Source organism: Streptomyces sp. NPDC005752, assembly GCF_040630715.1.
GTDB lineage: Bacteria > Actinomycetota > Actinomycetes > Streptomycetales > Streptomycetaceae > Streptomyces.
This window is the reverse complement of the sequence record NZ_JBEXYB010000023.1, coordinates 1,325-57,609: the sequence shown is the minus strand read 5'-3', so window position 1 is coordinate 57,609 and position 56,285 is coordinate 1,325. Positions and strand designations below refer to the sequence as shown.

The 56,285-nt window shown below is 72.0% G+C and carries 52 protein-coding genes and 1 pseudogene; 13 read left to right on the top strand and 40 right to left on the bottom strand.

Translation table 11 applies throughout. The annotated features are described in order from the left end of the window. Positions 1–34 precede the first annotated feature (34 nt). The 3 genes from ABZ441_RS20280 to ABZ441_RS20270 form a co-directional block, all read right to left on the bottom strand. A complete protein-coding gene (locus ABZ441_RS20280; protein ID WP_358976004.1) occupies positions 35–787 on the bottom strand; it encodes an amino acid ABC transporter ATP-binding protein in 753 nt (250 codons plus the stop codon). Between the two features lie 184 nt (positions 788–971). Next, positions 972–2,813: an FAD/NAD(P)-binding protein gene (locus ABZ441_RS20275; protein ID WP_358975803.1), complete on the bottom strand. Its 1,842-nt coding sequence runs from the start codon at positions 2,811–2,813 to the stop codon at positions 972–974. Then, the gene (locus ABZ441_RS20270) at positions 2,810–3,676 is read right to left on the bottom strand and encodes an amino acid ABC transporter permease (protein ID WP_358975801.1); all 867 of its coding nucleotides are present in this window, start codon (positions 3,674–3,676) and stop codon (positions 2,810–2,812) included. The genes ABZ441_RS20275 and ABZ441_RS20270 overlap by 4 nt, the downstream gene beginning before the upstream one ends. A gap of 450 nt (positions 3,677–4,126) precedes the next feature. Here ABZ441_RS20270 and ABZ441_RS20265 point away from each other — a divergent pair, with 450 nt between their 5' ends. Then, on the top strand, positions 4,127–5,065 hold the full coding sequence (locus ABZ441_RS20265; protein ID WP_358975798.1) for an ABC transporter substrate-binding protein: 939 nt from the start codon (positions 4,127–4,129) through the stop codon (positions 5,063–5,065). Positions 5,066–5,174: 109 nt separating this feature from the next. Here the strand turns inward: ABZ441_RS20265 and ABZ441_RS20260 are convergent, their stop codons facing one another. Further along, positions 5,175–6,377: a DUF5685 family protein gene (locus ABZ441_RS20260; protein ID WP_358975796.1), complete on the bottom strand. Its 1,203-nt coding sequence runs from the start codon at positions 6,375–6,377 to the stop codon at positions 5,175–5,177. A gap of 310 nt (positions 6,378–6,687) precedes the next feature. On the opposite strand from ABZ441_RS20260, the gene ABZ441_RS20255 reads away from it, so the two are divergent. Further along, the gene (locus tag ABZ441_RS20255; protein ID WP_358975793.1) at positions 6,688–7,128 is read left to right on the top strand and encodes a cell division protein SepF; all 441 of its coding nucleotides are present in this window, start codon (positions 6,688–6,690) and stop codon (positions 7,126–7,128) included. Positions 7,129–7,148: 20 nt separating this feature from the next. Here ABZ441_RS20255 and ABZ441_RS20250 read toward each other — a convergent pair whose 3' ends face one another. Both ABZ441_RS20250 and ABZ441_RS20245 read right to left on the bottom strand, forming a co-directional pair. Continuing rightward, the gene (locus ABZ441_RS20250) at positions 7,149–8,387 is read right to left on the bottom strand and encodes an acyl-CoA dehydrogenase family protein (protein WP_358975790.1); all 1,239 of its coding nucleotides are present in this window, start codon (positions 8,385–8,387) and stop codon (positions 7,149–7,151) included. Positions 8,388–8,476: 89 nt separating this feature from the next. Beyond that, the gene (locus ABZ441_RS20245) at positions 8,477–10,210 is read right to left on the bottom strand and encodes an MFS transporter (protein ID WP_358975788.1); all 1,734 of its coding nucleotides are present in this window, start codon (positions 10,208–10,210) and stop codon (positions 8,477–8,479) included. Between the two features lie 492 nt (positions 10,211–10,702). Here ABZ441_RS20245 and ABZ441_RS20240 point away from each other — a divergent pair, with 492 nt between their 5' ends. After that, positions 10,703–11,731, top strand: coding sequence for a phosphatase PAP2 family protein (locus ABZ441_RS20240; RefSeq protein ID WP_358975785.1), 1,029 nt, complete (start codon positions 10,703–10,705; stop codon positions 11,729–11,731). Positions 11,732–11,815: 84 nt separating this feature from the next. On the opposite strand, the gene ABZ441_RS20235 is transcribed toward ABZ441_RS20240, so the two are convergent. Next, positions 11,816–12,031 (bottom strand): I78 family peptidase inhibitor, encoded by a 216-nt coding sequence (locus tag ABZ441_RS20235; protein WP_358975782.1) that lies wholly within the window; start codon positions 12,029–12,031, stop codon positions 11,816–11,818. A 428-nt stretch (positions 12,032–12,459) separates the two neighbouring features. Beyond that, positions 12,460–13,740: a glycosyltransferase family 4 protein gene (locus tag ABZ441_RS20230; RefSeq protein WP_358975779.1), complete on the bottom strand. Its 1,281-nt coding sequence runs from the start codon at positions 13,738–13,740 to the stop codon at positions 12,460–12,462. Positions 13,741–14,040: 300 nt separating this feature from the next. On the opposite strand from ABZ441_RS20230, the gene ABZ441_RS20225 reads away from it, so the two are divergent. Together ABZ441_RS20225 and ABZ441_RS20220 are read left to right on the top strand one after the other, a co-directional pair. Continuing rightward, the gene (locus ABZ441_RS20225; RefSeq protein WP_358975776.1) at positions 14,041–14,823 is read left to right on the top strand and encodes a hypothetical protein; all 783 of its coding nucleotides are present in this window, start codon (positions 14,041–14,043) and stop codon (positions 14,821–14,823) included. Between the two features lie 137 nt (positions 14,824–14,960). Further along, the gene (locus ABZ441_RS20220; RefSeq protein ID WP_358975774.1) at positions 14,961–15,266 is read left to right on the top strand and encodes a hypothetical protein; all 306 of its coding nucleotides are present in this window, start codon (positions 14,961–14,963) and stop codon (positions 15,264–15,266) included. 67 nt (positions 15,267–15,333) lie between these two features. On the opposite strand, the gene der is transcribed toward ABZ441_RS20220, so the two are convergent. The 7 genes from der to ABZ441_RS20185 form a co-directional block, all read right to left on the bottom strand. After that, positions 15,334–16,803 carry a ribosome biogenesis GTPase Der gene (der, locus tag ABZ441_RS20215; protein WP_358975771.1) on the bottom strand — a complete coding sequence of 490 codons (1,470 nt, stop codon included), beginning with the start codon at positions 16,801–16,803 and terminating at the stop codon, positions 15,334–15,336. Between the two features lie 63 nt (positions 16,804–16,866). Then, on the bottom strand, positions 16,867–17,526 hold the full coding sequence (locus tag ABZ441_RS20210) for a lysophospholipid acyltransferase family protein (RefSeq protein ID WP_358975768.1): 660 nt from the start codon (positions 17,524–17,526) through the stop codon (positions 16,867–16,869). Beyond that, positions 17,523–18,239 carry a (d)CMP kinase gene (cmk, locus tag ABZ441_RS20205; protein WP_358975766.1) on the bottom strand — a complete coding sequence of 239 codons (717 nt, stop codon included), beginning with the start codon at positions 18,237–18,239 and terminating at the stop codon, positions 17,523–17,525. Before cmk ends, ABZ441_RS20210 begins: the two co-directional genes overlap by 4 nt. Before the next feature lie 121 nt (positions 18,240–18,360). Next, on the bottom strand, positions 18,361–19,446 hold the full coding sequence (locus ABZ441_RS20200) for a prephenate dehydrogenase (RefSeq protein ID WP_358975763.1): 1,086 nt from the start codon (positions 19,444–19,446) through the stop codon (positions 18,361–18,363). Continuing rightward, complete coding sequence (gene aroH / locus ABZ441_RS20195) at positions 19,443–19,805, bottom strand: chorismate mutase (protein ID WP_358975760.1); 363 nt, start codon at positions 19,803–19,805, stop codon at positions 19,443–19,445. The genes ABZ441_RS20200 and aroH overlap by 4 nt, the downstream gene beginning before the upstream one ends. Before the next feature lie 35 nt (positions 19,806–19,840). After that, complete coding sequence (locus tag ABZ441_RS20190) at positions 19,841–20,470, bottom strand: TetR/AcrR family transcriptional regulator (protein ID WP_358975757.1); 630 nt, start codon at positions 20,468–20,470, stop codon at positions 19,841–19,843. Between the two features lie 5 nt (positions 20,471–20,475). Then, a complete protein-coding gene (locus tag ABZ441_RS20185; RefSeq protein ID WP_358975754.1) occupies positions 20,476–20,838 on the bottom strand; it encodes a DUF1304 domain-containing protein in 363 nt (120 codons plus the stop codon). A gap of 177 nt (positions 20,839–21,015) precedes the next feature. On the opposite strand from ABZ441_RS20185, the gene ABZ441_RS20180 reads away from it, so the two are divergent. Both ABZ441_RS20180 and ABZ441_RS20175 read left to right on the top strand, forming a co-directional pair. Then, positions 21,016–21,435: a Rieske (2Fe-2S) protein gene (locus ABZ441_RS20180; protein WP_358975752.1), complete on the top strand. Its 420-nt coding sequence runs from the start codon at positions 21,016–21,018 to the stop codon at positions 21,433–21,435. Positions 21,436–21,454: 19 nt separating this feature from the next. Further along, positions 21,455–22,159, top strand: coding sequence for a nucleotidyltransferase domain-containing protein (locus tag ABZ441_RS20175; protein ID WP_358975750.1), 705 nt, complete (start codon positions 21,455–21,457; stop codon positions 22,157–22,159). Between the two features lie 54 nt (positions 22,160–22,213). Here the strand turns inward: ABZ441_RS20175 and ABZ441_RS20170 are convergent, their stop codons facing one another. From ABZ441_RS20170 to ABZ441_RS20100, 15 genes are all read right to left on the bottom strand, one after another. Next, on the bottom strand, positions 22,214–22,897 hold the full coding sequence (locus tag ABZ441_RS20170) for a 1,4-alpha-glucan branching protein (RefSeq protein ID WP_358975748.1): 684 nt from the start codon (positions 22,895–22,897) through the stop codon (positions 22,214–22,216). 13 nt (positions 22,898–22,910) lie between these two features. After that, positions 22,911–23,714 (bottom strand): nucleotidyltransferase domain-containing protein, encoded by an 804-nt coding sequence (locus tag ABZ441_RS20165; protein ID WP_358975745.1) that lies wholly within the window; start codon positions 23,712–23,714, stop codon positions 22,911–22,913. Between the two features lie 3 nt (positions 23,715–23,717). Further along, positions 23,718–24,740: an ADP-ribosylglycohydrolase family protein gene (locus tag ABZ441_RS20160; protein ID WP_358975742.1), complete on the bottom strand. Its 1,023-nt coding sequence runs from the start codon at positions 24,738–24,740 to the stop codon at positions 23,718–23,720. Then, on the bottom strand, positions 24,737–25,480 hold the full coding sequence (locus tag ABZ441_RS20155) for an NUDIX domain-containing protein (RefSeq protein ID WP_358975739.1): 744 nt from the start codon (positions 25,478–25,480) through the stop codon (positions 24,737–24,739). Before ABZ441_RS20155 ends, ABZ441_RS20160 begins: the two co-directional genes overlap by 4 nt. Next, positions 25,477–26,556, bottom strand: a complete 1,080-nt coding sequence (locus ABZ441_RS20150) for an AAA family ATPase (protein WP_358975736.1) — start codon at positions 26,554–26,556, stop codon at positions 25,477–25,479. Before ABZ441_RS20150 ends, ABZ441_RS20155 begins: the two co-directional genes overlap by 4 nt. Further along, positions 26,553–27,206 (bottom strand): nicotinamide riboside transporter PnuC, encoded by a 654-nt coding sequence (gene pnuC / locus ABZ441_RS20145; protein WP_358975733.1) that lies wholly within the window; start codon positions 27,204–27,206, stop codon positions 26,553–26,555. Before pnuC ends, ABZ441_RS20150 begins: the two co-directional genes overlap by 4 nt. 131 nt (positions 27,207–27,337) lie before the next feature. Next, on the bottom strand, positions 27,338–28,528 hold the full coding sequence (locus ABZ441_RS20140) for a pseudouridine synthase (protein ID WP_358975730.1): 1,191 nt from the start codon (positions 28,526–28,528) through the stop codon (positions 27,338–27,340). Continuing rightward, the gene (gene scpB, locus ABZ441_RS20135) at positions 28,528–29,178 is read right to left on the bottom strand and encodes an SMC-Scp complex subunit ScpB (RefSeq protein WP_358975727.1); all 651 of its coding nucleotides are present in this window, start codon (positions 29,176–29,178) and stop codon (positions 28,528–28,530) included. Before scpB ends, ABZ441_RS20140 begins: the two co-directional genes overlap by 1 nt. After that, the gene (locus tag ABZ441_RS20130) at positions 29,175–30,287 is read right to left on the bottom strand and encodes a segregation/condensation protein A (protein ID WP_358975725.1); all 1,113 of its coding nucleotides are present in this window, start codon (positions 30,285–30,287) and stop codon (positions 29,175–29,177) included. Before ABZ441_RS20130 ends, scpB begins: the two co-directional genes overlap by 4 nt. Positions 30,288–30,386: 99 nt before the next feature. Next, a complete protein-coding gene (locus ABZ441_RS20125; RefSeq protein WP_358975722.1) occupies positions 30,387–30,986 on the bottom strand; it encodes a hypothetical protein in 600 nt (199 codons plus the stop codon). Next, on the bottom strand, positions 30,971–32,089 hold the full coding sequence (locus ABZ441_RS20120; protein ID WP_277334693.1) for a ParA family protein: 1,119 nt from the start codon (positions 32,087–32,089) through the stop codon (positions 30,971–30,973). Before ABZ441_RS20120 ends, ABZ441_RS20125 begins: the two co-directional genes overlap by 16 nt. A 358-nt stretch (positions 32,090–32,447) precedes the next feature. Continuing rightward, positions 32,448–33,563, bottom strand: coding sequence for an alanine dehydrogenase (gene ald / locus ABZ441_RS20115; protein ID WP_358976002.1), 1,116 nt, complete (start codon positions 33,561–33,563; stop codon positions 32,448–32,450). A gap of 163 nt (positions 33,564–33,726) precedes the next feature. Then, on the bottom strand, positions 33,727–35,802 hold the full coding sequence (locus ABZ441_RS20110) for a tetratricopeptide repeat protein (protein ID WP_358975718.1): 2,076 nt from the start codon (positions 35,800–35,802) through the stop codon (positions 33,727–33,729). Between the two features lie 240 nt (positions 35,803–36,042). Then, complete coding sequence (locus tag ABZ441_RS20105) at positions 36,043–36,669, bottom strand: NUDIX hydrolase (protein WP_358975715.1); 627 nt, start codon at positions 36,667–36,669, stop codon at positions 36,043–36,045. A gap of 77 nt (positions 36,670–36,746) precedes the next feature. Beyond that, positions 36,747–38,417 carry a CTP synthase gene (locus tag ABZ441_RS20100; protein ID WP_358975712.1) on the bottom strand — a complete coding sequence of 557 codons (1,671 nt, stop codon included), beginning with the start codon at positions 38,415–38,417 and terminating at the stop codon, positions 36,747–36,749. Positions 38,418–38,856: 439 nt separating this feature from the next. Between ABZ441_RS20100 and ABZ441_RS20095 the strand changes: the two genes are divergently transcribed. The 3 genes from ABZ441_RS20095 (at position 38,857) to ABZ441_RS20085 (ending at position 43,882) form a co-directional block, all read left to right on the top strand. Next, the gene (locus tag ABZ441_RS20095) at positions 38,857–40,659 is read left to right on the top strand and encodes a glycoside hydrolase family 15 protein (RefSeq protein WP_358976000.1); all 1,803 of its coding nucleotides are present in this window, start codon (positions 38,857–38,859) and stop codon (positions 40,657–40,659) included. 96 nt (positions 40,660–40,755) lie between these two features. Continuing rightward, positions 40,756–42,153 carry an FAD-binding oxidoreductase gene (locus tag ABZ441_RS20090; RefSeq protein ID WP_358975710.1) on the top strand — a complete coding sequence of 466 codons (1,398 nt, stop codon included), beginning with the start codon at positions 40,756–40,758 and terminating at the stop codon, positions 42,151–42,153. A gap of 100 nt (positions 42,154–42,253) precedes the next feature. After that, positions 42,254–43,882: a PucR family transcriptional regulator gene (locus ABZ441_RS20085; RefSeq protein ID WP_358975707.1), complete on the top strand. Its 1,629-nt coding sequence runs from the start codon at positions 42,254–42,256 to the stop codon at positions 43,880–43,882. On the opposite strand, the gene ABZ441_RS20080 is transcribed toward ABZ441_RS20085, so the two are convergent. The 5 genes from ABZ441_RS20080 to ABZ441_RS20060 all read right to left on the bottom strand — a co-directional run bounded on the left by ABZ441_RS20080 (position 43,870) and on the right by ABZ441_RS20060 (position 49,028). Continuing rightward, on the bottom strand, positions 43,870–44,967 hold the full coding sequence (locus tag ABZ441_RS20080; RefSeq protein ID WP_358975705.1) for a glycosyltransferase family 4 protein: 1,098 nt from the start codon (positions 44,965–44,967) through the stop codon (positions 43,870–43,872). The genes ABZ441_RS20085 and ABZ441_RS20080 overlap by 13 nt on opposite strands. Before the next feature lie 174 nt (positions 44,968–45,141). Beyond that, positions 45,142–46,887, bottom strand: coding sequence for a DNA repair protein RecN (gene recN, locus ABZ441_RS20075; protein ID WP_358975702.1), 1,746 nt, complete (start codon positions 46,885–46,887; stop codon positions 45,142–45,144). Positions 46,888–46,970: 83 nt separating this feature from the next. Next, entirely contained in the window at positions 46,971–47,894 is a 924-nt protein-coding gene (locus ABZ441_RS20070) for an NAD kinase (RefSeq protein ID WP_358975699.1), read from the bottom strand. Continuing rightward, positions 47,891–48,706, bottom strand: coding sequence for a TlyA family RNA methyltransferase (locus tag ABZ441_RS20065; protein ID WP_358975696.1), 816 nt, complete (start codon positions 48,704–48,706; stop codon positions 47,891–47,893). Before ABZ441_RS20065 ends, ABZ441_RS20070 begins: the two co-directional genes overlap by 4 nt. Positions 48,707–48,713: 7 nt before the next feature. Then, a complete protein-coding gene (locus ABZ441_RS20060) occupies positions 48,714–49,028 on the bottom strand; it encodes a hypothetical protein (protein ID WP_358975693.1) in 315 nt (104 codons plus the stop codon). Between the two features lie 42 nt (positions 49,029–49,070). Between ABZ441_RS20060 and ABZ441_RS20055 the strand changes: the two genes are divergently transcribed. After that, entirely contained in the window at positions 49,071–49,418 is a 348-nt protein-coding gene (locus tag ABZ441_RS20055) for an SCP2 sterol-binding domain-containing protein (protein WP_205023023.1), read from the top strand. Here ABZ441_RS20055 and ABZ441_RS20050 read toward each other — a convergent pair. The 4 genes from ABZ441_RS20050 to ABZ441_RS20035 all read right to left on the bottom strand — a co-directional run bounded on the left by ABZ441_RS20050 (position 49,402) and on the right by ABZ441_RS20035 (position 53,524). Continuing rightward, positions 49,402–50,235 (bottom strand): ABC transporter ATP-binding protein, encoded by an 834-nt coding sequence (locus tag ABZ441_RS20050; protein WP_358975690.1) that lies wholly within the window; start codon positions 50,233–50,235, stop codon positions 49,402–49,404. The two genes, ABZ441_RS20055 and ABZ441_RS20050, sit on opposite strands and share 17 nt — an antisense overlap. A gap of 56 nt (positions 50,236–50,291) precedes the next feature. Then, positions 50,292–51,350 carry an iron chelate uptake ABC transporter family permease subunit gene (locus ABZ441_RS20045; protein WP_358975688.1) on the bottom strand — a complete coding sequence of 353 codons (1,059 nt, stop codon included), beginning with the start codon at positions 51,348–51,350 and terminating at the stop codon, positions 50,292–50,294. Then, entirely contained in the window at positions 51,347–52,309 is a 963-nt protein-coding gene (locus ABZ441_RS20040; protein ID WP_358975998.1) for an iron chelate uptake ABC transporter family permease subunit, read from the bottom strand. The genes ABZ441_RS20045 and ABZ441_RS20040 overlap by 4 nt, the downstream gene beginning before the upstream one ends. A gap of 186 nt (positions 52,310–52,495) precedes the next feature. Continuing rightward, positions 52,496–53,524 (bottom strand): HAD hydrolase-like protein, encoded by a 1,029-nt coding sequence (locus ABZ441_RS20035; RefSeq protein ID WP_358975685.1) that lies wholly within the window; start codon positions 53,522–53,524, stop codon positions 52,496–52,498. A gap of 72 nt (positions 53,525–53,596) precedes the next feature. Between ABZ441_RS20035 and ABZ441_RS20030 the strand changes: the two genes are divergently transcribed. Beyond that, entirely contained in the window at positions 53,597–54,877 is a 1,281-nt protein-coding gene (locus ABZ441_RS20030; protein WP_358975682.1) for a DUF1015 domain-containing protein, read from the top strand. Between the two features lie 77 nt (positions 54,878–54,954). Here the strand turns inward: ABZ441_RS20030 and ABZ441_RS20025 are convergent, their stop codons facing one another. Beyond that, positions 54,955–55,737: a hypothetical protein gene (locus tag ABZ441_RS20025; protein WP_358975681.1), complete on the bottom strand. Its 783-nt coding sequence runs from the start codon at positions 55,735–55,737 to the stop codon at positions 54,955–54,957. 30 nt (positions 55,738–55,767) lie between these two features. Here ABZ441_RS20025 and ABZ441_RS20020 point away from each other — a divergent pair. Next, positions 55,768–56,285, top strand: a pseudogene (locus ABZ441_RS20020) (hypothetical protein); the annotation flags it as partial.

The following is a 56,285-nucleotide window of genomic DNA, read 5'->3' as shown; positions in this document are numbered from 1 at the left end:
TGCCGATCCGGGTCCTTGACTGCGGGGACATGGCTCAGAGGACCTTGGAGAGGAAGGCGCGGGTGCGCTCCCGGGCGGGGCGGTCGAGTACGTCGGCGGGCGGGCCCTGCTCGACGATCCGTCCCTCGTCCATGAAGACGACGGTGTCGGCGACCTCGCGGGCGAAGCCGATCTCGTGCGTGACGACGATCATCGTGGTGCCCCCGTGGGCCAGGTCCTTGATGACGTCGAGGACCTCGCCGACGAGTTCGGGGTCGAGCGCCGAGGTCGGCTCGTCGAAGAGCAGCAGTTTCGGTTCGAGCGCGAGGGCGCGGGCGATCGCGACGCGCTGCTGCTGGCCTCCCGAGAGCTGCTTGGGGTAGGCCCCGGTCCTGTCGGCGAGCCCGACCCGGGCCAGGAGCCTCTCCGCCGCGGCGACGGCGTCCTTGCGGGGGCGGCCCAGGGCGGCGACCGGAGCCTCGATGACGTTCTCCAGCACGGTGAGGTGCGGGAAGAGGTTGAAGTTCTGGAAGACGAAGCCGATCCGGGTGCGCTGGCGCAGGACCTCCCGCTCTCGCAGCTCGTACAGCTTGTTGCCGGACCTGCGGTAGCCCACCAGGGTGCCGTCGACGCTGATCCACCCCTGGTCGACCTTCTCCAGGTGGTTGATGGTGCGCAGCAGGGTGGACTTCCCGGATCCGGACGGCCCGAGGACGACGGTCACCTCACCCGCGCGCACGGTCAGGTCGATGCCCCGGAGCACCTCGAGCGGACCGAAACTCTTGTGCACGGACCGGATCTCGACCATGGCGTCGGACCCGGTGGCTTCTGCTGTGGGTGCGCTCATCGCACGGCCCCCGTTCGACGTAGTGGTGGAGGACGGAGAGCACGGTGGGCGACGGCGGTCGCGGCCGGTGGGTGGACAGGTGGATCGCTGGTCAGCGACACGGTGGAGGTTCCTTCTGCGACAGAGGGGCGGACAGGGGCCGTGCTCACGCGGTGAGGCGGTCCCGACAGGAGAGGTCGCGCAGGAACGCGAGCGCCGTCCGGGCGGTGGCGTCGTTCTGCCGGAAGGCCGGGCCGCCGGTGCGCGGCCGCGTGAAGGCACCGCTGGAGCGTGCGGTGGTGCAGGGGCCCAGGGCGAAGCGGCGCGGGTGGGGCCGGCCGTCGCGGTCCAGGATCCGGCCGTCGGCGGGGTCGACGGAGAGCAGTCCGGAGCCGGTGCCGGCCGCGCCGTCCTCGTACAGTCCGCTCAGCAGCGGGCTGCGGGTCCTGCGCAGTGAGGGGTCGGGCAGCCTGGCCTCGACCAGGACGCGGGCTTCGGTGTACGTGCCGGGCACGGTGGCACTGCGGCCGCGGAAGACGCCCTGTTCCTCGTCGGCCTCGACGGTCATGTCTGCGCCGAGGAAGCGGACGACGCCGGCCTGCGAGAGGGCGAGGAGCTGGCGCAGTCTGGGGCCGGGCGGCCCGGAGGCGAGATGGCTGAAGAAGCCGTGCCACCACGCGCCGATGTCACCGAGGCCCGTCAACTGTCCGTAGACGGAGAGCAGTCCGAGGAACACGGCGAGGTCGGGGCTGTGCCGGGGGTCGTGCCGTCGTTCGAGGTCGGCGGCGATGTACGCGCGCAGTCCGTCCTGCAGCGCGTCGTACGAGGTGTGGCGCACCCCGTCGAGCGGATGGTCGAGGGCGTCGAGGTCGAGCCGGTCGGCCGGGTCGGGGACCGCCGAGGCGATGAGGGCCGCGAGCTCGGGGCTGCCGGGCCCGGCCGCGGCGTACTTCTCCTCGAAGTCCTCCCGGTCCATGGCGGTGCGCCCGGGATGGGCGGTGAAGAGCCGGTGGTAGTGGGCGTGGCCGAGCTCCTTGGTGACCAGCGGCCACAGGTCGCGCCGGAAGTCCACGGGGCCGGGGCGGCCGAGGACGTCCGCCACCTGGGCGGGGCCGAAGTGACGGGGCAGGGGCGGCCGTTCGCCCTGCCAGGTGTAGCCGATCTTCGAGTGGTACGGGACGCCTCGCCGCGACCCGACGTACAGGACGGGTTCCTTGCCGGAGGGGACGTAGGTCCCGTTCTCGTAGCGTCCGCCGCGCCCCTCGGTGAGCAGCACCATCAGGTCGACGAAGGCGAGGCCGAAGCCGCGCACGAGGACGGGCTCCCCCGCGGGCAGGGCCGTGAGGTCGGTGTCGGCGGTGAAGTCGGGCGGCAGGTGGACCAGTCCGTGGCGTGCGGCGAAGGCGGTCAGCTCCTGCTGTTCGGCGTCCGGCCGGGCGTCGAGGTGGCCGACGGTCAGCACGACGAGATCGGCGACGAGCGGCTCGGACCGCCCCTGGATCCGGACACGCTGCCGGCCGCCACGGGGTCCGGAGAGGCGCAGCGCGCAGCCGGTGTGCTCGTGGACGGTGATGCCGGGCGGGAGCGCGGCGAGCGTCTGTTCGTACACCCAGCGCAGATAGGCGCTCTGCAGCCTCCGGCTGGGGAAGTCCTGGTCGCCGAGGTGGTGTATCTCGTCCAGGACCCCGGGGTCGGCGGCGACTTCGGTCCGCCCTTCGCGAACGTCCGCCGCCCAGGTGTGCAGGGCGGGGCCCGGCCGGACCGGGCCGTCCAGCTGGACCGTGTCGTCGGTGAACATGGTGACGTCCTCGGCCATGGAGTTCATCCGGAGCAGCGGGGACTGGTCCTGCCGCCAGATGCGGCCGCCGCCCGGCGGGTACGGGTCGACGAGGTGGATGTCCAGGGGCCGGTCGCCGTACAGCTCGGCGGCGTTGGCGGCTATGCGTTCGATGACTCCGGTGCCGCGCGGTCCGCCGCCGATGACGACGAGCACGGGTGCGCCGGTCACCGCGCGCCCGCCGTGCCGCGTGCGTAGTGGCGTTCGACGTAGTACTGGCCGATGGACAGGAGCGAGGTGACGGCCACGTACCAGAGGGTGGCGACCAGCAGCAGCGGGATGACCTCGTAGGTGCGGTGGTAGACGAGCTGTACGGAGTACAGGAGGTCCTGCACGGCGATGATGCTGACGATCGAGGTGCCCTTCAGCGTCCCGATCAGCATGTTGCCGGCGGGCGGGACGATGGAGCGCATGGCCTGCGGCAGCACGATCCGCCGGAGCCGGCGCCACGGCCGGAGGCCGAGGGACTGGGCTGCCTCCAGCTGTCCGCGTTCGACGGACAGGATGCCGCCGCGGACCACTTCGGCGGCGTACGCGGCCTCGTGGAGCGTGAGCCCGATGACGGCGACGGCGACCGGACCGAGGAGGTTGACGGTGCTGACGCCCAGGATGTGCGGGTAGAGGGCGCCGATGTTGAACCAGAAGAGCAGCTGGACCAGGATCGGTGTCGACCTGAACAGCCAGATGTAGCCCCAGCTCACCGCCTGGAGTACGCGGTTGCCGGAGAGCCTGAACACCGCGAGCAGGGTGCCGAGGGCGAAGCCGAGCACCATGACGAGGCCGGTGAGCCACAGGGTGAGGCCCAGGCCTCGCAGTACCGAGCCGGTCGTGAGGTAGTCACCGACGACGCCCCACTGGAAGGCGTCGTTGCGGACGACGGAGACCAGGGTCCCCGCGAGCAGGAGCAGGACGACGACGGCCGCGGCCCACTGGCCTGTTCGACGTACGGGGACGATGCGCGGGATGGTGCTCCCGGCGCGTTCGACCGGTGGGGCGGGAGGTGACGGGGCATGGATTTCTGTCTGCGCGGACATGCGAAGGCTCCGTGGATGCAGAGATCGAACACGGGGCGTGCCTTCGGTGCGTGACACAACGTGGACCGGGCCCCTCAGCGCCGGTCCGCTTCAGAGAAAAGCGCCACCCGGCCCTGTTGTCAAGCGTGTCCACAGTGTGAGCCGTACGTCTCACCTCGGTTGACGCGCAACCGGATGCCTGTTCCACTTGGGCCATGTATCCGCAGCTGTGGCTGGTCACCCGCTCCCACATCGACTTCGGTCGTGTGTGGTCCTGTTCCTGTTGAGCTGACCCCCCTGCGTCCTCGTTCTTCCCGCTCGTACCCCTGTCGGCGTGCGAGCGTGCTCCCCCGCGTCCCTTCGCGCACACAACACCGCTCGGCCCTCCCCTCGCATCGCTGATCTCCCGCCGCGACGCCCCGTGCTGCCCAGGCACCGGGGCCCGGTCGACGAACCCGGAGAAACTCCGTCATGCCCCGAACCCGGCAGACCGCTGCCTTCGCACTCATCACCGCGGCCACCCTCTCGCTCACCGCCTGCGGATCGGGTGGCCCCGCCACCGCACCGGCCGGTGCCGGGTCCGCCGCCAGGGGGAAGACCCCGACGACCGACGTGGTGACATCGGTGAAGCGGAACGACGACGCGGCGAAGCTGCTGCCCGAGAAGGTGCGCGCCTCGGGAACGCTGTCCCTGGCGTCCAGCGTCGGCGCTCCGCCCGGCGCCTTCTACCAGGAGGACGGCAGGACGCTCGCGGGCGCCGACATCGACTTCGCGGACGCGGTGGCCCGGGCGCTCGGGCTGGAGCTGAAGCGGGAGGTCGCCTCCTTCGAAGCGATCCTGCCGGCCCTCGGAAGCGGCAAGTACGACGTGGGCACCGGCAACTTCGGTGTGACGGACGAGCGCAGGAAGACGATCGACTTCGTCACGTACATCAACGACGGGCAGGGATTCGCCGTCCGTGACGACAGCGACCTGAAGAAGGTCACCGACCTCACGCAGCTCTGCGGCCTGACCGTCGGCACCGGCGCCGGGACGACCTTCGAGGCGACCCTGGACGAGAACAGGCACCGGTGCGCCGACGCGGGCGAGAAGCCGTACGAGGTCAGGACGTACGCCGATCAGGCCGCCGTCTGGATCTCCCTCCAGCAGGGCCGCAGCGACGTCCTGATGAGCACGATCAACGGACTGCGGTACGCCGTGACCCAGCAGGAGGGGCTGCGCTTCCTCAACGAGTACAAACGGCTGGACGTCGGCTTCGCCTTCAAGAAGGGGACCCCGCTGGCGCCTGCTTTCCAGGCCGCGGTCAACGGCCTCGAGGCCGATGGGACGTACGACCGCATCCTGAAGAAGTGGGGCACCTCCCAATCGGCGATCCGGACGTCGCAGATCTCCCCGCCCGAGATCAGGTGAGCCCCGAAATGCGGTGAGCTCCGGGCTCACGTGAGATCCGGTCAGCTCCTGGCTCACGTGAGATCCGGGCTCACGCGAGTCCCCCGGGCTGCGACTGCCTGACGTGCCTTCAGCAGTCGCAGCCGCAGTCGCAGCCGTCGCAGCAGCTGCAGCAGTTGTTGCAGCAGTTGCAGCCCTCCCCGCAGCCCTCGCACCAGTCGCAGCAGTCGTTCTTGTGACAGAGCCCTTCGCGCTCCTGACCGCTCCAGGGGTCGTGGAAGCTGCCGGCGCAGCAGAGCTGGCAGGTGCATGCGAGCCCGGCCCAGACCAGACAGCCGGCGATGAGGCCACGCCGGTTGCGGGGCGGCTCGGGCGGAAGGGGCGGTCCCGCAGGGCCGCCGGGGGTCGGGGCGTACGGGTTACCGGGCGGCGGACCGTACGCCCCCGACAGCTCTCCCCCCGGCTGGTGAGAGCACGCCGTCGAGCCGAAGGCCCGGTCCACGGACCGCCGCAGCTCGTGCACCAGGAGGACGTGCGCCAGCGTGCTGTCGGTGAATTCCGCGTCCCGCATCGCGAGACGCACTCCGTGCAGGGCGTCATCGCACAGGCGGCGGGCCTCGCTCAGCGGTGTACCGGTCGCGGTGAGTGGGTTCCACGCACCCGACGCCGCGTCAGTTCCGCGGTCCTCCACGGCGTCCAGCAGATGGGCGAGCCGCCCGAAGAGCCGCCCGGCCTCGGCGAGCGGCGCGGCGTTCTGCGGCTTGCCCGCGAGGACGGCGGTGTGCGCGAAGGCCGCGGCCGTCGCCGTCTCGGTGGGTTCCGTGACCGTCAGCAGCGGGGTGCCGGGCCCCGCGAGGGACTCGATCCCGGTCTGCCGGTCGACGGCGTCGACCAAGAGCGCCGTGTCGAAGCCGAGCTCCGCCCCGGTACGCGCCCCCGCCCTGTCCCAGCCTGCCGCGACCCGGCGTGCCGCGGCGGCCACCGGACGCCGCTTCAACAGCCCGTCACGGTCGGCCACATGGTCGCGCACCTTCGCGGACGCCAGCACGAGTGACACGGCGGCGGCCAGCCTGGCCCCCTCGCCGCGGGCGACCGGCGCCGTCCGCATCGAGCGCAGCGGGCAGGGTCCCGCCGTACGCCGCTGCTCCGCGGAGCGTTCGGTCTGAGCCTCCGTCAGGACCGAGACGATGAGGCCGTCGTAGTTCGTGACGACGCGTGCGAACTGGCCATGGTCCGCCCGAAGAGCGAGGCACAGCCCGCAGAGATGAGCCATCCACTCCGTCTTGAGCCCTTCGGTGAGCCGATGGGTACATGGCCTCACGATTCCGAACACAACGATCCCCCGGGAGCCGTTCGTCTGACGATCAGCGCTCGTGCGCCTGCGCGGCGTGCATCGTATCGAGCGATCCGTTCACCCGTACGCCCCCCATATCACCCGTACGGGCGGGCAGGATCATATTTTCGTTCCGCAACCCCCTAGATGCGGTAGGTACCCTGACGAATCGCCACATGTTCTGCACCAGTAGCGTTACGAATCGCCAGCACGGCGGCTATCCCCTTGGCGCTGTATCCGCATCATGGACGACCATGGGGATAGGAAAGAGATACGGAACACCAACGAACCGCGGTGAGAGGAGGCGTCCATGGGATCGGTGCGCAAGGCGAGCGCCTGGCTGGGCCTCGTGGAGGACAACGACGAGCGGTACTACGACGACGAGTACTCCGAGGATGCGGAGACCGGCACGAATCAGCCATGGGTGACCGACCCGCGGGTCCAGGTCGCTTCCGAGAAGGCCCAGGACACGGGCCGCCGGATCGCCAGCGTCACCCCGGACAGCTTCCGGGACGCGCGCGCCATCGGTGAGCTCTTCCGGGACGGTGTGCCGGTGATCGTGAACCTCACCGCCATGGACCCGGGCGACGCCAAGCGCGTCGTGGACTTCGCCGCGGGGCTGATCTTCGGGCTGCACGGCTCGATCGAACGCGTGGCGACCCGGGTCTTCCTGCTGTCCCCGGCCCACACCCAGGTGGTCAACGGCGAAGCCGCCGGCCGGCCGGCCGACGGCTTCTTCAACCAGAGCTGAGCAGGCGCTCGCCGGGAGGCCTACCGGAAGGCGTCCAGGCCGGTGAGCGCCTTGCCCAGCACCAGCTGGTGCATCTCCACGGTTCCCTCGTAGGTGAGCACCGACTCCAGATTCGTCGCGTGACGCATCACCGGGTATTCCAGGGAGATCCCGTTGGCGCCGAGAATCGTCCGCGAGGTGCGGCAGATCTCGATCGCCTCCCGCACGTTGTTGAGCTTTCCGAAGCTGACCTGTTCCGGGCGGATCGTGCCCGCGTCCATCCGGCGGCCCAGATGGTGGGCGAGCAGGATGCCCTTGTGCAGCTCCAGGGCCATGTCCGCCAGCTTGGCCTGGGTGAGCTGGAATCCGCCGATGGGCCGGCCGAACTGCTCCCGGGACCTGGCGTAGTCGAGAGCCGCCTCGAAGCTCGCCCGCGCCGCGCCCATGGCCCCCCAGACGATCCCGTAGCGGGCGTGACTGAGGCAGCTGAGCGGGCCGCGCAGCCCGGTGGCCCCGGGCAGGACCGCGTCGGCGGGCAGCCGTACGCCGTCGAGGACCAGCTCGCTGGTGACGGAGGCGCGCAGCGACCACTTGTGCCTGATCTCGGGTGCGGAGAAGCCGGGACTGTCCGTCGGCACGACGAAGCCGCGGATTCCCGCGCCGCCGCCCTCCTCGTCGGTCTGCGCCCATACGACGGCGACCCCGGCCACCGACCCGTTGGTGATCCACATCTTGCGGCCGGTGAGGATCCAGTCCCCGCCGTCCCTCCTGGCGTGGGTCCGCATCCCCGCCGGGTCGGAGCCGTGATCCGGTTCGGTGAGGCCGAAGCAGCCGATGGTCTCGCCGGCCGCCATGCCCGGGAGCCAACGCTCCTTCTGCTCCTCGGAACCGAAGCGGTGGATCGCGTACATGGCCAGGGAGCCCTGGACCGAGACCAGGGAGCGGATGCCGGAGTCGGCGGCCTCCAGCTCCAGACAGGCCAGGCCGTACTGCACGGCGCTCGCTCCCGCGCAGCCGTATCCCTTCAGGGACATACCCAGCGCGCCGAGCGACCCCAGCTCTCGGGCCAGCTCGCGGATGCCGGGCAGCTCGCCGTTCTCGTACCACTCGGCGATGTGCGGCAGGACCCGGTCGGTGGCCCACGTGCGGACGGTGTCGCGGATCGCGAGGTCCTCGGGGTCGAGGAGGTCGTCGATGCCGAGGGGGTCACCCGGGTCGAACGGTTGCCGCCTCGACGGCTCCGACGGCCTGGACGGGTTCGCGGACTCGGTGGTGGACATGGGTGCCTCCGGCGGCTCGCACGGTACAGAAACGCGCCACGGTACTAAAACTAGCAGTGGTAGTTACGGCGCCGTGCCGACGTTACGGCTCAGCGTGCCGCCCGTCCAGAGCCCGTGGCCTCGGCGGGTTCGCGCCGGCCGGGAAGGGGAATCCTGTGCCCCTGGGCGTCCGGCGCCGGGGCCGGACGGGCTTCCCGGTGGGGCGCGGGGCCGACGGCTTCGCGCCCTGTGGCCTGTTCCGGCACGGCGGCCGCGGTCTCCCGGCACGCGTCCTTGACCTCGGGACAGTCCATGACGGGCGGCAGGCGCAGCGCCGCCAGCGCCCCGAGCAGCAGCAGCCCCGCACTGACCAGCAACGTGATGTGAAGACCGTCGACGAAGGCGTGCCGGGCCGTGTTCCGCAGCAGGTCCCCCATGGGGCCGCCCAGCCGGCCGGCGACCTGGTAGGCCTCGCCCAGCGAACGCGACGCGGCCGATCCCGCGGCGGCGGGCACGCCCTCCTCGGCCAGCCGGGAGAGCCCGGGGGCGTAGGCCGCGTTCATGACGCTGCCGAGCAGCGCGATCCCCAGGCCCGCGCCCAGCTGGTACGAGGTCTCGCCGATCGCGGCAGCGCCTCCCGCGCGCTCGGCGGGGACCTCACTCAGCATCGATTCGTACGCCCCGAAGAGGGTGGACTGCAGCCCGAAGCCCAGCAGCACGAAGCCGGCGGTCAGCAGCAAGGGCCGGTCGTGCTGGCCCATCAGGGTCAGCAGGAGCACCGAGGCCGCCGTGAGCACGAAACCCCAGCCGACCATCCGGCGGGGACCGACACGGCTCAGGGTGTACGAACCCGTGGCGCCGGCCGCCATGGCGGCGAAGGTCAGCGGCAGCAGCCTCAGACCGGTCTCCAGCGGACTGAGGTCCAGAACCAGCTGGAGGTACTGGACCGCGATCAGCTCCAGGCCGACCAGGGCCAGCATGGCGAGCACGATGCAGCCGACCGCGGTGGTGAAGGCGGGCCGGGAGAACATCGCGATGTCGATCAGCGGGTGCCTGCGCCGCTTCTGCCTGCGGACGAAGAGGACGAGCAGCGCGGCCCCGGCGAGCAGCGGGACGAGGGTGGCAGGATTCAGCAGCCCCTCTCCGCCACCGATCCGCTTGATACCGAGGACGACTCCGAGCACGCCTGCCGCGGCCATCAGGGCGCCGAGCACGTCCCAGGGGCCTTCGCTGTCGCCGCGGGACTCGGGCAGCAGCCACCGCGCGGCCGGGAGTATGAGCGCCATGAGCGGAACGTTGACGAGGAAGACCGAACCCCACCAGTAGTGCTCGACGAGGAAGCCGCCGACGACCGGCCCGGCCGCGGCACCGACCGCGGCGACCGCGGTCCACATGCCGATGGCCAGGGCCCGCTCCCGGCGGTCGGGAAAGACCTGGCGGAGTATCGACAGCGTGGCCGGCATGATCATCGCGCCGCCCACACCGAGCAGGGCACGCGCCACGATCAGCACACCGGGCGAATCGGCCGTCGCGGCGAGCGCGGAGGCGGCCCCGAAGAGCGCGTAACCGAAGAGGAGGACGCGCCGCCTGCCGATCCGGTCACCGAGCGTGCCGAAGAGGATCAGCAGAGAGGCGCAGACCAGCGGGTAGGCGTCCACGATCCACAACAGGCCGACGGCGCTGGGCCTGAGGTCCTCGGTGACGGCGGGGACGGCGACGTGCAGCACGGTCGCGTCGAGCGCCACGAGCAGGAGGCTGAGGCAGAGGACGATCAGGACGACCCAGCGGTTGGCACCGTCGGCTGCTCCGCGCAGCCTGCTCACGGCCGTGGACGTCCCGGTCATGTACGTACCTCCCACACTGAGTCCCTCGCGCTCGGCAGACCTCCGGGGATCCGGCTCACGGCGCGCCCCCGGGCCCGGCATCGACGGGCGAGTGAGCCGTCAGCGTACGCGAGTTCCAGGTGGTCACGCGTGGCGCAGCTCATACGTTCACGAGCCACCGGGTGTGGCGTACACCACTTCGCCGTCCACGTGCGGTCCGCACGCGGGGTGACGCCCGGACCGCAGCACGGGGGCCGCGGCGACGCGCCCGCCCGGCGGCCGGCGGCTCCCTCCGAATGGCTCCACCGCTGTGCGGCGCCGCCACAATGCGTCATTTCATCGAGGCTCAAACATTTCTACGAATAGCGACCGGACCGAATATCTGATCGGTCGAAACCATTCCCCCGGACACGGGGAATGGATGCGCGTCTGAGACAAAGTCCACATCACATCGTCATCACAAAGACGCGGGATCGGCCGGATCACACACTCACTCGCTGTAACGTCCATTGCGTGCGTACCGACATCTTTGCCCGTCTGGACCGGGAGCCGGAACCGCCGAAGATAGAGACCCCGCGGATGAGCCGTCACCGCATCGCTCTCTTCGGCGGGACTTTGGCGTTCTATCTCGCCATCGTCCTCGCCGTGCTGGTCTCGTCCTGGCTGGTGGCCCTCGACTGGAAGGTCATGCTGTTCCGGCCCTATCAGCAGTGGCCGGAACTCCACGCCTTCCTCGACTACTACGTCGTGCTCGGCCAGCGTGGCCCCACCGCCGTGATGGTCGCCGCCTGGCTCGGCTGGCGCTCATGGCGCCAGCACACGCTGCGCCCGCTGCTCACGCTGGGCGCCTCCCTGCTGCTGCTCAACCTTTCGGTGGGCGCGGTCAAGCTCGGCCTGGGGCGGCTCGGCCCGCACTACGCCACCGAGATCGGCTCCGCGGAGCTCTTCGCCGGCGGCGATATATTTCCTTCGGGACACACCGCCAACGCCGTGGTGACCTGGGGAATCCTCGCCTATCTGGCCACCACCCCACGCGCCAGGCGCTACCTCTCGGCCCTGTCCGCGTTCGTCTCCCTGGGCGTGGGGCTCACCACCGTCTACATCGGCACCCACTGGCTCAGCGACGTCCTGCTGGGCTGGGCGGCCGGCCTGCTGATCCTGCTGGCACTGCCCTGGTTCGAGCCGCTGATCACCCGTACCGAGGTCCTCGTGCTCTCGGTGCGCGAGCAGTGGCGGGCCCGCCTCCGGCTCAGGAAGTCCGCTCCCGCGGCTCCCGCGACGCCAGAGCCGGTCCTGCTGCGCCAGGCGCCGGGGGCGGGTGCGGAGGACCCCCGGAGTGCCGCGGGCCGAGGACCGGCGCCCGGGACGGCGGGACCCGCGGGTCATCCGGGTACGGCTGCCAGGGCCCGGGCGCACCCCGTCCGGGCGGAGCGGACGCCGCTGACGCCGGGCGGCTCGCGCCGGCCGCCGCACGCCGACCGCTCACCACGGAACAGCGCGGGCCCGTCCCGTCCGGTGGCGGGCGGTCCGGTCGCCCCCTGACCTGCGAGGACGGATCGCACCGCAGCCCCGCGCACAGCGAAGGCCCCGACTCCCGTCGGGGCCTTCGCTCACAGGGGGCCGGGTTCAGCCGACCCAGCAGCGGGTCACGGTCGAGGTGTCCACCTCGAAGTTGATGCGTCCGCCACGGAACTCCATGGTGATGACGGTGCCGGGTGGGAGAGCCCGGACTGTGCTCCAGCCACGCGCTCTGGCCTGCCGTTCGGCGGTCTCGGCGTCGAGGCCGACGTAGGACTCGGGGGCGTCGTCCGGCTGGGCGGAAGGGGTCGGTACAGGTGCCATACCTCTCACCGTAGGCCGCCCGGCGTCGTGGCGGAAGCGGTCGCGCCCGTGGGTCCGGTGCATCTGCGTGTACCTCGGCGGTCACGCTTGTGTCACAGGATCCCCACGGACGTATACGCCCGACGACTTCACCCGAACGGCAGTCCGGCGGCACACGAGCCGAATTGTGCGGCGTCGGCATGAAATCCCCCGCAGGGTCTCCGGAGGGAATTGCGGAAGAGCGGCGACTGCGCGCCATCCGCTTTTCCACGCTCTCCGCGAAGGGGAATCCACGGGCGCGCCACCTGGAATTAACCTGCTCTTGTACGGGCCTTACTTTCCGGAAGCCCGCGCCCACGGACCCCGCCGGAGAGGCCCCGGACCCCCGCACCATCCGGAATGCAGCGGTCCGGGATACGGTGCCCGGACAGCGGTCCGGGCACCCCGCGTCAGGCCCGGCCCCGGCGGATCACTCCCGCCGCCTTGTCACGCACCGCGTACGCCCCGTCCAGGACACCGCCCCTGGAACGGTGGAACGCGGTGCGCAGCACGCCCCTCGACCCCTTTCCCCCGCCCCGGGCGGCCAGCTCGGTGAAGAGCTTCTCGTGGCGCTCGGCGATCGGCGCCGGATCGAACCGTGCGGCGGAGATCAGGGCGGCCCGGCCCATCCGGTGCCGCAGGGCGTCGTCGTCGATCAGGCCGAGCAGGGCCTTCGCGAAGGCTCCGGTGTCCCCCAGCGGCACCAGCCGCCCGTCCGTACCGTCGTCGATGATCTCGGCGGGTCCGTGCGGGCAGTCGGTCGCCACGACCGGCACCCCGCAGCGCATCGCCTCCACGATGGTCATGCCGAACGACTCCCGCTCGGAGGTGACGGCCGCGACGGAGTGCTTGGGCCACTCCGCCTCCATCGGGGCGACCGATCCCATGAGGAGCACCCGCTCCCGGAGTCCCAGCTCGTCGACGAGCACACGCAGGGCCTGCTGCTCGTTGCCCGACGCGTCCCCGGCGCCGTAGATCCTCAGCCGCCACTCCGGACGCACCGCCGCGATCTCGGCGAAGGCCCGGATCAGTACGTCGTAGCGCTTGACCCGGTGCAGTCGGCCCGCCGCCACGATCCACTTGGAGTCGCCGTCGGCGGGCGGACCGGCGGGCTCCGGCACGCTGTTCGGGATGGCCTCGATCCGTACCCCGGGCAGCCGCAGCCTGGCGCGGTAGTCCCGGGCGTCCGCCTCGGTGACGGTCGTGACGGCGTCGAGCAGCGCGTACCGGTGGCTTATCTCCCGGCGCAGCCGGTAGCCGTGGCTCTCGAGGGTCAGGTGCTCCTGGCCGACACGGACCGCTCCGCGCCTCGCCTGCCGGCTGATGTGGACGTTGAGACCGGGACGCGTACCGACGACGACGTCGGCCCCCAGCGCGCCCAGACAGGCCTCGATGCGGCGGTCGGTGAGCCTGCTGTACTGGTGGTGCCTGCTGTCGCCGCGCGGGAACACGGACGCGGGCCTGGCGTGGTCGGCCGCCGCCCCCTCGTATCCCGGGCTCGACTTGCGCAGGTCGACGAGATGGCTCATCCGTACGCCGGCGGGCGCCCCCAGCTTCGGGTCCTCACGGTGCCGGAAGACGGAGACGATCTCGACGTCGTGCTGCTCGGCCAAGGTCCCGGCGAGCGTGAAGGTGGTACGGATCGTTCCCCCGATGCCGTACGCGTTGTGGAGCAGAAATGAAATGTGCATTACGTAGTCGTTTCCCCTGTTCGACTGGTCTGCAACGGACCTTACGCGGCGTCAGGAGACGGCACAGCATTCGCACAGGAGTCGCACGAACCCGTGACGTTTCGAACGAACGCGCGTGCATCAGGGGCCCTTACGCGGAATGTTCGGCTCCGAATCACCTGCGCGTTCTTCAGGTCCGCAGGCCCGTCGTCTCCGGCGCTTAATCTCCCGTTTCGCGCGTGACCCCGGCGCCGGGTCTTCCGTTGTCTCTTCATGAGCCGGGAACCGCCCGGCCCACGCACCGAGTTCGAGGAGCCACCCGTGCCGCGCATGCTCGACGTCAGCGAGGACGTACGCGCCGAGATCGGCGATGCCGAAGCCGACCGGCTGCTCGTCGGCGACAGTGCCCCAGGCAGTTACGACTGCACCTCGTGCCGCACCCCGGGCGACTCGGGCCAGGAGCGCACCAGCACGGTGCTCTTCGTCGGCGACGAGACCGCCGTGCTCGCCTTCGCCCATGCGACCTGCATCCCCTCGCAGGTCGTACAGGTCGCGGAGGACCAGCTCCAGGGGGCCGTGCGGTCCATCACCGGCAGCGAGCCGGAGAATCCGGAGGGCCTCATGCCCGAACAGGCCGTCCTCGGCATCACCAGCGGTCTCGTCCTGATCGAGGACGACCTCCGTCCGGCCCTGGTCGTCGAGCCGACCGGGCCGATCGCCCGGCCCGGCACCGACGGCAGCGGCGGCGACCAGTTCCTCCAACTCCTGCTGGAACAGGGCTTCCTGCCCACGCCGCATCTGAACAGGCTGCCGGGCGTCCTCCCCGGCTGGTCGGTCCTCCTGGCCATGGGCCAGCTGCACGCCGTGCTGCAGCCGGGCGCCGGCGGCGGCAGCCCGGTCGCCTGGTGGCAGGCCCACCAGCCGCTCCAGGTCACCGAGGGCTGGCGGACGGCCGCCAACAAGTCGCAGAGCGTGCTGGTCTTCGCCGCGCCGGCCGGTTCCATCGGTCAGCAGCCGCGCGAGGACCTGCTCCGTGACGCGCTGGACAAGGCCGCGGTCAACGGCCTCCTGGTCGCCGCGACGATGCCGCTCGCCGGGACCTGACCGTGCCGGTCCGGCCCTCCCCCGCACGCCGAACAGCGTTTTCTCCGTCCGGCCCGCATCCGACGGGCGGTGAGGTCGTTGGCACCTACGTGCACTCATACGACCCTCCTCGCCAGCAGCAGACCCCGATTCCGGCCATGCGCCCGTCGCAGGACCCCTCGGGCGGCAAGTCCCCGACCCCGATCTACGACGCCCTGTACTCCGAGTACAGGCGATCGTTCCGGGCGCTTCCCGGGGATCGCACCGGTGAGGAGAATCTCGGCTTCAGGACGTTCGGCATCGGGATGTTCGGCAGCCGTGCACCGCTGAACAGACGTGCCGCGGCGAACGCTCAGGGAAGTCAGGGCGTGGGCGGCGGGAACCCCGGTTCCTGGCAGCGGGTCGGCCGGCATGCCGGCCCCGCCCGGCCCGCGGCGTTGCCCCCCGGGTCCACGGACGCCTGAACGGTACGGCGAAGCCCCGGGCCCCCCGCTCCGTGCGGGTGGTCCGGGGCTTCGCCGTGTCGTACTCCTACTTCTTGCGGCCGCGCTTCTCGCGCACCCGCACCGAGATGTGCAGCGGGGTGCCCGCGAAACCGAACTCCTCACGCAGACGGCGTTCGACGAAGCGGCGGTAGCCGTGCTCCAGGAAGCCGGACGAGAACAGGACGAACCGCGGCGGCTTGATGCCCGCCTGGGTGCCGAAGAGGATGCGGGGCTGCTTACCGCCACGGACCGGGTGCGGGTGGGAGGCGACGATCTCACCCAGGAAGGCGTTCAGCCTGCCGGTGGGGACGCGGGTCTCCCAGCCCTCGATCGCGGTCTCGATCGCCGGTACCAGCTTCTCCATGTGGCGGCCGGTGACGGCCGAGACGTTGACGCGCGGGGCCCAGGCGACCTGCGCGAGCTCCGTGTCGATCTCGCGCTCGAGGTAGTAGCGGCGCTCCTCGTCGAGGGTGTCCCACTTGTTGAAGGCGATCACGATGGCACGGCCCGCTTCCACCGCCATGGTGACGATCCGCTGGTCCTGCACGCTGATGGACTCGCTCGAGTCGATCAGGATGACGGCGACCTCGGCCTTCTCCACCGCGGCCGCGGTGCGCAGCGAGGCGTAGTAGTCCGCGCCCTCCTGGAGGTGGACCTTGCGGCGGATGCCGGCCGTGTCGATGAACTTCCATGTGATGCCGCCGAGCTTGATCAGCTCGTCGACCGGGTCGCGGGTGGTCCCGGCCAGGGCGTTGACGACGACGCGGTCCTCGCCGGCGACCTTGTTCAGCAGGGAGGACTTGCCGACGTTCGGGCGGCCGATGAGCGCGATGCGGCGCGGGCCGCCCAGCGCGGTGCCGAAGGTCTGGGCCGGGGCCTCGGGCAGGGCCTCCAGAACGGCGTCCAGCATGTCGCCGGTGCCGCGGCCGTGCAGGGAGGAGACCGGGTGCGGCTCACCGAGGCCGAGCGACCAGAGCGCGGTGGCGTCGGCCTCTCCGCTCTGTCCGTCGACCTTGTTGGCGCACAGGACCACGGGCTTGCCCGCGCGGCGCAGCAGCTTGACGACGGCCTCGTCGGTGTCGGTGGCGCCGACGGTGGCGTCGACCACGAAGACGACCGCGTCGGCCGTCTCGATGGCGTACTCGGCCTGGGCGGCGACGGAGGCGTCGAGGCCCAGCACGTCCTGCTCCCAGCCGCCGGTGTCGACGACCTTGAAGCGGCGGCCGGCCCACTCGGCCTCGTAGCTGACGCGGTCACGGGTGACGCCGGGCTTGTCCTGGACGACGGCCTCACGGCGGCCGATGATCCGGTTCACCAGCGTCGACTTGCCGACGTTCGGGCGGCCGACGACGGCGAGCACGGGAAGCGGTCCGTGACCGGCCTCACCGATCGCGCCCTCGACCTCCTCGGGGTCGAACCCCTCCTGCGCGGCGAGCTCCATGAACTCCGCGTACTCGGCATCGCCAAGTGCTCCGTGCTCGTGGTCCGAGCCGCCGGAGTGAATCTGGTCGTTCATGAAGTCCGTTCCTCTTTGCATCATCATCGATGGGCCACGATGGCGCGGCCCACTACTCAAGTGTCACAGGCGTCCGGTGAGACGCCTGGCGTTCGCCAGGTGGGCGGTCAGCTCGCCCTGGATGCGCAGCGTCGCCTCGTCCAGCGCCTTCCTGGTGCGCCGTCCGCTGCCGTCACCGGCCTGGAAGGCATCGCCGAAGACGACGTCGACCCGGCTGCGCAGCGGAGGCAGGGCCGAGACCAGCCGTCCGCGGCGCTCGGTGCTCCCCAGGACCGCGACGGGGACGATCGGCGCCCCGCCGCGCACCGCGAAGTACGCGAGCCCCGCACGGAGGGAGGCGAAGTCTCCCTCACCCCTGGTCCCCTCGGGGAAGATCCCGAGGACCCCGCCGTCGCCCAGCACGCCGAGTGCCTGCGTGATGGCGTTGCGGTCGACGGTCGTACGGTCCACCTTCAGCTGCCCGATTCCGCGCAGGAACGGGTCGAGGGGGCCGACGAACGCCTCCTTCTTGATCAGGAAGTGGACGGGCCTGGGCGCCGTGCCCATCAGCATCGGTCCGTCGAGGTTGTGCGCGTGGTTCACCGCGAGTATGACGGGTCCCGTGGTGGGGACGCGCCACGCTCCGAGCACACGGGGCCTGAACAGCCCGTACATGAGCCCGATGCCGATCCCGCGCCCGACGGCCGCTCCGCGCAGCGTCGGCGCGGCGGTGGCTCCGGTCACTTCGCGGCCTGCTTCTCCCCGACGAGGGTGACGACGCACTCGATGACCTGCGCGAGGGTCAGGTCGGTGGTGTCGACCTCGACGGCGTCGTCGGCCTTGGCCAGCGGCGAGGTCTTGCGGCCCGAGTCGGCGGCGTCCCGCTTGATCAGCGCTTCCCTCGTGGCGGCCAGGTCGGAGCCCTTGACCTCACCGCTGCGGCGTGCGGCGCGCGCCTCCGGGGACGCGGTCAGGAAGATCTTGATGTCGGCGTCGGGCAGCACCGTGGTGCCGATGTCACGGCCCTCGACGACGATGCCGCGCTCGGCCTCCGTGGCGATGGTGCGCTGCAGCTCGGTGATCAGGGCGCGCACCTCGGGGACCGCGCTGACGGCGCTGACCTTGGAGGTGACCTCCTGGGTGCGGATCGGGCCGGAGGCGTCCTCGCCGTCGACGGTGATCGTCGGGGCGGAGGGGTCCGTGCCGGAGACGATGACCGGCTTGGCGGCGGCGGTGGCGATCTCGGCGGCGTTCGCCACGTCGATGCCGTTGTCCAGCATCCACCACGTGATCGCCCGGTACTGGGCGCCGGTGTCCAGGTAGCTCAGGCCGAGCTGGGCGGCGACGGCCTTGGAGGTGCTCGACTTGCCTGTGCCGGAGGGGCCGTCGATGGCGACGATCACTGCGGCCGGGGCGGTCCGGGCGGCGGCGCTTACGGTTTCCACGGTGGTGGACACCTTCCTGGTACACGGGGGCGGGCGGAGCGGGGCAGGGCAGACCGGGGCGCCCTCCCCACAAGGTTACCGAGTGCGCGAAGCGCCTTTGCACCCCTGTCGCCGGGGCCCGCCCCGGGGGCCGTCACGGGCGGATCGACCAGCCCCGGTCGCTGAGGGCCGTGCTCAGTGCGGGTGCGGCGCTCGGCTCGACCATCAACTGGACCAGACCCGCCTGCTGGCCGGTGGCGTGCTCGATGCGCACGTCCTCGATGTTGACACCCGCCCGGCCGGCGTCGGCGAAGATCGCGGCCAGTTCGCCCGGCCGGTCGCTGATGAGGACGGCGACCATCTCGTACGCCGCCGGGGCGGCCCCGTGCTTGCCGGGGACCCTGACACGGCCGGCGTTGCCGCGGCGCAGGACGTCCTCGATGCCCTCGGTGCCCGTACGGCGCTCGTCCTCGTCGGCGGACTGCAGGCCGCGCAGCGCCCGGACCGTCTCGTCCAGGTCGGCGGCGACGCCCGCCAGCACGTCGGCGACGGGTCCGGGGTTGGCGGAGAGGATCTCCACCCACATCCGGGGGTCGGAGGCCGCGATGCGGGTGACGTCCCTGATTCCCTGCCCGCACAGGCGTACCGCGGTCTCGTCGGCCTCCTCCAGCCGGGCGGCGACCATCGATGAGATCAGCTGAGGGGTGTGGGAGACCAGGGCGACGGCGCGGTCGTGGGCGTCGGCGTCCATGACGACCGGGACGGCCCTGCAGAGCGCGACCAGCTCCAGGGCCAGGTTGAGGACCTCGGTGTCGGTGTCCCTGGTCGGGGTGAGCACCCAGGGGCGGCCCTCGAAGAGGTCGGCGGTGGCCGCGAGGGGCCCGGAGCGCTCCTTGCCGGCCATGGGGTGCGTGCCGATGTACGGAGCGAGGTCGACGCCGAGCGCCTCCAGCTCACGGCGCGGGCCACCCTTGACGCTGGCGACGTCGAGGTAGGCGCGGGCCACCCCGTCGCGCATGACCGTGGCGAGCACGGACGCGGTGTGGGCGGGCGGGACGGCGACGACCGCCAGGTCGACGGGCCCTGCGGGAGCCTCGTCCGTACCGGCGCCCAGTGCGGCGGCGGTGTGGGCCGAGGACGGGTCACGGTCGACGAGGTGCACCTGGACTCCGCGCCCCGCGAGGGCGAGGGCGGCGGAGGTGCCGACCAGGCCGGTTCCGATGACGAGGGCGGTTCTCACTGGGCGATGTCCTTGCGGAGGGCGCCGGTGGCGCCGAGGTAGACGTGGCTGATCTCCGCCTTCGAGAGATAGGTCTCTACATGGGCCATTATGCGGACCACCCGGGGCATGGCCCCGGCGATGTCGAGTTCCTGGGCGCAGATCAGCGGGACGTCGACGATGCCGAGGCCCCGGGCGGCGGCCGCGGGGAAGTCGCTGTGCAGGTCGGGGGTGGCCGTGAACCACACGCTGATCAGGTCGTCCGCGACGATCTGGTTGCGCTCCAGGAGAGCGGTGAGCAGTTCACTCACCCGCTCGCCCATGTGACCGGCTTCGTCCCGCTCCAGCTGGACGGCTCCACGAACTGCCCGTACCGCCACGTCGTACCCCTCGTTCCGTCGTTCCGCGTGCGCTTTCAGCCTAGAGGTGCGGAGGGACCGGTGGTCACCGTGCCCTGTCCGTGAGACGCGGCGGCGGCGTGCACGGCGAGGAGTGTGCGCCAGATCCGTCCGGCGAGCTGCTCCGGGGTGGCGTCGGTCCGGTCGTGGACCCAGTCGGCGAGCATCCCGGTGAAGAGCCCCGCGACGGCGCTCGCGGTCAGGTCGTGGCCGCTCCCGGCCGGTCTGCGCCGGCGCAGCTCGTCGAGGCTGTACTGCCGGAGCTCCTGGTGCAGCAGTTCCCCCAGGGGGCCGCCGCCGGGGCCGAGCAGGCTCCGGTAGATCTCGGCCCGGCTGCGGATCTGGTGGAACAGGGCGGCGAGCTCCTTCGGCGGTGCGTCCGGGCCGGGCGGTGTGCGGCCCCAGGCGTGCAGGGCCGCGACGGCCTCCCGTACGACGTCGGCGCAGGCGTCCACGGCCAGGGCGCGCAGATCGTCGTAGTGCAGGTACAAGGTGGCGCGCCCGACACCGGCCCGGCGCGCCACGTCCGCCACGCCGATCCGGTCCAGCGGCCGCTCCGCGCAGGCATCCAGCAACGCCTCGCGGAGTCTGCCGCGGGTGCGCGCGGTGCGCGGGTCGCCGCTGCCGTCCGTCACCGCGGGCGTCATGCGGCTCAGCCCGCCGACAGGACGAGCACGAGGGCGACGGCGGCCGGCGCCGCCTGGACGTAAAGGATCTTGCGGCTGACGGTGGCCGCCCCGTACACCCCGGCGACGATCAGGCAGCTCAGGAAGAAGATCTGCGCCTGGTGGGAGACGGGGTCGCCCGCGATCAGACTCCAGACCAGCCCGGCGGCCATGAACCCGTTGTAGAGCCCCTGGTTGGCGGCCAGGGTGGCGCTGGCCCCGGAGAACTCCTCGGTGGTGCCGAAGGCCTTGCGGCCGCGCGGGGTGTCCCAGAGGAACATCTCCAGGACCAGGAAGTAGGTGTGGATCAGCGCGACGAGCGCGACCAGTACCTGGGCGGCGGTCTGCATGGCGTGCGGCCTCCTGCGAGTCGATTTCCTGGACAACCGTCCAGGAATATTTCCTGGACAACCGTACAGGACACCTGGAGCCCGCCACCCGCCCGGGCGCACCCACCGCCCGGTTGCTTCGTCCGTGCGGCACGCGGCGCCACGATGCCTCTCATCGGCCACCACGCGAGGAGAGCCATGAACGCACGGCGAAGGACGGTTCTCACGGCGGGCGCCGCCGCACTGGCGACCGCCGGCTGTGGCTCGTCCGGCGACGGGGAAAGCGACGGGAGCACCGCCCCGAAGACCCCGCGGCCTCCGGAGACCTCCGGCGGGGAGCTGACCCGGACCTCCGACGTCCCGGCCGGCGGTGGGACGGTCCTCAAGGGCCGCAAGGTCGTGGTCACCCAGCCGACCGCCGGCGAGTTCAGGGCCTTCTCCGCCGTGTGCACCCATGCGGGCTGCGTCGTCGCGGCGGTCACCGACGGCACGATCGACTGCGCGTGCCACGGCAGCCGGTTCAGCATCGAGGACGGCGCGGTGCGGAACGGCCCGGCGACGCGTCCGCTGCCCGCCGAGCGCATCACCGTCGAGGGCGACAGCATCCGGCTCGGGTAGAGCGCGTACCCTCGCGCGCATGATCACCCCTGACGGCGCGCTGCTCGTGCGGGACCACACCGTCTACTCCTGCGTGATGGGCTCCCGCGCCTTCGGGCTTGCCACGGACAGCAGCGACACGGACCGGCGCGGGGTCTTCCTGGCGCCGACCCCGCTGTTCTGGGGCTTCACGAAACCGCCGGCCCACGTGGAGGGACCGGCGGACGAGCAGTTCTCCTGGGAGCTGGAACGCTTCTGCGAGCTGGCTCTGCGGGCGAACCCCAATGTGCTGGAATGCCTGCATTCGCCGCTGGTGGAACGGATCGACGCCACGGGCCGTGAGCTCCTCGGCCTGCGCGGGGCCTTCCTGTCACAGCGGGCCCACGGAACGTTCGTACGGTACGCGCTGGGCCAGCGGCGGAAGCTGGAGGCCGACGTCCGTGTGCACGGTGCTCCGCGCTGGAAGCACGCCATGCACCTGCTGCGGCTGCTGACGTCCGGCCGGGACCTGCTGAGGACGGGCGAGCTGCGGATCGAGGTCGGGGACGCGCGCGAGGATCTGCTGGCCGTGAAACGGGGCGAGGTCCCGTGGACCGAGGTGGAGCGCCGCATGACGCGCCTGGCCGGGCAGAACGACGAGGCGGCCTCCCGCACCCCGCTGCCGCCGGAGCCGGACCGGGAGCGCGTGGAGGCCTTCCTGGTACGGACCCGGCGGGCGTCGGCGGCGGGCGGGACGGGCTGCTGAACCGCGGCCGCGGTCCCGGTCCCCGGGTCCGGCACAGCGGTCCCGGGGACCGGTTCAGCGTGGTCCGCGGGCCAGGACGGCGAACCGGCCGCGGATCTCCTCCCCTTCCGGCAGGCTCCACCCGGCGGTGACGTGCCCCAGGACATCTGCGTCGTCGCCACCGGCCCCGGGGTCCTCCGCCAGCAGGACGCGCCGCACCGCGAGGGTGAGCGGCGCCGGGGCCCCCTCACCCGCCGCCGTGTCCAGCACGACGTCGGTGCCGTGCTTCCCGTCCCGGGCGGTGGCGGACGCTGCCACCGCCACGAGCCCGGCCGGGACCGGGCCGACACCGACGGACGGATCGGGGGTGTCACTCAGGCTCTGGGCCTGCGGTACGGCCCGCCCGTGGAGCAGCGCGAGCAACTGGGCGACCAGGACCGGGTCGTGCGCGCCGTCGTACACCCAGCGCCGCCCGAGCACACCGTGTTCGGACGTTCCGACGAGCGCCTCGTCGGCTCCCTCGAGCGGTGCTCCCCGGTAGGTGACCGGGACGTGGTACGCGACGGGGGCGTCACCGGAGGTGTCGGTGACGACCATGAACTCCATCCCGACCTCGCCCTCGGGGTCGTCGAGCCGGAACCCTCCGGCACGGACCAGTTCCGGCGCACCCGGTCCCGCGTACCAGGGCCGCGTGGGGAGCCAGGCGGCGAGGAGCTGCAACTTGCCCGGTTCCATGGTGGTTCTGTGGATGACAGCCATGCCGGGTGAACTCCTACGCGCCCCGCCCTGTTCCCCGTCGCCCGTCGGACCGGGCCCGGACGACGAGGTCGTGCAGCGCGTCGAACCCTGAGGGCGTCTCGGGCAGCCGGGACCTCGCCTGCGCGTCGTCGAGGACAGCGTGCAGCGCCTCCACGTCCCGCGCCGCCACCGCACGGTCCACGGTGTCCGCCGCTCCGTGTTCCGCCTCGGCCTTCGCCTCGATCAGCGCGGGCAGGAACGACGGACCGGTCACCTCCCCGAGCAGTGTCGGCAGATGAGCCGTGAGCGGTCCGCCACGCATCAGGTGGATGCCGGTGAGCAGGGCACGGAACGTGTAGAGCAGCGGTTTCAGCTCGCCGGTCTTCTCGAACAGCCGCCACTGGGTCCCGGCGAACCCGCGGTAGTGGTGGGCGTGGTTGCGGGTCAGCACGGACGGTGCGAGCGCCACCAGTTCGGCGTGGAGGCCGCTCGTGTGCACCACCAGCGGGGACAACAGCTGCTCCAGCACGTAGCCGTTGGGTTTCAGCATGAGCCGGACGAACTTACGGAGATCGTGGGTGACGAGGTCCATCTCGACCCCGTCGTGGTCCCACATCCGTGACCGTGTCTCCTCCGGCTCACGCAGGCCGAGGAGGTCCTCCGCGGGCAGGACGTGGACCCCCCGCAGGTCCACGTCCGAATCCCGCGAGGGAAAGCCGTACAGGTGTGCGCCCGAGACCGTGGCGAACAGGAGCGGGCAGGGCTCCTCGGCGAGTATCGGGGTCAGGTCGGTGACCGGCAGCCCGGCCCGGCGCAGGAGCATCGTGTCGCTGTGCATGGATCAAGCGTCCCAGAGCGCGGCCAGCGACAGCAGGTCGCTGCGGTACTCGATGCGCTCCGACCATTCCTTCGGCCAGGCGCCCGTCCCCAGGTGCGCTCCCGCCAGGGCGCCCGTGAGGCAGGCCAGCGAGTCGGAGTCGCCCCGTGTGCAGGCGGCCCGGCGCAGGGCGGTGACCGGATCCCCCGGGAAGAGCAGGAAGCAGTGCAGGGCTGTGGCGAGGGCCTCCTCGGCGACCCAGCCGTCGCCCGTGCGCTCACACGGGTCGGTTTCCGGGGAGGGGCTGCGCAAGGCGTCCTGGACGTTCTCCAGCGCGGTCAGGCACTCGTCCCAGCCGCGCCGGATGAACGCCTCCGGCGAGGCGTCGCCGGCGTACCGCCAGAGGTCACCGAGCCAGCGCGCCGGGTAGCGGTCGGCGTTCTCGTAGGCGTAGCTGCGCAGTTGGCCGACCAGGCCCATCGGTTCGGCCCCCTGCGCGAGCAGGAACACGGCGCGGGCCATCAGGTCGGAGGCGGCCAGGGCGGTGGGGTGGCCGTGGGTCAGGGCGGCCTGGAGCTGGGAGGCGCCGGAGCGCTGTTCCTCGCTGAGGCCGGGTACGAGGCCGACGGGTGCGACCCGCATGTTGGCGCCGCAGCCCTTGGAGCCGGTCTGGCTGGCCTCCTGCCAGGGCCGCTGCTCCTCGAGCATGCCGCACGCGGTCATGCAGGTCCGGCCGGGCGCACGGTTGTTGTCCGGGGAGCGGTACCAGCGGACGAACTCCTCCCTGACCGGGCCCACCAGGCGCTCCGGGGTGAGCAGGCCCCGGTCCATGGCGGTGCGGATGCCGCGGCCCAGGGCGAGCGTCATCTGGGTGTCGTCGCTGACGAACGCGGGCTTCGGCAGTCGCATCTGACGCCAGGGCCCGCACTTCGCGAGGATCGCGGGGACGTTGTCGAACTCGGTGGGGAAGCCCAGGGCGTCACCGAGCGCGAGCCCGGTCAGCGCGCCTGTGGCGGCCTGTTTGGTGAGAATCCTTGTCGGGATCATGATGTCCGTCCTTCGGGGCGTCCTTCCGGGCGCAGCAGTGGAGGGTGCAGGGCGGTGGCGGCACCCGCCCGGTAGAGGGCGGCCGGTTTCCCCCGTCCGCCGGTACGGCGCGGCGGTCCGTCCACGGCCTTGACGAAGCCGGGCGTGGTGAGGACCTTGCGCCGGAAGTTGGGCCGGTCCAGCTCGACGCCCCAGACGGTCTCGTAGACCTGCTGGAGCTCTCCGAGGGTGAACTCGGCCGGGCAGAACGCGGTGGCCAGGCAGGAGTACTCGAGCCTGGCACCGATCCGGTCGTGCGCGTCGGCCAGGATGCGGTCGTGGTCGAAGGCGAGCGGCCCGGTGCCGCCCGCGTCCCACCACTGCGCGTGGGCGGCGTCCCCACCGCCCCGGGGCTCGGGGAGGTCCGGCACGAGCGCGGCGTACGCGACGGAGACGACCCGCATCCTGGGGTCGCGGTCCGGATCGGTGTAGGTGCGCAGCTGTTCGAGGTGGAAGGCGCGCACGGACGTCCGCGTGAGGCCGGTCTCCTCGGCGAGCTCACGGCGGGCCGCCTCCTCGGCGGATTCCCGGGGCAGGACGAAACCTCCGGGCAGCGCCCAGCTCCCCTTGTAGGGGGCCTGGCCGCGTTCCACCAGCAGGACGTGGAGCCGTGCCTCGCGGACCGTGAAGACGGCGAGGTCGACGGTGACGGCGAAGGGGACGAAGGCGTGGGGGTCGTACCCCTCCGGGGCGGTGCTCATCGTCGCTCCGGCAGGGGCGCGGTGAAGTGCCAGCCGGTGGCCACGAGCTCGTCCACGGCGGCGACGGCCCTGGCCAGGCGTTCGCCGCGGGAGCCGGTGACCTCGATGAACCGCCTTCCCGTACGGGTGAGTTCGGCTCGGAAGCGATCCGTCATCCAGGGCCGCAGCTCCTCGCCGTCACGCAGCCCGTCGTCCTCGAAGGCGACTCCCTCGTGGTCGGTGAGCAGCCAGAGGTGGTGGGTGGCCCGGTCTGCGGTCTCCTCGACGAGCGGGTTGCGCCCGCCGATGTAGCGCTCGTGCCAGACGGTGGTGGCGAAGGAGTCGGTGTCGCAGAAGAGCACCGGGGATCCGGCCCGCGCCGCGGCCTCCTCCCTGGCGTTCTGGGTCTCCGCGATGAGGGGGAAGTCGTCGGTGGTGAAGGTGACGTCCTCCCACTGGCCCCCGGGCCACCGGCCGCGCAGGGCGGCGAGCTTCGCCTCGCTGAACTCCCGCCCGTACTCGGCGACGTACTGTGTCCGCGCCCATACGCCGCCACGCCGGCGGTAGTGGTCGGCCAGGGCGCGGGCCAGTGTCGTGGTGCCGGTGGACTCGGCGCCCAGGACGACGATCCGCCGCGCGAGCGCGGCACGGACGGGCGGCTCCAGGAAATCCCAGCAGCCGGCGGGATCGGCGCGGACCGCGGTGCCGGAGACGGGGAAGAGGGTGCGGCCGGGGTCCACGAGGACGGATCGGGCACCGAAGCGGCGGGCCAGTTCCTCTCCGTAGGACTCCGAGGTGAAGACGGCGTCGACCCGTTCCGGCACGGCGGCGGTGAAGACCTCCATGTGCGCGTCCCAGACCGCGGCGTCGTTCAGGTCCATGGGGATGTCGTCGACTGCGCCCACGACCCTGACGTCGGGGTGGGCCTCCCGCATCCAGGCGACCCGGTCCACGAGCGGGACGGATTCGACGGAGGCGGCGCAGACCAGGACGGTGAGCCTCTCGCAGCGGTCCCGCGCGGTGCGCACGAGGTGGTGGTGTCCGGCGTGCGGCGGATAGAACTTGCCGAGGACCAGTCCGTGGCCGTGGCGCCTCATGCCGGCATCACCGCCTCTTCGCGCCGGGCCGGGGCGAGGTCCCGCTTCCAGCTGCGCAGTCCGACGATGCAGAGCATGAGGAACCCGGCGTACAGCAGGGAGGTCAGATAGAGCTCCTTGTACGCGTACAGCGGGATGTACACGATGTCGGCGGCGATCCACAGCCACCAGGACTCGACGCGCTTGCGGCACTGGCCGTACGTCGCCATGAGCGACAGCGAGGTGGTCAGGGCGTCCCAGAACGGCACGGTCGAATCCGTGGCGCGGGACAGGAGCAGCGTGAGGCCGAGGGCCCCCACCGCCCCCGCCGCGAGCAGCCAGGCCCATTCGGTGCGGGTGGTGCTCCGCACCGGCAGGACGGATGTCCCTGGTCCACCCCCGTGGGTCCAGGTCCACCAGCCGTACGCGGCGAGGGAGATGAAGACGATCTGCAGGCCGGCGTCGGCGTACAGACCGGACTGGGCGAACAGCAGGATGAAGAACAGGTTGTTGGCGATGCCGATCGGCCAGTTGGCGAGGTGCTGGCGGGCCACGAGCCAGACACACAGCGCGCCGCTGCCGAAGCCCAGCACCTCGGTCCAGCTGACCGGGGTGTCCAGGACCGTCACCAGTGGCTGCTGCAGGGGATCGAGTATGTCCGCGAGCGTCACGCCGCCCTCTCTTTCTTAATGGTCACTCTGACTATAAAGAAGAAACGGCGGATGCAAAAGGCCCGCGGCCGGTTCCTGTTCGAAAAGATGAACCAGGAACCGGCCGCGGGCCGTTCGGTGCGGGGTGCGGGTTACAGACCGACCTCGCGCATCAGCATGCCGACCTCGGTGTTGGTCAGGCGGCGCAGCCAGCCCGACTTCTGGTCGCCCAGCGGGATCGGCCCGAAGGACGTCCGCACCAGGCGCTCGACCGGGAAGCCCGCCTCGGCCAGCATCCGGCGGACGATGTGCTTGCGGCCCTCGTGGAGCGTGACCTCGACCAGGTAGTTCTTGCCGGTGTTCTCGACGACCCGGAAGTGGTCGGCACGGGCGTACCCGTCCTCCAGCTGGATGCCGTCCTTGAGCCGCTTGCCGAGGTCGCGCGGCAGCGGTCCCTGGATGGCTGCCAGGTAGGTCTTCTTCACTCCGTACCTGGGGTGCGTCAGGCGGTGGGCCAGCTCACCGTGGTTGGTGAGGAGGATGATCCCCTCGGTCTCGGTGTCCAGCCGACCGACGTGGAACAGTCGCGTCTCGCGGTTGTTCACGTAGTCGCCGAGGTTCTGGCGGCCGTCCGGGTCGCCCATGGTGGAGACGACGCCCGCGGGCTTGTTCAGCGCGAAGAAGAGGTGCGACTGGGTGGCGACGGTCAGGCCGTCGACCTTGATCTCGTCCTTCTGCGGGTCGACGCGCATGCCCTGTTCGAGGACGATCTCGCCGTTGACCTCGACCCTGGCCTGCTCGATCAGCTCCTCGCACGCCCGCCGCGAGCCCATGCCGGCCCGGGCGAGGATCTTCTGCAGTCGCTCGCCCTCCTGCTCGGCACCCGGGTGGGTCTTGGGCGTCCTGATCTCGGGCTTGTCCGCGTACCGGTCGCGGTTGCGCTGCTCGATCTTGGCGTCGAGCTCGCGCGGACGGGCGGGGGCGCCCTGGCGGCGGCCGCCCTTGCTCACGTTCTGTGCGGACTTCGGTCCGCCCTTGGCCCCGCCGCGCGCGGCATCGCCGCGGCCCTTGCGGGGCCCCCCGTCGCCGCCCGGCTTGTCGGAGCCCACGTCGTAGCGGCGCTCCTCGGGGCGGGGCCTGCGGGGACGCTGCTCCTGCTTGTCGTCGCGCCCGGAGCCGGAGACCCGGGGGTTCGGGTTGCTGCTCCGGCCGCTGCCGCTGTTGTTCCTGCCGCCCGCGCCGCCGCTCCTGCCACCTGCGCCGCCGCTCCTGCCGCCGCCACTCCTGCCGCCGCCGCTGTTGCCGCCGCTGCCGCTTCCGCTGTTCCTGCCACTGCTTCGCATCAAAAATCCGTCTTGTCGTCTGCGTGAGTATCCGGGGTGTCCGGTGCGTCCGGATCGAACGACGGCACACCCTCTAGCGTCTCAGCCTCGATCGCGTCCGCCTCCGGGAGGAAGGGCGCGAGCTCCGGGAGCTCGTCCAGGCCTCGCAGGCCCATGCGCTCCAGAAAGTAGTTCGTCGTCCTGTACAGGATCGCACCTGTTTCGGGTTCCGCGCCCGCCTCCCCTACCAGACCCCTCTGGAGCAGGGTCCGCATGACGCCGTCACAGTTCACTCCGCGTACCGCCGAGACCCTCGACCGGCTGACCGGCTGGCGGTACGCGACCACCGCGAGGGTCTCCAGCGCCGCCTGGGTGAGCCGTGCGTGCTGGCCGTCCAGGACGAAGCCCTCGACCGCGTCCGCGTACTCCGGACGGGTGTAGAAGCGCCAGCCCCCGGCGACCAGCCTCAGATCGAATCCACGGCGCTGGAGGGTGTACTCGTCGGCCAGATCCCGCAGGGCGTCCGCCACGGCCCTGCGGGGCCGCTGGAGGACCTTGGCGAGGTGTTCCTCGGTGGCGGGCTCGTCCACGACCATGAGGACCGCCTCCAGGGCGGGCTTGAGGTCGAGCCCGGCAACCCGGGCGTCGCGCCCTTCGTCGTCTGTGCTCATGCCTGTACGTCCTCCTGTGGCTCGCGCACCTCTTGGTCGAACTCGTCGGTGACCACCGGTCCGGCCCCCTCACCCCCGGCCCAGCGCACCAGGAGGTCACCGAGCGCCTCCTCCTGGTCGAGCGCGACCGCCTTCTCCCGGTAGAGCTCCAGGAGCGCCAGGAAGCGGGCCACGACCGTGAGGGTGTCCCGCGCGTCCTCCGTGAGCGCCCGGAAGCTGATCTCGCCCTCCGCCCGCAGCCGGGCCACCACGATCTCCGCCTGCTCGCGCACGCTGACCAGCGGAGCGTGGATGTGGTCGACGTACACCTGCGGCTCGGGCTTCGGCTGCATCGCCTTCACGGCGAGCCGGGCGAACCCCTCGGGGCCGATGCTGATCACGACCTCGGGCAGCAGCTCGGCGTGCTGCGGCTCGAGCCCCACGGTGCGAGGGTGGCGCCGTGACTCGGACTCCAGCCGGTCACTGAAGATCTCCGCGATCCGCTTGTACGCGCGGTACTGCAGAAGTCGCGCGAAGAGCAGGTCCCGGGCCTCCAGGAGAGCCAGGTCCGCCTCGTCCTCCACCTCGGCGGTGGGCAGCAGCCGGGCGGCCTTCAGGTCGAGGAGGGTGGCGGCGACGACGAGGAACTCGGTGGTCTGGTCGAGGTCCCAGTCGGGTCCCATCGCGCGGATGTACGCCATGAACTCGTCGGTGACCTTCGACAGCGCGACCTCGGTCACATCGAGCTTGTGCCGGGAGATCAGCTGGAGCAGCAGGTCGAAGGGGCCCTCGAAGTTCACCAGGCGCACGGTGAACCGCCGCTCGTCGGCGGCCGCCGCGTCGGACGGCCCCGGGGCGGTGCCGGGCCCGCCGTCGGCCGTCACCGGCACGGATCGGGGGGCGGCCTCGCGGGGGGCCTTCGCCCGCGCGGGCGGGACCGTGTCCGCTCCCGCCTCCGTGAGGTCTCCGGCGGGCCCGGCGGGGGCCTGTGCGGCCGCCGGGGTTTCCCGGGGCCCGTGCGGAGCCGCAGGGGTGTCCGCGGACGTCGCGGGAGCCTCCCCGTGCCGCGGCCCCGGCCCTCGGCCGAGAGCACGGCGGGTCGGGCGGGGCGTGTCGTCGGCAGTCGGCATGTGCTGGGGTCCAGGGGTGCGGCGGGAGGCGGCCCGTGGGCCCGGGGCGGGGTCGCCGGACGGCGGCCCTCCCCCGGCAGGCTACCGGCGACGCACCGCTCAGCGGCCCCGCAGCCTGCGTACGAGGATGCTCGCGTCGCCGCGCGACTCCAGGTCGGCCAGCACCACGGCGACCGCTTCCCGGACGATGCGCCCGCGGTCGACGGCCAGTCCGTGCTCACCGCGCAGCACGAGGCGCGCGTGCTCGAGGTCCATCAGTTCCTCGGCCGAGACGTAGACGGTGATCTTCTCGTCGTGGCGTTCCCGGCCGCTGGGCCGGCGGTTCGCTCCCCGCCCGCCCCCGCGACCGCGCTGCGGCTGGGCGGTGGGAGCCGCCTCCTGCGGCGGTGCGGTACGGGCCCGGGGCGGTGCGGCGGTACCCCGGTCGTCCCCGTCGGTGCGGCTGCGCGAGCCACCGCCGTCGGCGTCCGCCGCGGAGTGCTCCTCACGTGACGCCGCGGCGGGTGTGTCACCGCCGGGCTGCGCGCCGCTCCGGCCGCCCGCGTCCGTCTCCGAATCACTTCCTCCGGCCGGTGCGGGGACCCGCGCCTCGCCGTTCGCCTTGCGTCGCCTCTCGGCGGGGGACGAGGCCTGCAGGCCCATGCCCCCGGTGGTGCGGAACAGCTCGTCGGCCCCCGGCAGACTCACTCGGCGTGACACCGGGCGAGCACCTCCCTGGCGAGCTGGCGATAGGCGGCGGCACCGACCGAGTTCGACGCGTACGTGGTGATGGGCTCGCCGGCGACCGTGGTCTCCGGGAAGCGCACGGTACGGCCGATGACCGTGTGGTAGACGTGTTCGTCGAACGCCTCGACGACACGTGCGAGCACCTCACGGCTGTGCACCGTACGGGAGTCGTACATGGTGGCGAGGATCCCGTCCAGTTCCAGCTCGGGGTTGAGCCTCTCCTGGACCTTCTCGATGGTCTCGGTGAGCAGCGCCACACCTCGCAGCGCGAAGAACTCGCACTCGAGCGGGACTATCACCTTGTGAGCCGCCGTCAGGGCGTTCACGGTGAGCAGGCCGAGCGAGGGCTGACAGTCGATCACGATGTAGTCGTAGTCGGCCATCAGCGGCTTGAGGGCGCGCTGCAGCGTCGACTCCCGGGCCACCTCGCTCACCAGCTGCACCTCGGCGGCCGAGAGGTCGATGTTGCTGGGGAGCAGGTCCATGTTGGGCACGGCCGTCTTCAGCAGGACCTCGTCGGCCGCCATGCCCCGCTCCATGAGCAGGTTGTAGACGGTGAGGTCGAGCTCCATCGGGTTGACCCCGAGGCCGACGGACAGGGCTCCCTGCGGGTCGAAGTCGACGAGCAGGACGCGCCGGCCGTACTCCGCGAGTGCGGCGCCCAGGTTGATGGTCGACGTGGTCTTGCCGACGCCGCCCTTCTGGTTGCACATCGCGATGATCTTCGCGGGGCCGTGTTCGGTCAGCGGACCGGGGATCGGGAAGTACGGCAGCGGCCGGCCGGTCGGGCCGATCCGCTCGCGGCGCTGACGGGCGGCGTCGGGCGCGAGCGTGGCCGCGTACTCCGGATCGGGCTCGTATTCGGCATCGGGGTCGTAGAAGTGCCCTTCGGGCACCTCGGCGAAGTCGGCGAAGTGGGCGGTCTCTCGGCCACTTTCGTTGCCGGCCATGGCGTTCACGTGTAGGCCGTCCATCATCTGGGGGGCTGTCGTCATGTGCTGTTGGGTGGCGAAGGTGCGGACCGCGACGGAGCCGACAGCTTCGAGCCCGATCGGGCTCAGACCCCGTGCAGGCATCCCTGGTTGACCACCCCCGGGAGTAAATGTCGACTCATTCACAAGTCGTCTTACCTCCTTGGATGTGACCAGGAAACTTATCGATAGGTCAGCGTGGCACCATGCCGACGATTGGCGACTCTATGGCGTGTCACCGGTTCGCAGCAACACAATCCGCCGGACCCGGCCCGTTGTGTCGGCAATCGAACGCCCCTCTGTCAAGAGCACGGAGCGCCCGGGGCGCACCTTTCGCGGGGGTGCAAAACGGGTGGAGGGTCACGTCTCCGGCGAGTCGAACCGAAGCCTCTCATGCGTCCGGCCGGACCTTGCTGGGCAAGGTCCGGCCGGACGCGTGAGGTTGACGGAGGGGGTTGACCACTCAGCCGAGAAGCGTGGTCAGTTCGACGTGGTCGAGACCGTGCGCCTCGGCCACCTCGCGGTAAACCACCTGGCCGTCATGGGTGTTGAGACCCCTGGCGAGCGCGGCGTCGCGGCGCAGGGCATCGGCCCAGCCCCGGTTCGCGAGCTCCAGGATGTAGGGCAGCGTGGCATTGGTGAGCGCGTAGGTGGACGTGTTCGGCACGGCGCCCGGCATGTTCGCGACGCAGTAGAAGACCGAGTTGTGCACCGTGAAGGTCGGCTCGGCGTGCGTCGTCGGATACGAGTCCTCGAAGCAGCCTCCCTGGTCGATCGCAATGTCGACAAGAACACTCCCGGGCTTCATCCTGGCGACGAGCTCGTTGGTGACCAGCTTCGGCGCCTTCGCGCCGGGGATCAGCACGGCGCCCACGACGAGGTCGGCCTCGACGACGGCCTTCTCGAGTTCGAGGGCGTTGGAGACGACCGTCCGCACCTTCGTGCCGAAGACCTTGTCGGCCTCACGCAGCTTGTTGATGTCCTTGTCGAGCAGCGTGACGTGGAAGCCGAGCCCGACGGCGATCTGCGTGGCGTTCCAGCCCGAGACCCCGCCGCCGATCACGACGGCCCTGGCCGACCCCGTGCCGGGGACCCCGCCGGGGAGCACACCGCGTCCGCCGACCGAGCGCATCAGGTGGTAGGCGCCGACCTGCGGGGCGAGGCGGCCGGCGACCTCGGACATCGGGGCGAGCAGCGGCAGGGCGCGGGTCGCCGTCTCGACGGTCTCGTACGCGATGGCGGTCGTGCCCGACTCCAGCAGGGCGTCCGTGCACGCGCGGGAGGCGGCGAGGTGCAGATAGGTGAAGAGCGTCTGGCCCTTGCGGAGGCGGTGGTACTCCTCGGCGACCGGCTCCTTGACCTTGAGCAGCAGGTCGGCGGCGGCCCAGACCTCGTCGGCGGTGGCCAGGATCCGCGCACCGGCGGCGACGTACTCCGCGTCGGGGATGGACGAGCCCTCACCGGCGTGCTGCTCGACGAGGACCTGGTGCCCGTGACGGACGAGTTCATGCACTCCGGCAGGGGTGATCGCCACCCGGAACTCGTTGTTCTTGACTTCGCGGGGGATGCCGACCTTCACGTCGATCACGGTCCTTGACTTGGAGAGTCGCTCGGGCATAACGGGTGATACCCGCATGTACCAAGCATAAGGGGAGACACCGCGGGGATGTGCGGCAGAGCCATCATTAATGAAGGACTTCTCGCTGTCCAGCCTTACAAAGCATTAAGTTTTCGTCGAAGCGCTACGGATTTCGCAGGTTCGACTCTTGCTGTTCGGTGGCCTGCGCCTCTTCGCCCAGCAGCCTGTCGGCCGCCGCCCTGTGGAGCCGGGCGGCGGCGGGGTCCCCCAGCCGGTCCAGGGTGTCGGCGAGCCTGAGCTCCAGCGCGGCCTGGAGGCGCAGGTCACCCGCCCTGCGCGCCAGGTCCACCGCCTCGCGGCAGGTGTGCAGGGACTCCTGCGGCCGGCCCGCGTACTCCTGCACCCGCGCCGCCTCGCTCAGCGCACGCGCCTGGGCGGGGACGTCCCCGAGCCTGCGGTGGCCCGCCGCCGCCGCCCGCCAGTTGCGCAGGGCCTCGCCGTAACGCCCGGCGTACGTGTGGACGGCGCCCAGCCGGCCGTACAGCCGCGCCTCGTCGGCCCGCTCCCTCTGGCCGAGCCGCTGTGCGAGCGCGCGGCCGTACCAGTCGGCGGCCCGGCTGAAGTCCCCCAGCTCGGCGTACGCGCCGCCCGCGGACTCCATCGCCCTGCCCGTCGCATAGAGGTCGTTCGCCGCGCGTCCGGCGTCCAGCGCGGCCCGGTAGCGGGCCAGCGCCTCCCGCGTGCGGCCGGTCCTGGCGTCCAGATCGGCGAGGTTGAGCAGGGCGGCGGCCTTCTCCCGGGGCAGATCGCGGCGCTCCGCCACGTCGAGGACCAGCCTGTGCAGTCCGTACAGCACGGGAGCGGCCTCCTCCGTGCCCCGGTGCACGGCGAGGGCACGGACGAGTGCGGCCACCAGCCGACGGGCGAGGGTGTCCAGATCACCGTCGCGCACCGCGACGGCGGCGGAGGCGAGCAGCGCCGGCTCGCGGGCGCGGAGCCACTCGGCGGCGGACTCGGGGCTGGGGAAACGCAGCGAACTCGGCAGCCCGGCGAGCCTGCGGCGGGCCGGTGAGTCCTCGGGGTCGGTCACCGCGCGGCAGGCCTGGAGCCGGCGCACGGTCCGCTCCAGCATCCTGGCCCGGGCCAGCTGGATCTCGGCGGGCCGCTCCCGCTCCTCCAGCAGGGCCCGCACCAGCGGGGCGAGGCAGCCGGGCACCTCGTACTGCGGCAGCTCGGCGCCGTTCGTCCTGAGCAGTCCGAAGCGGACGAAGTCGTCCAGGGTCGTCCGGGCGGCCGAGACCGAGCATCCGGCCAGCGCGGAGGCGGTGTGGGCGTCGGCCAGACCGGCGGGGGCGAGCGCGAGCAGCCGCAGTATCCCGGCGGCGGCCGGTGGGAGCGACTCGTGGACCAACCGGAAGGCACGGGCCAACGGCCTGTCGCCGGAGGGCTGTTCGGGGTCGTCCGACTGCTCGCGCAGCTGCTTGGTGACGTCGGCGACCGAGGTGCCGGGCCGGGCGGCGAGCCAGCCCGCGACCAGGACCAGTGCGGCGGGCTGCCCCCCGCACTCCTCCGTGAGCGACTCGGCGGTCCGCGGATCGACCGTGATCCGGACCTGGCCGATGGTGCGGGCGAGCAGCTCCACGGCGGAGCCCGCGTCGAGCCCGCCGATGGTGCACGGACGGACGCCGGGGATTCCGGTGAGAGGTCCGGTGGCGGTGGCGACGACCAGGCAGTCCGGGTTGTCGGGCAGCAGTGGGTCGACCTGTTCGGCGTCCACCGCGTCGTCGAGCAGGATCAGGGCGCGGCGTACGGCGAACGCCTCGCGGACCATCTCGGACAACTGGTCCTCGTCGGCGCCGGGCGGGGCGGTGACGGAGAGCAGGTCCAGGAGGGTGCGCGCGGTGCGCTCGCCCGGGACGCGGGCGCCTCCGGGTTCCGTGAGCGAGACCCGGAAGACGCCGTCGGGGTAGTCACCGGGTTCCCGGAGGCGCCGGGCGAGTTCGGCGGCGAGTGCGGTACGTCCGGATCCGGGCCGTCCCGCGATCAGGAGGACCCGGGCGCGGGCTGCTTTGCGGCCGGCCAGGGTGTCCAGGCCGGCTCGCTCGATGTCCTCCCTGAGGGCTCTCAACTCGCGCTCGCGGCCGAAGAACTGAGGTGGAGTCACATCCGGCGGTCCCTCGGCTCCCGCCGTCCCCGCCACTCCGGCCGGGCCGTTGGTGTCCACCGCCTGATCGGTCACGGGCCACGCTCCACTTCGCTGCACGCGGTTGCCCGCCGGAAGTCCGGTCGGGGCCTTTCGAGCGTAGTTCAGTGGTGCGGACGATCACGGCTGAGCGCGGCGGAGACATCCCCCGATCGGATCAGCGTTTCGTACGATCGGAGTCCTTACCTACCGGTACCGGCACGTCCCGCGGTGCCGGTACCGACACGTCGAAGCCGGACCGGTGCCGACACGTCGACGCCGGGCCGGCCCGACGGATCAGGCCTCGAACGGGCGGGCCGGCCACGGCGCCTCAGCCGGGCGCAGCGAGTCCACGCCGTCGCCCGCGAGCACCGCGGTGAGCGACAGGACGCCCACGACCAGGCAGTTGTTGTGCAGGTCGCCGGCGAGCACGCCCCGTACGAGCTCCTCCAGGGGGACCCGCGCCTGCTCCATGTCGGCCTCCTCCTCGGCCACGGCGAAGCGCTCGCCCTCGGCCTCGGAGAGGTCCCGGGCGAGGAAGACGCGCACGGCTTCGTCGCAGCCGCCGGGCGTGGTGTAGACGTCGGTCAGCACCCGCCAGTCCTCGGCCTTGACGTGGGCCTCCTCGTAGAGCTCCCGCTGGGCGGCGTGCAGCGGGTTCTCGCCGGGGATGTCGAGCAGTCCCGCCGGGATCTCCCACAGCTTGTGGCGCACCGGGTGCCGGTACTGCCGCAGGACGAGGACACGGCCGTCCGAGTCGAGCGCGAGCACGGCCACCGAACCGGGGTGCACCTGGTAGTCCCGGCCGTGGATGCTGCCGTCGGGCATCACCACGTCGTCGGTGCGGACGCTGGTCTTGTTGCCGGTGAAGGGGGTCACCGACGCGGTGACCTGCCACTCCTCGGGCGTGTCCTGGAAACCCATGTACGTCCTCCCACGAACAAACAGAAACCGGGGCACGCATCCCGTCAAGGATCCGTACCCCGGTCAACCGTATCGCCTTACGCGTCGGCGCCCGTCCCGTGCGCCGCGACCTTGCGCTCCACCGCGGCCTTCACCAGGCCGGCGAAGAGCGGGTGCGGGCGGGTCGGGCGGGAGCGCAGTTCCGGGTGCGCCTGGGTGGCGACCAGGTACGGGTGTGCCTCGCGCGGGTACTCGACGTACTCGACGAGCTTGTTGTCCGGGGAGGTGCCGGAGAAGACGAGTCCTGCCTTCTTCTCCAGCTCCGCGCGGTAGGCGTTGTTGACCTCGTAGCGGTGGCGGTGGCGCTCCTCGACGTACGGTTCGCCGGCGTAGGCCTCGCGGACCAGGGAGCCCTCGGCGAGCTTCGCCGGGTACATGCCGAGCCGCATGGTGCCGCCCAGGTCGCCCGCGCCCTCGACGTACGCGAGCTGCTCCTCCATCGTCGAGATGACGGGGTGGGCCGTGGCGGCGTCGAACTCGGTGGAGTTGGCGTCGGCGATCCCGGCCAGGTTGCGCGCGGCCTCGATCACGATGCACTGCAGGCCGAGGCAGAGGCCGAGCAGCGGCACCTTGTTCTCGCGGGCGTACTGGATGGCGCCGACCTTGCCGACGACACCCCGCTCGCCGAAGCCGCCGGGGATGCAGACGGCGTCGACGTCACCGAGCTGCCTCTGAGCGCCGGCCGGGGTCTTGCAGTCGTCGGAGGCGACCCACTTGACCTTGACACGGGCCTTGTTGGCGAAGCCGCCGGCGCGGATGGCCTCGGTGACCGAGAGGTAGGCGTCGGGCAGGTCGATGTACTTGCCGACCAGGGCGACGGTGACCTCGTGGTCGGGGTTGTGGACCCGGTCCAGCAGGTCGTCCCAGGTGGTCCAGTCGACGTCCCGGAACGGCAGGTCGAGCTTGCGGACGACGTAGGCGTCCAGGCCCTCGGTGTGCAGCACCTTGGGGATGTCGTAGATCGACCGGGCGTCCTTGCAGGCCACCACGGCGGTCTCGTCGACGTCGCACATCAGCGAGATCTTGCGCTTGATGGCGGTCGGGACGTCACGGTCGGCGCGCAGCACGATGGCGTCCGGCTGGATGCCGATGTTACGCAGGGCGGCGACGGAGTGCTGGGTGGGCTTTGTCTTCAGCTCGCCGGAGGGGCCGATGTAGGGCAGCAGCGAGATGTGCACGACGAAGACGTTGTCGCGGCCGACCTCGTGGCGGACCTGGCGCACCGTCTCCAGGAAGGGGAGCGACTCGATGTCGCCGACCGTGCCGCCGACCTCGGTGATGACGACGTCGACGTCGTCGGTCGCCATCCGGCGGATGCGGTGCTTGATCTCGTTGGTGATGTGCGGGATGACCTGGACGGTGTCGCCGAGGTACTCGCCGCGGCGCTCCTTGGCGATCACCGTGTTGTAGACCTGGCCGGTCGTGACGTTGGCCGATCCGTCGAGGTCGACGTCGAGGAAGCGCTCGTAGTGGCCGATGTCCAGGTCGGTCTCGGCGCCGTCGTTCGTGACGAACACCTCACCGTGCTGGAAGGGGTTCATCGTGCCGGGGTCGACGTTCAGATAGGGGTCGAGCTTCTGCATGGTGACCCGCAGGCCACGTGCCTTGAGCAGGGCACCCAGGCTGGAGGCAGTCAGACCCTTGCCGAGGGAGGAGGCGACACCCCCGGTGACGAAGATGTGCTTGGTCGTCGTGGATGTGGGCTGCATAGCCAAAGGGGGCTCCCGTGGTCGCGATCATGAGGTGCGTACCGGCATGCCGTGCGGAGAAATCCAGCAGGCGCCGTCGCTGCGGTTCGGGGGCCTCGTCCACTGTCGGGACGACCACCGGTCCACGGGCTACCAGGGTAACAGCGACCAGGGGAGGCCGCTTCCGGCCATGCCTCCTCCGCTCTCGTCACAAGATCATCACGTCCGTTCCATCTCCCACCCATTCGCGGATGACAGGCTGAGGACAACCGGTGGACAGTCGCGCGGATCTTCCAGGTGCGTCGTATCCTGCTCGGACACTCGCTGCCGAGTTGGCCGGCCCAGCGGCTCCACCCCAGCCCGCTCACCCGCGCAAGAGCTCGTCGGTTCTACTACAACGACCCCTTGACCAGCAGTAAGCGCCCTGCGGGGCGACATGGCCGTTCGACTGGAGACGCACGTGGCCGGGCGCATCGAGGATTACGCACTCATCGGAGACATGCAGACCGCAGCCCTGGTCTGCCGGGACGGCACAGCGGACTGGCTGTGCCTCCCACGCTTCGACTCCCACGCGATTTTCGCCGGACTTCTCGGGACCGAGGAGCACGGTTTCTGGCGGCTGGGACCCGCCCGTCCCGAGGGGGCCGAGCCCCCGTCGGCGGACCGGCGCCGCTACCGCGGCGACTCGCTCGTCCTGGAATCGGAGTGGGACACCCCCCGGGGCACGGTCCGTGTGACCGATTTCATGCCGCCGCGTGACGGCGCCCCCCAGCTCATCCGCATCGTGGAGGGCGTGAGCGGGCGGGTCCCGATGCGCTCCGAACTCCGGATGCGTTTCAGCTACGGGCGGGTCACTCCCTGGGTGCACAAGGTCGACGGCCGTACGGTCGCGGTCGCGGGCCCCGACTCGGTGTGGCTGGACACGGATGCGGAGACGTACGGCCAGAACCTGACGACGTACTCCGACTTCACCGTGTCCCCCGGCGACCGGATCGCGTTCACCATCAGCTGGCAGCCCTCGCACCACGAGCCGCCCGGTGTGCCGGAACCCGAGTCGTCCCTGGAGGCGACCGAGAACTTCTGGCGCGAGTGGGTCGACCAGTGCACGTACCACGGCCCCTACCGGGAGGCCGTCGTCCGCTCGCTGATCACGCTGAAGGCGCTCACCTACGCGCCGACCGGCGGCATCGTGGCGGCACCGACCACCTCCCTGCCGGAGGACATCGGCGGCTCGCGCAACTGGGACTACCGCTACACCTGGCTGAGGGACGCGGCGATCACGCTCTCCTCCCTGCTGCGCACCGGATACCGCGAGGAGGCCCGCGCCTGGCGCGAGTGGCTGCTGCGGGCCGTCGCGGGCGACCCGGAGAACCTGCAGATCATGTACGGCATCGCGGGCGAGCGGGAGCTCGGCGAGGCGGAGCTGGACTGGCTGCCCGGCTACGAGAACTCGAGCCCCGTCCGGGTCGGCAACGGCGCGGCGAACCAGCTCCAGCTCGACGTGTACGGCGAGGTCACCGAGGCGCTGCACCTCGCGCACATGACGGGCCTCACCCGCAACGACTACGCGATGGGCCTCCAGCTCAAGCTGATCGAGTACCTGGAGAAGCACTGGGAGGAGCCGGACGAGGGCATCTGGGAGGTGCGCGGTCCGCGTCGGCACTTCGTGCACTCCAAGGTGATGGCCTGGGTCGCGGTGGACCGCACCATCAAGCTGATCGAGTCGGGCGACGCGGAGGGCCCCCTGGAGCGCTGGCACCAGCTCCGGGACGACATCCACCGTGACGTCTGCGAGCGGGGCTACGACCCGGAGCGCAACACCTTCACCCAGTCCTACGGGTCGAAGGAACTCGACGCGTCCCTGTTGCTGATTCCGCAGATGGGCTTCCTGCCGCCCGACGACAAGCGCGTCATCGGCACGATCGAGGCGATCCAGCGGGAGCTGTCCACGGAGGACGGGTTCGTCCTGCGCTATCCCACCGAGGGCGACGACGCGGGCGTCGACGGCCTGGAGGGTGACGAGGGCGCGTTCCTGGCCTGCTCGTTCTGGCTCGCGGACGACCTGGCGATGATCGGCCGGGTCGACGAGGCCCGTCGGCTCTTCGAGAAGCTGCTGTCCCTCCGCAACGACCTCGGTCTGCTGGCCGAGGAGTGGGACTCCCGGCTCCAGCGCCAGGTGGGGAACTTCCCCCAGGCGTTCAGCCACGTGCCGCTGATCGACACCGCACTGCGGCTGACGGCCAGCGGGGCGTACGCCGGCTGATCCGTGAGGACGTGACAGGACTCTGCGGAGCGGCCGGTGTCCACGGCCGGACCTACGATGGAGGAGTCCTGTCACGCCCTGCGAAGGGGGCACAGCATGACGCCCCGAACATTCCTTCCGGATGCCGCTCTGACCGGCCTCCGCTCCGATTTCGCCGGTGAGGTCCACGCTCCCGGCGACCCGGGCTACGACGAGGCCCGTACCGTCTTCAACGGCATGATCGACCGCAGACCCGCGGTGGTGGCGCAGTGCGCCTCCCGGGCGGACGTCGCGCGGGCGCTCGCCCTCGCCCGTGACCGGGAACTGGAGGTCGCGGTGCGCGGAGGCGGACACAGCGTCGCGGGCATGGCCGTGAGCGAAGGGGGCCTCGTGATCGACCTGCGCCGGATGAACGGGGTGGACGTCGACCGGGACGCCCGCTCGGCCCGCGTCGGCGGCGGAGCCGTGATGAGCGACCTGGACCGGGCGACCCAACCGCATTCCCTGGCCACCACGGGCGGGCGGGTCTCCACCACAGGTGTCGGAGGCTTCACCCTGGGCGGCGGCTCGGGATGGCTGGAGCGCAAGTTCGGGCTGGCCTGCGACAACCTGCTGGCCGCCGACGTGGTGACCGCGGACGGCGGCACCGTGCGCGCGAGCGCGGACGAGAACCCCGAGCTCTTCTGGGCCCTGCACGGCGGCGGCGGCAATTTCGGTGTGGTCACCTCGCTGACACTGCGGCTGCACGACCTGCCGGCGATGAGCATGGTGATGCTGCTCTTCCGCCCGGAGAACGGCCCCGAAGTGGTCGCTACGTACCGCGATGTGATGGAGCGCGCCCCCGACGAGGCGGGCGGCGCCTGCATCTACATCACCGGGCCGCCCGAGGAGTGGGTGCCCGAGGCGCTGGTGGGCCACCTCGTGTGCGCGGCCCTGGTCACCTTCGCCGGTACGGAGGCGGAGGCCCGAGACGTGGCGGCGCCTCTGCTGGCGCTGAGGCACGAGGCGGAGGTCGTCGACACGATTCCCTACGCGGACCTGCAGTGCCTGCTCGACGACCCGCCGGGCATGCGGAACTACTGGTCGGCGGAGTACCTGAGCGGTTTCCCCGACGAGGCGGTGGAAGCCTTCTGCGGGCGGGCCGACACTCTGCCCGTGCCCACGAACACGCAGCACGTGCTGTTCCCCATGGGCGGCGCGGTGGCGCGGGGACCGTCCGACTATCCGCTGCCCTGGCGCACCTCCCCCTGGGCCGTGCACCCCTTCGGTGTCTGGGAGAGCGAGGCGGACGACGAACGGGTCAGGCAGTGGGTCCGCGGGGTGCGCTCCGCGATGATGCCGTGGGCCGAGGGCGCCGTGTACCTCAACTTCATCGGCCGGGAGGGGCAGGAGCGGATCATGGCCGGGTTCGGCGAGGACGCCTACGAGCGACTGTCGCGCGTCAAGGCCCGGTTCGACCCGGACAACGTGTTCCACCTCAATCACAACGTCAAGCCCGCGGTGGCCATGGTGTGACGGGGTCCGGCGGGCCGGGTAGCTTCCTGACCGGGGCCGTTCGCGCCCCACGACGCAACGGGCGCGCGGGCGCACGAGTGGAAGCACGAGGCCGGAGCCGGTGGAGACAGAGGGCGGGATCACCGTGCGGCGGGCGCTGGAGCTGCCGGGGCTGCGCGGCGGGCTCCCTGAGGTGCTGACCTGTGCGGAACGCCTGGACCGGACGGTGCGCTGGGTGCACGCGGGGGAGGCACCGAACCTCCCCGCTCTCCTCAAGGGCGGGGAACTGCTGCTCACGACGGGGCTCGGCCTCGGGTCGCGGCCCGCCGACCAGCGCGCCTTCGTCCGCAGGCTGGCCGACCGCGACATCGCCGCCCTGGTCGTGGAGCTCGGCCCTCGCTTCAGCAGGCTGCCGGCGGCGATCGTGGACGCGGCGCGGGCTGCGGGTCTGCCGCTGGTCCAGTTGCACCGCGAGGTGCCGTTCGTGGCGGTGACCGAGGAGATCCACACCGAGATCGTCAACGGTCACTACGCCCTGCTCCGGCGGGCGGAGGAGGTGCACCGGCGGTGCACGCAGGCGGTGCTGGGCGGCGGCGGGGTGCCGCAGGTCCTGGGGATCCTGGCGGACTTCGCCGCGAACCCGGTGTTCCTGGAGACTCCCGACGGCCGGCTGCTGTTCGCCGCGGGCAGCGGGACCGCGCCGGCCGGCGCCGATCCGCTGCAGGTCTGGGAGGGTCTGCGTGCGGCACGCGCGGCCCGTGAGGCTCCCCCGGCCGACGCCGTCCTGGTGGAGGTTCCGGGAGGCGGGCACGGGACCGGTTCGGTACGGGCCCGGCTCGTCCTGCTCGCGGTGTCGGGCCCGCTGGTGACGGTCCACCGGATGGCGGCCGAGCGTGCGGCGGGCATCCTGGCGGTCGTGCTGATGCAGGCCCGCCAGGAGGAGGAGGTGGCGGCGCGCGGACGCGGTGACTTCCTCACGGATCTCGCCGAAGGCCGGATCGCTCCCGAGGACGCCCCCGCGCAGGCCGGTGTGCTGGGGTTCAGGCCGGGCGGCGATCCGCTGCTGCCGGTGGTGATGCGGCTCGCCCCCGGGTCGGCGCCCTCGCGCAGCTGGGCGCTGCTGGCACGGGCCGTGATGGAGGAGCTCGCGGCGGTGGGTGCCCCGGTGCTCGTGGGGGTAAGGCCGGTGGAGGGCCGCGTTCCGCTGTTGCTGGCACTGCGCCCGGGGACCACGCGCACGGCCCTCGCGGACCGGGTCGCGGAGGCGCTTCGGGCCGGGGCCGGGCGTGCGGGCCTGGAGGGGTCCGGGGACCGTACGCCGGCCGTCGTGGTGGTCGGGGCCGCGGGCGGCTGGACGGCGGCGGGCGCGGGGCTGCGGCACGCCGCGGAGGCGGCGACGGCCGCGCAGGGGCTCGGGGAACGCCCCTGGTACGACGCGCGCCGCCTGGACGTCGACCTCCTGCTGTGGCGGCTGCGGGACCATCCGGATCTGGCGTCCTTCGTGGACCGGGCGATCGGCCCGCTGCTCGAACACGACCGGACCTCGCGCCCCGCGCTGCTGCCGACCCTGGAGGCGTACGTCGCGCACGCGGGCCGCAAGGCGGAGGCGGCGCGCGAACTGCATCTGAACCGGCAGACGCTCTACAACCGGCTGGCGCGCATCGGCGAGCTGCTCGGCACCGATCCGGACGACCCGCAGTCGGTGCTCGCCCTGAGCCTGGCCCTGCGGGCCCGCCGTCACACCCGCTGAGGGCTCACGTCCGGCCGGCCGCCCGGGGGCTGCGCCAACTCGTCGTACACGGACAGCACGTGTGCGATCGTCTCCTCCTCGGTGGGCCAGCTCGCGGCCTGTGCGCGCCCGGAGTCCGCCAGCCGCTCCCGCAGCCCGGGGTCGCCCAGGAGCCGTACGACGGCACCGGCCAGCGCACCGGCGTCCCCGTGCGGAACGAACTCGGCCGCGTCGCCCGCGAGTTCGGGGAGCCCGTCGGCGCGGGCAGCGACCAGCGGGACACCGAGGCGGAGGGCCTCCCGGGCCAGCAGCGGTCCGCCCTCCCCGCAGCCGGACAGTACGGCGATGTCGGCAGCGGCGAGGAGGTCACCGATGTCGTCCGGACCGCCGGCGAGGACGACGGGCAGGCCCTCATCCGCGATCCGGCGCCGCAGGGCACCGGACCGGGGGCCCTCCCCCACGACGGCCAGCAGCGGCACCGGGTCGAGCGTGCCCCACTGACGCGCCGCGTCCAGCAGCGTGTCGTGGCCGTGCTGAGCCACCGACACCAGCAACGGCCTTCCGACGGCTCCCAGTTCGGCGCGCGCCTTGCCGTCGTCGAGTGCGCCGGGGAAGCGCCCCGCGGGAATCGCGGCCGGTGCGAGCCGGGCGTCCCGGGCGCCCCGGCGGCGGGCCCGGTCGACCAGCTCCCAGGAGGTACCCAGCACCACCGCGGCCGCGCGGGCCGCCCTCCGCTCCAGCAGACGCAGGAACCGGCCGCGGGCGCCCTGGGCGTGGGCGCGGGTGTGCCAGGTCACGACCAGCGGAATGCCCCGCCCGCTGAGCGCGATGCCCGCCCGTACGGCGGCGTGCAACCCGTGGGCGTGGACGATGTCGGCCCCGGTGCAGGCGGTACGCAGGGCCGCGACGGCCGCGGGGTCGCTGCGCCGGGGCACCGCGACGAAGCGGGCGCCCGTCGCGGGCAGGCCGTGGGCGCGGCAGGAACCCGCCGGGGCGCAGACGGTGACCTGCACGCCTCTGGCGACCAGACCTGCGGCGAGCGAGCTGACACGAGCGCTGCTTCCGGCTCCGCCGCCCAGGACTTGGACCGTACGCAGCTGTGACACGTTGATTGGCTCCCGGGGCTCCCGAGTCGGCGGTATGTACAGCGCCAAGGATGCCAGTCCGTACGCCTGTTCCGGGACTGACGAAACGTTGTTCCCGTCCTCGCACCGACAGCGGGACGGCCCGCCCCACTCGTACGAGTGAGACGGGCGGCGCGAAACTGACGCCGGCAGCCGCTATCCGTCGGCGCGCGCGGCCTCCAGCAGCTCCTCGGCGTGGGCCCGGGCGGTCTCCGAGTCCTCCTGCCCGGCGAGCATCCGGGAGAGTTCACGCACCCGGTCCTCGCCCTCCAGGACCGTGACGCCGCTCCTGGTCACGGATCCGTCGACGGTCTTCTCGACCAGCAGCTGCCGGTCGGCGAAGGCCGCCACCTGAGGCAGGTGGGTGACCACGACGACCTGCGCGGACCTGGCGAGCTTCGCCAGCCGCCGGCCGACCTCGACGGCCGCCTTGCCGCCGACACCGGCGTCGACCTCGTCGAAGAGGTAGGTCGGCACGGGGTCGGAGCCCGCGAAGACCACTTCGACGGCGAGCATCACCCGGGACAGCTCACCGCCCGAGGCGCCCTTGGCGATCGGCCTGGGCTGGGCACCGGGGTGCGGCGCCAGCAGGAGCTCCACCTCGTCGGCGCCGGACGGCCCGTAGACCACGCTCCGGCCCCCGATGTCGATGCCGGACGCCTCGTCCGGTGCCTCGGTCTGCCCGATGGCGAAGGAGACCCGGGCGTGCGGCATCGCGAGCGACGCCAGCTCCTGGGTGACGGCCGCCGCGAAGCGCGCCGCCGCCTCCGTCCGCGCGTCGGTCAGCTCCTGGCCGAGGACCGAGAGCTCGGCACGCAGCGCGTCGCGTTCCGCCGTCAGTTCGCCGATGCGGTCGTCGTCGCCCTCCAGCTCCGTCAGCCGGGAGGCGCCGTCCCCGGCCCAGGCGAGCACGGCGGTGATGTCCTCGCCGTACTTGCGGGTGAGCGCGGTGAGCGCGGCGCGCCGCTCCTCCACGGCGGCGAGCCGCAGCGGGTCGGCGTCCAGCTGGTCGGCGTACCCGGCGAGCTCCCCGGCGACGTCGGCGAGCAGGATCGAGATCTCACCGATCCGGTCGGCGAGCGCGGCAAGCGCCGGGTCGTGTGCCCGCACGGCGTCCAGGGACCGTCCTGCGGCGGCGACCACCGTGGTGGCGTCCACGCCCTCCTGGTCCTCCGGGTCGCCCGCGAGCGCCGTGTGGGCGAGGGCCGCGGCGGAGGCGAGCGCCTCGGCGTGCCCGAGCCGCTCGGCCTCCGCGGCGAGTTCGGTGTCCTCCCCGGGCAGCGGCTCCACGGCGGCGACCTCGTCGAGCCCGAAGCGCAGCAGATCCGCTTCCTGGGCGCGCTCCCTGGCCCGGGTGGTCAGCTCGTCGAGCTCCGTGACGACCGCGCGCAGCCGCCGGTAGGCCGCCGCGTACTTGGTGTGCGGGCCCTCCACACCGCCGCCGGCGTACCGGTCGAGGGCCTGACGCTGCCGTGCGGGCTTGAGCAGTCCCTGCTGGTCGGTCTGGCCGTGCACGGCGACGAGTTCGTCGGCGAGCTCGGCGAGCACTCCCACGGGCACGGATCTCCCCCCGAGATGCGCGCGGGAGCGCCCCTCGGCCGAGACGGTACGGCTGATGAGCAGCGCCCCGTCCTCGATCTCGCCCCCGGCCTCCTCGGCGCGCACCGCCGCCGCGTCGCCCGGGGACACCGTGATCCGCCCCTCGACGACCGCGGCCTTGGCACCGACCCGCACCAGGGCGGGGTCGGCGCGCCCACCGAGCAGCAGCCCGAGGCTCGTGACGACCATGGTCTTGCCCGCGCCGGTCTCACCCGTCACCGCGGTGAAGCCGGGTGACAGCTCCACCACCGCGTCGTCGATGACTCCGAGCGACCGTATCCGCATCTCCTCCAACACGGACATGACCTTACGAGGTCCGGCGCCCGCCGCGCGACGGACCCCGGTGACCGGTTCACCCGCGCGGGTGTGAGCAGCGGTCCGGGGAATCAGTGCGGAGCGCCCCGCCAGCCCTGTACGGGCAGCGCGAACTTGGCCACCAGACGGTCGGTGAACGACGCCTGGTGCAGCCGTGCCAGCCGTACGGGCACCGCTCCGCGCCGCACCTCCACCCTGGCTCCCGCGGGCAGCTCGACGTTCCGGCGCCCGTCGCACCACAGCACCCCGTGCGGGGTGTGCGGCTGGACCTCCACGGCCAGCACCGAGTCGGGCGAGGTCACCAGTGGCTTCGCGAACAGCGCGTGGGCACTGATCGGCACCATGAGCAGCGCCTCGACCTCCGGCCAGACGACGGGGCCGCCCGCCGAGAAGGCGTACGCGGTCGATCCGGTCGGGGTGGCGCAGACGATCCCGTCGCAGCCGAAGCCGGTCACGGGACGGCCGTCGATCTCCAGGACGACCTCGAGCATCCGCTCGGGCGAGACCTTCTGGACCGCGGCCTCGTTGAGCGCCCAGTCCGTGTGCACGACGTCGCCGTTGCTGTGTACGAGGACGTCGAGCGTCATGCGCTCCTCGACCTGGTAGGCGCGGGTGACGACCCGGTCGACGACCCGGTCCAGGTCGTCGCGCTCCGCCTCCGCGAGGAAGCCCACCCGCCCGAGGTTGACGCCGAGCATCGGTACGCCCGACGCGCGGGAGATCTCGGCGCCGCGCAGCAGCGTCCCGTCCCCGCCGAGCACGATCAGCAGCTCGCATCCGTCCACGGCCGCGGGCGTCGCGTCGGTGACCGTCTCGACGGACGGCGGCAGCGGCAGGTCCTCCGCCTCCGCTGCCAGCACTCGGACGCCCAGGCCGCTCCTCAGCAGGCCCTGGACGACGAGCTCGGCGCTGCGGATCGCGGCCGGGCGGCCGGTGTGCGCGAGCAGGAAGACGGTGCGTTCCGCGTTCCCTGGTTGTGCCGTATGCGTCGTCAACGGGGCCCCTCCGCCACTGCACGGTCGACATCCGCGGGATCCAGCTCAGGTGCGCCGGCCCGCAACCACAGAAAGTACTCGACGTTTCCCGACGGGCCCGGCAGCGGGCTCGCCGTGACACCCTGGACGCCGAGGCCCAGCAGCCCGGCCCGGCGCGCCACCTCCCGTACCGCTTCGGCCCGCAGTTCGGGGCTGCGGACCACACCGCCGCTGCCGAGGCGCTCCTTGCCCACCTCGAACTGCGGCTTGACCATGAGCACCAGGTCGGCGTCGGGGGCGGCGCAGCGCGCGAGGGCGGGCAGCACCAGGCCGAGCGGGATGAACGACAGGTCGCCCACCACCAGGTCCACCTCCCGACCGTCGATCTGCTCCACCGTCAGTTCCCGTACGTTGGTGCGGTCCTTGACGGTGACGCGTTCATCGGACTGCAGGGACCAGGCGAGCTGCCCGTAGCCGACGTCCACGGCCACGACGTGGCCCGCGCCGGCCCGCAGCAGCACGTCGGTGAAGCCACCGGTCGAGGCGCCCGCGTCCAGGGCCCGCCGGCCCTCGATCCTCAGCCCGAGGGGCACGAAGGCGGCGAGGGCGCCCGCGAGTTTGTGCCCGCCGCGCGAGACGTACTCGGGGTCGCTGTCGTCCTTGACGACGACGACGGCGGCGCTGGTCTCGACCTGGGTGGCGGGCTTGGTCGCGGTGTTCCCGCCGACGGTCACCCGCCCGGCCGCGATCAGCTGGCTCGCGTGCTCGCGCGAGCGGGCGAGCTTGCGGCGTACCAGCTCGGCGTCGAGGCGGCGACGTGCCACTCCTGCCACTTCTCGTTCAGCTCCTGTTGTCGTGCGTGGGCGTCGGTGCGGGTGCGGGCCGTGCGTCCAGCGCGGTCAGCTCGTCGCGCAGCCCACGGTGTACATCCTCGTACACCTCGGTGTGGCCGTCGGCGGCGAGGTGGTCCGCGTCGGCCAGCCGCTCCAGCCGCGCGTCCACACCGGCGTGCCCGGTGGGCGTGCGTGCCACGCCGAGGGGTGCGGGCGGGGCGGGGTCGAAGGAGGGCGCGGGAGGTACGGCGGGCGCCGACGCGGCCGCTTCGTCCGCCTCACCCCGCTGTGCCGTGTCCGGCCCCGGCATCCAGTCGCTCATGCGGGAACGCTACCCCGAAGGGCCGGTGTACCGTCGGTGACGATGGCGACCATGGCGGAGTGCCGCAGCGCACTCGACACACTTTCGGACAATCTGGCGGGGGCCGGCGGCGACGTACGCCGTGCCGCCGATCTCGACCGCTCGCTGAGCTGCCACATCAGGGACCTCGACGCGACGTTCACCGGGCGGCTGGCGGACGGCCGCATCAAGGTGCTGGACACGCACGACGGCCCGCCCCGCGAGAAGGCCGAGATCCGGCTCGCGATGACCGGGGACGACCTGGTGGCCATGGTCGGCGGCGAGCTGAACTTCGCGAAGGCCTGGGGGTCGGGCCGGGTACGGCTGGAGGCGGGCTTCCGCGATCTGCTGAAGCTCAGGTCCCTGCTCTGAGCCCGGACAGGCCTCGGACGGAGGCCTGGGCGCGCTTCCTGCGGGCTGCCGGCACCACCAGCGGTGTCCCCGTCTCGGGGTCGTCGATGACCTGGCACGGCATCCCGAAGACCTCTTCCACGAGCTGCGCGGTGACGATGTCGCCGGGCGCGCCCTCGGCGACGACCGTGCCCCCGCGCATGGCGATCAGGTGGGTGGCGTACCGGGCGGCGTGATTGAGGTCGTGCAGGACGGCGACGAGCGTACGCCCCCGCGTCTCGTGCAGTTCGGCGCAGAGGTCGAGTACGTCGATCTGGTGCTGGATGTCGAGATACGTCGTCGGCTCGTCGAGCAGCAGCAGCGGTGTCTCCTGGGCGAGGGCCATGGCGATCCAGACCCGCTGGCGCTGGCCGCCGGACAGCTCGTCGACGTAGCGGTCGGCGAGCTCACCGACACCGGTCGACTCCATGGACTCCTCGACGATCCGCTCGTCCTCCGGCGACCACTGGCGCAGCAGCCCCTGGTGGGGGTAGCGGCCGCGCGACACGAGGTCGGCGACGGTGATGCCGTCCGGGGCGATGGAGGACTGCGGCAGCAGGCCAAGCGCCCTGGCGACCGTCTTGGCGGGCATCCGGTGGATGGACCGCCCGTCCAGCAGGACGTCTCCGGCGTTCGGCTTCAGCATCCGGGAGAGGGCGCGGAGCAGGGTCGACTTGCCGCAGGCGTTGGGGCCGACGACGACCGTGAAGGAGTTGTCGGGTATCTCGACCGAGAGGTTCTCGGCGATGATCCGCTGGTCGTAGCCGAGGGTCACCGAGTCCGCGGTGAGGCGCTGCATGGTCGTACTCCCGGGGTCTGTGGGTGTGGGCTGCGAGGTGTCCGGTGTGCCCTGCTTCATATCCGTCCTGCCCTGCGCTCGGACACGAGCAGCCACAGCAGGTAGCAGCCGCCGAGTACGCCGGTGACGACGCCCACGGGGAGCTGACGGTCCCCGAAGGCGTTCATGGCGGTCCAGTCGGCTACCAGCAGCAGGGCCGCGCCCGTGGCCGCCGCGGCCGCCAGGTTGGGGCCCGAGGCGCGGGTGAGGCGGCGGGCGACCTGCGGGGCACTGAGCGAGACGAAGACGATGGGCCCGGCGGCGGCGGTCGCGACGGCGACGAGCAGCACCGCGCAGCTCAGGAGGACGAGCCGGGTGCGTTCCACCCGTACGCCCAGGGCATGGGCGGCGTCGTCACCCATCTCGATCATGCGCAGTGCCCGCCCCTGGCCGAGGACCAGGGGGATCAGGACGCAGCAGACCGCGAGCAGCGGCCAGACCTGGGCCCAGTCCCGGCCGTCCAGCGAGCCCGTCATCCAGACGACGGCGCGGGTGGCGTCGACGAGGTTGGCCTTGGTGATCAGGTAGTGGGTGGCGGCGGTGAGCATCGCGGCGGCCCCGATGCCGACGAGGACGAGCCGGTAGCCGTGCACCCCGCGTTTCCAGGCCAGCAGATAGACGGCGGCGCCCGTGAGCAGACCGCCGGCGACGGCGCCCGCCGCGACCTCGGTGGGCCCGCCGTGGAAGAGCACGATCACGATGAGGGCGCCGACCGCGGAGCCCTGGCCGAAGCCCAGGACGTCGGGGCTTCCGAGCGGGTTGCGGGAGACGCTCTGGAAGACGGCGCCTCCGACACCGAGAGCGGCGCCGACGAGCAGACCGACCAGGACCCTGGGCAGCCGCAGTTCGGTGACGATGAACTCCTGCTGGAAGGTCCCGCCGCCGAACAGCGTGCTGATCACCTGTCCGGGTGACATGGCGTAGTCGCCGCTCCCGATCAGTACCACGGCGGCGAAGAGCGCCGCCGCGACGAGCAGCGCGATGACGGCGAAAGCCCGCGCGTCCACGCGGAACGAGAGCCCGCCGGCCGTACGCACGGCGTGGATCGTCCTGGTGGTGTCCTGAGCGGCCTTCACAGCTGGGCCATCCTCTTGCGGCGTACGAGATGGATGAAGACGGGCCCGCCCAGCAGCGCGGTGACGATGCCTACCTGCAGCTCGGAGGGGCGTGCGACGACCCTGCCCGCCACGTCGGCGGCAAGCAGCAGAACGGGCGCGAGCACGGCCGCGTAGGGCAGGATCCACCGCATGTCCGGGCCCGTGATGGTGCGGACCAGGTGCGGGATCATCAGCCCGATGAAGACGATCGGCCCGCAGGCCGCGGTCGCCGCCCCGCAGAGCAGGGTGACGGCCACCATCGCGAGGACGCGGGTACGGGTCAGATGCGCGCCGAGCGCCCTGGCCGTGTCGTCGCCCATCTCCAGCGCGTTGAGCGGCCGGGCGATGAGCAGGGACAGCAGCACACCGAGCGCGATGAACGGCCACACCTTGCCGACGGTCTCCGTGTTGGCGGAGGCCAGGGAACCGACGGTCCAAAACCTCAGCCGGTCCAGCGCGGCCGCGTCGAGCAGCTGCACGGCGTTGACGTAGCCGAAGAGCGCCGCGGTGACCGCCGTGCCGGCGAGCGCCAGCCGTACGGGGTTCGCGGACCGGCTGCCGCCGAGCAGATAGACGGCCACGGACACGATCGCGGCGCCGCCGAACGCGAACCAGACGTACCCGGTCAGCGAGGTGACGCCGAGGAAGCTGATGGCCGAGACGACGGCCGCCGCGGCGCCCGCGTTGACGCCCAGCAGGCCGGGCTCGGCGAGCGGGTTGCGGGTCAGCGCCTGCATCACCGCGCCGGCCAGCCCCAGAGCCGCCCCGACGAGCAGTCCCAGGACGGTGCGGGGGACCCGCACATCCCGTACGAGGACGTCACCGCCGCTGCCCGAGTAGTGGAACAGGCCGTGCCACACCTCGGAGAGCGGCAGGGCCTTGGCACCGATCGCGACACTCGCGAGGCACACCAGCACCAGTACGGCCACGGAGACCAGCAGACCCGCGGCCCGTACCGCGTGGCGTCCGGCACGTCGGCCTGTGTCCGGCGCGGCCGGGTGACCGGAATTCGATTCTGGGGGACTCTCTACCAACACCCGGTTAGGTTAGCCTATCCTGCCATTGGATCAAGGCCCTGTATCCCGTGGGACAAGGGCCCCGCCCCCGCCCCGCGGTTTCCCGCTCTACAGGTCGAGTCCGGTCACGGCCTTGTCCGCGTCCAGCTCGCACGAGCCGTCCCCGGCGTGGGTCCACGCCGCCGCGCACAGGGCCCTCAGCCCGTCGATCCCGTCGCCCTCGCCGTCCAGCACGAGTGCGTCCGCGCGCACCTCGGCCGTCCAGCCGCCGCAACGGAACCGGCCGCCCTCGTCGGACACTTCGGGCTGACCGGTGAGCAGCCCCCGCAGGTCCCTGTCCACATAGGTCGGGCGGTGCTCGGGGCCGGCTGCGATCAGCTGCGCCGCGTCGGTCACCCCGGTGAGGACGAGCAGCGAGTCCACTCCGCCGTTGAACGCCCCCTCGATGTCCGTGTCCAGCCGGTCCCCCACCACCAGCGGCCGCTCCGCCCCGGTCCGCAGCACGGTCTCGCGGTGCATCGGCGGCAGCGGCTTGCCCGCGACCTGTGGCTCGGCACCGGTCGCGATCCGCACGACCTCCACCGCCGCACCGTTGCCCGGAGCGATCCCGCGGGCGCCCGGAATCGTCAGGTCCGTGTTGGACGCGAACCACTCGGCCCCGCGCGAGATCGCGTACGCCGCCTCGGCGAACCGGCCCCACGCGAGATCGGGACCGCCGAACCCCTGCGCCACGGCGACCGGATCGTCGTCCGCCGAATCCACCGGCACCAGGCCACGCTCGCGCAGCGCGACCCGCAGCCCTTCGCCGCCGACCACGAGGACCCTGGCCCCGGGCGGCAGCTGATCGGCCATCAGCCGGGCCACCGCCTGCGCCGACGTGATCACATCAGCGGGTTCGGCCGGAACCCCGAGCTCCGTCAGGTGCTCCGCGACCGCGTCCGGCGTCCGCAGCGCGTTGTTCGTCACGTACGCCAGGTGCATGCCGCCCGCGCGTGCGGTGCCCAGCGACTCGACGGCGTGGACGATGGCGTGTCCGCCGGCGTACACCACCCCGTCGAGGTCGAGCAGGGCCGTGTCGTACGCCTCGCTCAGCGCGACGCTGCTCCCGAGCGGCCGGGACCTGTGCTGCTGACTCATATGCCTCTGCTCCTCTTTCCATGCCTCTCCCCCGATCATCGCCCATCACAGGAGCGCACTTACCATGCTCGGATGAACACATCCGGGCCCGCCGCCGGCCAGGGACTGCGGCTGATTCCCTTCCGCGGGCTGCGCTACGTGCCCGAACGGGTCGGCAGCCTGGCGGCGGTGACCTCGCCCCCGTACGACGTCGTCGTCCGGCCCGACGGTCTTCACCACCTGGAGTCCGCGGACCCGCACAACATCGTGCGGCTGATCCTCCCGCAGGCCGGCACGGCCGTCGATCGGCACCGGCAGGCCGCCGACACCCTGAAGCGCTGGCTGGCGGAGGGCGTCCTCGCCCCGGACCCGGTGCCCGCGCTCTACGTGTACGAGCAGCGTGCCGGCGAGGTCCTGCAACGCGGTGTCATCGGGGCCCTCGCGCTCTCCCCCGCGCCGGAGGGTGTCGTACTGCCGCACGAGGACGTCATGGCCGACGTCGTGGAGGACCGTGCCGATCTGATGCGCACCGCTGCCGCCCACCTCGAACCCCTGCTCCTCAGCTATGCGGGTGACGGCGGGCCGAACGGAGCGACGGCCGTGATCGAGCGCGTGGTGAAGCGGCTCCCGCTCCTCACCACGACGACCGAGGACGGTTTCAGCCACCGCCTCTGGGCCCTCACCGATCCTGCGGAGCAGGCGGAGGTCGAGTCCGACCTGTCCCACCGCCAGGCCCTGATCGCCGACGGCCACCACCGCTGGGCCACCTACCTCCGGCTCCAGGAGGAACAGTCCTCCCCCGGCCCCTGGGACTTCGGCCTCGTCCTGCTCGTCGACACCACCCGCTATCCGCTGCGGGTCCGCGCCATCCACCGGCTGCTGCACCGCCTGCCGGTCGCCGACGCCCTCCGTGGCCTCGACGGCCTCTTCCGCATACGCCCCGTCGACGTCCCGTTGCCCCGGGCACTCGACGTCCTCGCGGAGGCCGCCGCGGAGGGCAACGCCTTCCTCCTCGCGGGGGACGGTCGTTTCCACCTGATCGACAGGCCGGACGAGCAACTGCTGGCACGCACGGTCCGCCCCGACCGTCCGGCGGCCTGGCGCGCACTCGACGCGACCGTGCTGCACTCCACGCTCCTCGACGACGTGTGGCGGATCCCCGACGCCCCTGAGCACATCGCCTACATCCACGACACGGCGGCGGCGGTCGGACAGGCGGAACGCCACGACGCCACCGCGGTGCTGATGCATCCGGTACGCGAAGACGTCGTACGGGATCTCGCCAGACAGGGCGTGACGATGCCCCGCAAGTCGACCTCGTTCGGACCGAAACCGGCCACGGGTCTGGTCCTGCGGAGTCTCGGCACCGGCTGAGACGGACGTCCGGGAACGCGAAAGGGGCGGCACCCCCGGAGGTGCCGCCCCTTTCGCGTTGCGTGATTCAGCGGCGATCAGGCCTTGGTGGACCCGTCCACGTCGTCATCCTGTCCGTCGGCGTCCCGCTCGTCCCGGCCGTCGTCGTCCACCTCGTCCACCTCGTCCACCTCGTCCACCTCATCGGCTTCGGCGAGGAACGTCGCGTCGGCGGCGGCCGTCGGGGCGGGCTGCTCGTCGTCGCCGAGCGCGTCGACGAAGTCCACACCGTCGAGTTCGGCCAGCCGGTCCGACGCGTCGGTCGCACCGTCCTTGTCGGCCTCCAGCGCCTTCCCGAACCACTCACGGGCCTCGTCCTCGCGGCCGACCTCCAGGAGTGCGTCGGCGTAGGCGTAACGCAGGCGCGGCGTCCACGAGTGGACAGCGTGGGAAGCGAGCTCAGGACCCTGCAGCGTGACGATGGCGGCGTCGATCTGCCCCATGTCCCTGCGGGCTCCGGCGGCGACCAGGCGCATCTCGACCTGGCCGGCCTTGTCCAGCTTCTGCACCTCGGGCTCGCCGGCCATGGCCATGGCACGCTCGGGACGTCCGAGTCCACGCTCGCAGTCGGCCATGACGGGCCAGAGCTCGACGGACCCGGTCATCCGACGCGACGCCCGGAACTCCGCCAGAGCCTCGGAGTACTTCTGCGTCGCGTACGCCGCGAACCCGGCGGCCTCGCGCACCGCAGCGACGCGCGACGCCAGGCGCAGGGCGATACGGGAGTACGCGTACGCCTGATCAGGGTCCTCGTCGATCAGACGGGCGACCATGACGAGGTTCCTCGCGACGTCCTCGGCAAGGGTCTTCGGCAGGCTCATCAGCTCCTGACGGACATCCTTGTCGATCTCGTGCCCCGTGACATCGTCCGGGATCGGAAGCCGCTTGATCGGCTCACGGTCCCGGTCGTCGCGGCCCTGGTAGCCACCACGGTCGTCACGGCCGCGGAATCCGCCCCGGTCGTCGCGCCGGTCGTTGTCACGACGCGGCGCACGGTCGCGGTCGCCACCACGGCTGTCGTCGCGTCGGAAGCCACCGCCGCTGGGACGGTCGTCGTCGCGACGCGGGCCACGCGGCCGGTCGTCGCGACGCTCGAAACCGCCACCGCTGGGACGGCCGCCACGGTCGTCACGCTGCTGGCCACCGCGGTATCCACCACGGTCGTCGTCCCGGCGCGGGGCGCGGTCGTCACGACGCTCGAAACCGCCACCGCTGGGCCGACCACCACGGTTGTCGTCACGACGGAAACCACCGCCGGAACCACCACCACGGCTGTCGTCACGACGGAAACCACCGCCGGAACCACCACCACGGCTGTCGTCACGACGGAAACCACCGCCGGAACCACCACCACGGCTGTCGTCACGAC

Excerpts from the sequence above, each read along its gene's own strand:
- ABZ441_RS20245 (WP_358975788.1), bottom strand. The coding sequence starts at position 10,210 with ATGACCGGGACGTCCACGGCCGTGAGCAGGCTGCGCGGAGCAGCCGAC.
- ABZ441_RS20220 (WP_358975774.1), top strand. The coding sequence starts at position 14,961 with ATGCGCCCGTCGCAGGACCCCTCGGGCGGCAAGTCCCCGACCCCGATC.
- scpB (WP_358975727.1), bottom strand. The coding sequence starts at position 29,178 with ATGAGCACAGACGACGAAGGGCGCGACGCCCGGGTTGCCGGGCTCGAC.
- ABZ441_RS20160 (WP_358975742.1), bottom strand. The coding sequence starts at position 24,740 with ATGATCCCGACAAGGATTCTCACCAAACAGGCCGCCACAGGCGCGCTG.
- ABZ441_RS20050 (WP_358975690.1), bottom strand. The coding sequence starts at position 50,235 with ATGCAGCGCCTCACCGCGGACTCGGTGACCCTCGGCTACGACCAGCGG.
- ABZ441_RS20055 (WP_205023023.1), top strand. The coding sequence starts at position 49,071 with ATGGCGACCATGGCGGAGTGCCGCAGCGCACTCGACACACTTTCGGAC.
- ABZ441_RS20250 (WP_358975790.1), bottom strand. The coding sequence starts at position 8,387 with ATGTCCACCACCGAGTCCGCGAACCCGTCCAGGCCGTCGGAGCCGTCG.
- ABZ441_RS20150 (WP_358975736.1), bottom strand. The coding sequence starts at position 26,556 with ATGAGGCGCCACGGCCACGGACTGGTCCTCGGCAAGTTCTATCCGCCG.
- ABZ441_RS20190 (WP_358975757.1), bottom strand. The coding sequence starts at position 20,470 with ATGACGCCCGCGGTGACGGACGGCAGCGGCGACCCGCGCACCGCGCGC.
- ABZ441_RS20060 (WP_358975693.1), bottom strand. The coding sequence starts at position 49,028 with ATGAGCGACTGGATGCCGGGGCCGGACACGGCACAGCGGGGTGAGGCG.
- der (WP_358975771.1), bottom strand. The coding sequence starts at position 16,803 with ATGAACGACCAGATTCACTCCGGCGGCTCGGACCACGAGCACGGAGCA.
- ABZ441_RS20280 (WP_358976004.1), bottom strand. The coding sequence starts at position 787 with ATGGTCGAGATCCGGTCCGTGCACAAGAGTTTCGGTCCGCTCGAGGTG.
- ABZ441_RS20130 (WP_358975725.1), bottom strand. The coding sequence starts at position 30,287 with ATGCCGACTGCCGACGACACGCCCCGCCCGACCCGCCGTGCTCTCGGC.
- ABZ441_RS20025 (WP_358975681.1), bottom strand. The coding sequence starts at position 55,737 with ATGAGCCTGCCGAAGACCCTTGCCGAGGACGTCGCGAGGAACCTCGTC.
- ABZ441_RS20165 (WP_358975745.1), bottom strand. The coding sequence starts at position 23,714 with ATGCACAGCGACACGATGCTCCTGCGCCGGGCCGGGCTGCCGGTCACC.
- ABZ441_RS20235 (WP_358975782.1), bottom strand. The coding sequence starts at position 12,031 with ATGGCACCTGTACCGACCCCTTCCGCCCAGCCGGACGACGCCCCCGAG.
- ABZ441_RS20140 (WP_358975730.1), bottom strand. The coding sequence starts at position 28,528 with ATGCGAAGCAGTGGCAGGAACAGCGGAAGCGGCAGCGGCGGCAACAGC.
- ABZ441_RS20180 (WP_358975752.1), top strand. The coding sequence starts at position 21,016 with ATGAACGCACGGCGAAGGACGGTTCTCACGGCGGGCGCCGCCGCACTG.
- ABZ441_RS20030 (WP_358975682.1), top strand. The coding sequence starts at position 53,597 with ATGAACACATCCGGGCCCGCCGCCGGCCAGGGACTGCGGCTGATTCCC.
- ABZ441_RS20270 (WP_358975801.1), bottom strand. The coding sequence starts at position 3,676 with ATGTCCGCGCAGACAGAAATCCATGCCCCGTCACCTCCCGCCCCACCG.
- ABZ441_RS20265 (WP_358975798.1), top strand. The coding sequence starts at position 4,127 with ATGCCCCGAACCCGGCAGACCGCTGCCTTCGCACTCATCACCGCGGCC.
- ABZ441_RS20175 (WP_358975750.1), top strand. The coding sequence starts at position 21,455 with ATGATCACCCCTGACGGCGCGCTGCTCGTGCGGGACCACACCGTCTAC.
- ABZ441_RS20120 (WP_277334693.1), bottom strand. The coding sequence starts at position 32,089 with ATGCCTGCACGGGGTCTGAGCCCGATCGGGCTCGAAGCTGTCGGCTCC.
- ABZ441_RS20035 (WP_358975685.1), bottom strand. The coding sequence starts at position 53,524 with ATGAGTCAGCAGCACAGGTCCCGGCCGCTCGGGAGCAGCGTCGCGCTG.
- ABZ441_RS20155 (WP_358975739.1), bottom strand. The coding sequence starts at position 25,480 with ATGAGCACCGCCCCGGAGGGGTACGACCCCCACGCCTTCGTCCCCTTC.
- ABZ441_RS20230 (WP_358975779.1), bottom strand. The coding sequence starts at position 13,740 with ATGCACATTTCATTTCTGCTCCACAACGCGTACGGCATCGGGGGAACG.
- recN (WP_358975702.1), bottom strand. The coding sequence starts at position 46,887 with ATGTCCGTGTTGGAGGAGATGCGGATACGGTCGCTCGGAGTCATCGAC.
- ABZ441_RS20185 (WP_358975754.1), bottom strand. The coding sequence starts at position 20,838 with ATGCAGACCGCCGCCCAGGTACTGGTCGCGCTCGTCGCGCTGATCCAC.
- ABZ441_RS20100 (WP_358975712.1), bottom strand. The coding sequence starts at position 38,417 with ATGCAGCCCACATCCACGACGACCAAGCACATCTTCGTCACCGGGGGT.
- ABZ441_RS20090 (WP_358975710.1), top strand. The coding sequence starts at position 40,756 with ATGACGCCCCGAACATTCCTTCCGGATGCCGCTCTGACCGGCCTCCGC.
- ABZ441_RS20170 (WP_358975748.1), bottom strand. The coding sequence starts at position 22,897 with ATGGCTGTCATCCACAGAACCACCATGGAACCGGGCAAGTTGCAGCTC.
- ABZ441_RS20105 (WP_358975715.1), bottom strand. The coding sequence starts at position 36,669 with ATGGGTTTCCAGGACACGCCCGAGGAGTGGCAGGTCACCGCGTCGGTG.
- ABZ441_RS20255 (WP_358975793.1), top strand. The coding sequence starts at position 6,688 with ATGGGATCGGTGCGCAAGGCGAGCGCCTGGCTGGGCCTCGTGGAGGAC.